A 57,334-nucleotide genomic window follows, 5' to 3' on the forward strand; every position below is an offset into this window, starting at 1 on the left:
TTGACCGCCTTCAGTTTGAATTCTTCTGTATATGTTTGAAATGATTGTCCTTTTTTAGCCATAAAAATATCCCCTCCAAGAGTCACTCCCAACCCTCATGATAACATGACGGTTTTTTTTGAGTGTCTACTTAAAGGGGATAATACCACATCGAATTTATGCAAACGGCTTTTTTTATTAAGATCTTGAACTAGAGCATATTTCATTTTGATTAGATTTATTTACTTCGTAGTTGATTTAGATTGCTCCAGAAATTTTCGATCTTTGTTTTCCCATATCTTATTCGCAACAATAATACCAATTACGCTAAATACAAAAAAACGCATAAGGATATACATAGGTGTAATTACATCGTTAGATATAAGTTCAATAATTGAAAACAGAGCAGTAAACAATACACCACAGGCAATTATTCCATAACATACAATGAACCGGTTTCTTCCTTTATCTCGTATTTTGGCCCATCGTGCAGCTTGAACCTCATTCATAATGAATCCCCCAAATAGTATAAATTAGTTGTAACAGTAGATTTAATAGTCTAAGTATACATGAATAGCAATGTAAAAAACGAAGAATTATATGAATAATCATTGAATTACATAGGAGGCAACCAATCTGGACATTTCGGAGGTTGCTCTAATTTAAGAACTTTCCCGGGCTGATTTTCTCTGATATTATAGGCCATTGACTGACAATTTTGGTATACTTAAGTCTAAACTCCAAAAAGAGAAAACATGAATTATAGTGGGAGGGCTAAATTTGACTAAAATACTTGGATTCGGATTTTTGTGGTATCTATTTGGAAATCCATTTATCGCACTCATCATCCTATTGGTTATTTTATACTTTATTGATCGGAGATTTATCGGGCTTACACCGAGCTTAATACGTCCTTTTAAGGTTAGCAGAAATATAGCTCGACTCCGCCAAGAATTACGATTAAATCCGCATTTTACTTCAGGTAAGGTAGAGCTTGCAAGGTTGTTAATGGAAAAGAAGAAGTATCAAGAAGCGATTGGGTGGCTGGAGCAGACAAAAGAGCGAATGACAGATTCTGCTGATGTTCATGCTGATCTAGGGCTTTGTTATTTAAAGATCGGAGATTTGAAGCAAGGAGAAGTGATGATCAATCGTGCGCTTGAGCTAAATCCACGTGTGAAATATGGTGAGCCTTACTTACGACTCGGCGAGGCGTATGCTGCAACAGGTGAGCCAGCTAAAGCTTTTGCAATGCTTGACCAATTTCGTACCATGAACTCTTCTTCATGTGAAGCCTATTATCGTCTTGGACAGTTATATCAAACTCTTGATAAAGGGGATGAGGCGAAGAAGGCGTTCCAAGAAGTGAAGCAGGTTTATAAGAGTTTACCTAAATATTCTCGTCGCCAACAACGAAAGTGGGCACTGCTTGCAAGTTTTAAAGGATGATTTCAGGTTTTCAAATCGTAACGATTCATGAACATCTAAGGATGAGGGTTGACGCTATGCGTTTATAACGACTACACTGAAGAGTAGATTGTCAGAATCGGCATTATAAATAGAATTGTTAGAAAATGAAGGTGAATAGTTTTGAGCGAGAGTAGCGGCCTAAGTTTAGAATATGTCATGCAAGCCATTCTTCTAATTGTTATTGTTATCGTTTTTTTTGGTTGCATGATCCTTTGGACCAAAATACGCAAAAAAAGGAGACCCAAATAACTCATGTATTATGTGAACGAGCAACAAATCGCAACGCGTCTAGCATTTATTCCTACACTAATTGAAGCATGTTCGGCACTTAAGCAATCATGGGATAACAATCAAATTGTGGGGCAATTTGCCCAGGAACGCACCTTGCATTTAGCTATTGAAACCGTAACGGATGTTGGTAGCTTGATGATTGATGGATTCATCATGCGCGACGCTTCTTCCTATGAAGATATTATTGAGATTCTAGAAGGTGAACAGGTTTTTGATAAAGAGGTTGCAGCGGGGTTATTAAGACTGGTTCAGCTTCGGAGACCACTGGCACAGGATTTTACAGCATGGGAGCGAGCAGATTACCATCCGTTAATGGAAGAACTGCCAAGCTTGCTAAGTCAATTCGACAATGATGTACATGCATTCATCAAGAAAGAATTAGGACAGTAAGTTCTAGAATAATCGTAAATATTGAACACCGAGTAGAAGAATTCTCCCACTCGGTGTTTTTTGGTGTTAAAATGCATGATTCATTTTTGTAGTACGAATAGATCGGTGTGCTATACTAGTGAGCTAGTGTGAGCAAGTATGTGTTAGCGTTCTATCAAGCTTGGGCTTTCAAATAGGTTTGAATGGTTCCAGTTATACGTGAGGCTGTGTCGGTGATGGATTGATAGTGGCCTTGATCGATATCATTACGATTGAATAAGACGCCTCCAATTCCAAAACCATGACAACCTGCTTCCATAAATTCTGTAATGTTATCTTCACGGACACCACCAACAGCCAGCATGGGGACATCGGATAAAGGTCCTTGTAATTCTTTAATATATCTCGATCCAAGAATAGAAGTAGGGAACACCTTAATTGCTGTAGCGCCTGCTTTCCATGCACGGACGACCTCAGTTGGTGTCATAGCTCCAGGATAGATCGGAATCCCGCGATTAGAGGCATAACGGATAACATCTTCATCAACATTCGGTGTTACGAAGAATGAAGCTCCAGCTTCAATCGCTTTATGTGCATCATCCATATCAAGCACGGTGCCAGCACCGATAAACATCCGATCGCCTATCTTTTCTTGTAATTCGGTAATCATTGCAGTAGCACCTAGTGTATTGAGTGTGACTTCCATGATCGAGATGCCACCAGCAAGTAATGCTTCTGCGACAGATATAATGTGCTTAGGTTCAATTCCTCGCACAATAGCGATTGTCCGTGTTTGTTCCATTAGAGCAAGTCCTTGTTGAGTATTCATCGATGTATGTTCCTTTCTGTTATGGGAATTAATTTAAGTATGTGCTTATTCCTATTAAAAGTCTAGTCAACCATGATTCCGAGTGGACAAGTTCGAACAGCGGTCATACAATGAATAAGGTAGTTAATCTATGTTGCATAGCGAAAGGATGAATTATAGTGGACGAACAAAGAATGTCTGATCAAATAAAATTAACATCCCTGTCTAGCAAGGGTGGCTGTGGTTGTAAAATTGGGCCTGGTGAACTGATGGGGGTACTCAGTAAATTACCAAAGGGTGAACCTAATCCGAATTTACTTGTTGGCATCGATACAAGCGATGATGCTGGTGTTTATAAACTTACAGATGATATTGCTCTTGTACAAACAGTAGATTTCTTTACTCCAATTGTGGATGATCCTTATTCGTTTGGACAGGTTGCTGCGGCGAATGCACTTAGTGATGTGTATGCAATGGGTGGCAAACCACTAACCGTTCTTAATATTGTTGCTTTCCCGATCAAAAAGCTTGATAAATCAGTTCTAGCAGATATCTTGCGTGGTGCTGCGGATAAAGTACAAGAAGCCGGAGCGACGCTTGTTGGAGGCCATTCAATTGACGATAACGAGCCAAAGTTTGGGCTTGCTGTTACAGGGGTTATTCACCCGGACAAGGTACGCACGAATGCTGGGGCGAAGCCAGGTGATAAGCTGATCCTGACGAAGCCGATCGGTGTGGGTATTCTTACGACCTCGATCAAAAAAGATCTGCTGAGCGAGGAAGAAGTTGCGCGGGTCACGAACGTTATGACCACGCTGAACAAAGCTGCGGCCGAAGTAATGGCAAATTACGACGTGCATGCATGCACGGACATAACTGGCTTCGGCCTGCTTGGTCATACCGCTGAGATGGCTAAAGGCAGCGGAATGGGAATTCGCGTTAGCGCTGATTTGGTGCCGGTACTTCCTCGCGTCCGCGAGCTAGCAGAAGCAGGTAATGTACCAGGCGGCACCAAGAACAATCACGCGCACGTAGCAGACTGCGTCACCTTCGCACCTTCCATTGATCAGATTGGCCAATGGATTCTGTGTGATGCGGTGACGAGCGGTGGGCTGCTCATGGCAGCAGCCCCAGAGAACGCTGACGCCTTGCTCGCTGCGCTGCATACGGCAGGCGTCGACGCACGGATGATCGGTGAAGTTGTTACCGATCATCCTGGTCATATCCTTGTGGCGGATGCGACACGCGAATAAATCCACCTAAGGGGTGTCATAAACAGATGTTTCAAGATATAACGCTCGAAGAATTATTCGAGATGCGTAAAGCTGATAAGCTACAAATGATAGATGTACGCTCTCCAAGTGAATGGGCAGAGTTTACGATTCCTGGAAGCATCAATATTCCATTCTTTGATGATGCAGAGCGCGAGGAAATAGGCACACTTTACAAGCAGGTATCGGTTCAGCAAGCTAAGGAACGCGGACTCGAGATTATGTCTGCGAAGCTACCATCATTTGTCAAGCAATTTGCAGAAATACCTGAACGCAAAGTAGTGTTCTGCTGGCGAGGTGGAATGCGCAGTAAAACGACGGCCACAGTGCTTTCCCTGATGGGGATTCACGTATATCGCCTTAGTGGTGGTATACGCACTTATCGACAATGGGTTTTGTCTACTCTTGAACAGTTTCATTTTAAGCCAAAATGTATTGTACTAAGTGGGCATACAGGAACGGGTAAGACGAAGATATTACATGCACTTGCCGAGCAGGGCTACCCCGTTATTGATTTAGAGCAGCTTGCAGGTCATCGTGGCTCCATATTCGGTGGTATTGGCTTAGTATCGAATAATCAGAAGGCTTTTGAATCCCTATTACTCGAAGAACTGCTCAAGTGGAATGATTCGCCTTATGTACTTGTCGAAGCCGAAAGTAAGCGGATTGGTAAAGTTGTGCTTCCTCCATTCCTTGTTGAAGCCAAAGCCAAAGGAACTCAAATTCAAATTGAGCTGCCTATTGCTGTGCGAGTGGAGAACATAATGGAGGACTATCAACCGAATAAGCATGAAGAAGCTTGCTTAGAGGCGTTCCAGTTTATTCAGAAACGAATCCATACACCGATCGCTTTACAAATCGAGCAAGCACTAAGAACGAAGCGATTTGATGAAGCGATTGAGCTGCTACTTCAATATTATTATGATTCACGCTATGAATTTGCTGGACAGCAATATGACACTACTAAAGTAGAATGTCAGGCGAATAATGTCGAAGAGGCTGTTACACAAATCAAATCACATCTACAAGTACTGACCTAATGATATGATCTGTTATTAATAATGCATCATGATAAGATCTCAAATAGATAATGAATGTTGTTCAAGATAGCTTGATCTCTAAGCACCTGGATTGTTTCTGTAGACAATCCGGGTGTTTTTTTTATTTAAAACGAGTGTCAAAACACTTACCTGTTACTTATACTGTATTATCTTCTAGGCGTTCGCCTAGACTGTAGCCTTAAAATGTTTAGTGTGTTATTGCAGCTTAACTAAGATTCTGAGGTATGGGAGGTGTCTGAGAGTGAGTTGGTATGAAATAAGTGCGGTTAGTGCTGCTTTAGCTTTCGTTGTACTTGTGATTTATCTCATCTGGACGCTACAAAGGGCCAAAGCGCTGATGCGTAAGATGGATGCGTCGCTAACACAAATCACGCATACGCTTGATGAAACTGCTAGACTTTCGAGGCAACTCATGCGGGCAATGCGAGGTATGCTCGATGATTTGCATGTAAAATTGCGCCAGATGCAAGGTGTATACGATACGATTGTGGACCTTGGTCAATCTTTAAATGGAATCGCAGCACTTGTACGAAGGTCTAGTGATTTCCTGATGAAGTTTGCTGGTGATAAAGCAGAAGATAAAGCGAGCGCTCAATCCTCTAAGCAGAAGCAGTCGTCAAGCACTCAGTCAGACTCTTCATTCTCAGAATCAAGTACGGTGACAGACTGGCTGCAGGTAGGTCTAGATTGTATGAGGCGAGTACAAGAGTTCTATCGCAAGCAAGGTCGAACTAACGAACATGCTGAACGAAATACGAAGGAGTGATCTGAAATGGAAAAACGTAATGTGAAAACCTTTATGATTGGATCTTTGATTGGTGGAGTTGTGGGAGCTGTCACAGCATTATTATTTGCGCCGAAGTCAGGGAGTGAGCTTAGGTCTGATATTGCAGAAGGTTATCAAGTTGTAAGTGACAAGACACAAGAAATTGCTCGTAACATAGGTACTCAAACAACAGAATTCATTCATAAAGCCAAAGAAGTAGCTAGTCAAGTAGTAGAAGGTGCGCGTTCTTGGCAAACAGAGGATTCCGATGACATAGAAGAGAAGGTAGCTACGATTGCTTCAAGAATTGTAGCTGAAGAAGAAGAGGAACAAGAACTCGTACTTACGTCAAAATAAATGTATAATGAAGATAATCATAGCAGACTGCCGTATGAGATTCATGTGGCAGTCTGGATTTTGTGATACAGGATTACAGGATTTAGTTCGCTTAAGCTTATTTAATTCTGAATATCACGTCAAGATACGCATCCGTCCAATAATAGGGCGATCGAGGCTGTTTCTTCTTGTATTTGTATCTGTATCTGTATTTGATGGGGAGTGTTCTTGGTGAGTAGAGGTTGGAAACAGTTTTTTTTACAGAATGGTATGCTGATGTCTTGGGTTGTTGCATTGGTTGCTATGCTAGGAAGCTTGTATTTTTCCGAAGTAATGCATTATGAACCCTGCAAATTATGCTGGTATCAACGAATATTGATGTACCCGCTTGTGTTACTGTTAACAATTTCAATCATACGTAAAGATAATCATCAATATCATTACATACTGCCATTCTCAATAATTGGATTTGGTGTTTCTAGTTATCATTATTTATTACAGAAGACGGATTTGTTCAAATCTGTAAGTAATGGTTGTGGGCTTGTTCCTTGCGATTCGGACTATATTAATTGGTTAGGATTTATTACGATTCCCTTACTTGCCTGGACAGCCTTCCTCCTAATTACGATCATTCAAATTTTCGTGTGGAGAGCTGCTCGAAAATAAGAATTGGATTGTCATTATAAAGTCATATTTGGTATAATTGGTACGTTTTCACCATATTCTTCATATTCTAACGAGTGTATTAGACCTGATTTCATTGTAAAGGAAGCGTGTATTAGTGCAGCAAGCAATAGCCATTCTTGACTCCGGTGTCGGAGGATTAACTGTTGTAAAAGAAGTCATGCGTCAGCTTCCCCAAGAGAAGATCATCTACTTCGGTGATACCGCACGAGCACCATATGGTCCTAGAAATCCGGAAGAAGTGAAATTGTTTACGACACAAATTGTAGATTATTTACTGAATTTTAATCCCAAAATGATTGTAATTGCTTGTAATACTGCAGCAGCTGTTGCTTTAGAGCATATTCGTCAGCGCGTCTCAATTCCTGTCATCGCTGTTATTACACCAGGTGCCAGAGCTGCAATTAAGACGACAAGAAGCGGTAAGGTAGGCGTTATCGGTACAGAAGGAACCATTCGAAGCGGAGCTTATGATAAAGCGCTCAAAATGATTTCGCCTAATATTGAAATATATTCACATGCCTGCCCAGCTCTAGTACCTATGGTAGAACATGGTGAATTCTCTGGGGATAAGGCCTATCAAACTGTGGAACAATCCTTGAATTGTTTAATGGATTCGCCAATCGATTGTTTAATTCTGGGTTGTACACATTACCCCTTCTTGGTGGATGTTATCGCGGAAGTGATGGGGCCTGATGTAGCGCTCATCTCCTCTGCAGATGAAACCGCACGTGAGATTTCGACAGTGTTATATCATAACAGCTTGCTTGCGTCGACTGATCAAGAACCTATACATCATTTTTTCTGCTCAGGAGAACCAGGTATATTTAAGCAAATCACCGAGTCGTGGCTACAGGATCAAATATACGGTAAACCAGTTGTATGGCAAGTTCCAAGCTTTGTATAAATTCAAAAACTAAAAACCGGATCCTAGGATCCGGTTATTTTGCATATAGTGGTAATGTATAAGAAACAGAAATCGTTTCTACAAGATAAGAAGGTTGAATTCAGTATTACTTAGCAATAAGAACTGGAATCTTTGCATGCTGTACAACGTTATGACTAACGCTTCCTAAGAAAAATTCGCGAATACCGCCAAGTCCTCTGCTACCGATCACGATTAAATCGCAGTTGTTAGAATCTGCAAATTCTAAAACGGATTCAGCAGCTCCACCTTCAAGTAAGCTTACATTGACACGAATTGATAATTCAGCAACAATCTGTTTAGCTTCCTCAATAACTTTCTCCGCTGATTGATAATAATCATCACGAATGTAGATTGGCGTATTGATCATTGCCTCACCAATTACAAAGTTAGGGAATTGTAATACGTGTACAATTTCTAGTGTAGCATTAGGGCTAACTTCCGTTAAAGCAATAGCCTTATCTAAAGCTTGACGAGATGCTTTGGAACCATCGTATGCAACAAGAATTTTCTGGAATAACATCTAGAATCACCTCTTGTGAAAGATTTCTTTATGACTTTATTATACCATGTTAATTTGGATATAGAAAACTTTGAATATTTGATCATGTGAATAATTACTAGCTTGAGAGGGGTTTTGCTATGATACTTCATGATTCAGACAAATATGACTTTCGATATTTACTCTCCCATCAATCCGAGCTAATTACCAAATTCCCTATGTTACAAGTAGAAGAGATTGGACAAAGTGTATTAGGTAGGTCAATTCTAGCTTTGAAAATAGGTGAAGGTGATCGCAAGATCCACGTTAATGCTTCGTTTCATGCAAATGAATGGATTACATCGGCCTTATTAATGAAATTCCTAGAAGACTATCTACATGCTTATGTAGAAGGTGAATGCTTGTATGATTATCACATTCCAACCTTATTCCAAAGGAACACGCTTTGGATCATTCCAATGGTAAATCCAGATGGTGTAGATCTGGTCTTACAAGGAATTGAATCTGTTCAAGACCAAGGTCGAATAGATCAATTGCTGCAGTGGAATGATCATTCGGAAGATTTTAACCAGTGGAAAGCAAATATTCGTGGTGTGGACTTAAATGATCAGTTTCCTGCCTATTGGGAAACAGAATGTGAACGTCGACTAGTTGAGGGTCCATCGAGCAGAGATTTTGGTGGTGAAGCGCCTCTCACTGAGCCTGAAGCACAGGCTTTAGCTGCTTTTACTATAAAGCAGGATTTTGATCTTGTTATGGCACTCCATACACAGGGCGAAGAGATCTATTGGAATTATCGAGACTTGGAGCCCTCTAACGCAGAAGCAATTGCCGAACGTCTCGCGACTGTTAGTGGTTATGAAGCGATCAAGTTAACGGGTAGTGATGCTGGTTATAAGGATTGGTTCATACAAGAGCTGCGGCGGCCTGGCTTTACGATTGAGCTAGGAAATGGTGTAAATCCGTTGCCGATAACTGATTTTTCTGCTATCTATCCTAAAATGGCACGTATACTGCTTGAGGGATTGTCTTTATAAAGAAGTTGACTCCCTGATGAACGCTTTGTAAACCTTCTCATATAGTGTAAGAGCAGGTTTATCAGGGGGAATGAGTATGGCTGGCAAAAGTACGAAGGGTAGTGCCAAGAGCACCAAGAGGAAGAAGGATTTACCTAACGGTCGTATCCAATATGTAATGAGACTTGTGGAGTCCTCTACTTGCGAAGTGTGTAAGACACCGTGTACTAGAGGTTTGAATTATTTAGCGAAAATGAACGAGCCTGGAGCAATTGGTCATGGTGTTCCTTGTATTCTGACACGTAAAGCCATTACCTAGCCATTGCTAAGCAATGAGTAGACAGCGTAGTCAGCGTAGACAGGGGGCGGACATCATACGATGTCTGCCCCCTGTTACTGGATTTACTCATATGGATGGAAAGTTGCTACACTTGCATAGTTATTCATCATCTGATTTTGGATTTTGATTTAATTGGTCAATAGGATAATCTTCAACAGGCATATGAATCCAGCTTTGTAAATATCCCTGATCATATAATGCCTTGACTAGAATAATGATGACAGGCGATAAGATAACGCCCATGAATCCAAATAAGGATAGCGAGATGATCATAGCCGATAACATCGTAAAGGCAGAGACACCTAATGACTCTCCGGTAATTTTAGGTTCAAGAATTTGTCTGACGATAAGAACTAGCGCAAGAATAGCAGTGAGCCATATTGCAAAAACCGTGTCACCAACGATGAAGGAATAGGTGATCCAAGGGATAAAGAACGCTGATACCCCGAGTAGAGGCAATACGTCTACAATACCGCATATGAGAGCAAGGGTAAATGCGTTCTTGACACCTAATATCAACAAGCTAATAAAGACGATCCCAAATGTGAGGGAGACGAGCTTAATCTGTGATTTTATGTATGTTACAATACCTTTAATTACGTTTACTCGAAGAAACTCAAAAGCTTTCTTAAAAGTGGACGGTGTTTTTTCATTTGCTAAGCGTTTCCATGTACTAATTTCTACAGAAAGGAAGAACGCGAGAATAAGTGCCATTCCAAGATTAAACAGTGTGCTCATTAAAGTGCCTGAGATAAAAGTCAATGAAGTCACTAAGCCCTTAAATAAAGCTCCGATTAATGTCATTAATTTAGAAGTAATATTTTGCGTGAATTCTTGAACTTTAGCTAAGATTTCAGGTGAAAGTGCGTCGATTTCGGTTTCAAGAAATAGGATCGCTTGGTTAATGTTATCTTGAAGCGTATCTGTATAATGGGGTAAGTTATCAAGAAATCCTAAAATTTGCTGTGTGAAAATAACCCCAGAAGCAGCGAGTACACCTGCAACAACAAGTATGAATAGTAAGGCTGAGATCGTGGTTGCAATGATTTTCTTGAATCCACGTTTGTTCAGAAACCGGGCAAATGGTTCAATGAGCATGAAAATAATGAATCCCCAAAATATGGGTTTTGCAATCCCGTAAATATAGCTAAAAAGCAGCATGAATAAATATCCAGTAATGAATAATAATGCAATGTCAAAAATAGTTCTGGAGTATTTCTTGTAAAAAGGTAACATGAACGCACCATACCTTCCAAATATAAGATATACTTAATAGTAATGAAAAAGAAGAAAAATGTAAAATTCGATTATGTAGAGGAAGTCGTTAGATCATTCACAGGATGAGCTTGTAGCAATAGAACAGATTCTATTTGATACGAATTTGACTTGTAGATTAGAAGAATTGCACGTTATTCTTATCTTTGGTTGATTTTAGCGGCATCTTTCTTTACAATAAGACATGAAATTCATTTATCAGGAGAGATGTTGAACCATGAAATGCAAAATTTCCCGCAGTGCTGCTAAAATGCTACGTATGGAACTAGATAAAGAAGAAAATAATGGACTCATGGTACGTGTAGCAATTGGACAAAAACATGGTGATCATGCACATTATGCCCTTGGTTTAGATGATCAGACTGAAACAGACTTTGTTGCACAAACCGAGCAAGGAATCGATGTATTACTTGATAAGAATGAGCCTCTATTGGACGGGATTCGAATCGATTACTTCTTTATTCCAGAAGAAGGATTTATGATTACGAACCCAAGTAAAGGTAACCACGGAGATCACTAATGGCTAATGATATCCGAATTTGTGATGAGTGCAAGCATATTAAACTCAAAACCATGTTGCCTAAACTCAAGGAAATGGCACCCGATGCCGAAATAAAAGTCGGATGCAAATCATATTGTGGTCCATGCTCGAGATTCGCCTTTATTTTTATTAATGGACGCTATATTACTGGTAAAACGGAAGATGAAGCAATCCTAAAAGCAAGTAAATATGTAAAATAAACAGTCCTAGCATTAAAGGACTGTTTTTTCTGTGAACATTTATGGATATAAGTCTCTCAATGCTTTGTCTAGATGGGGATAACGAAACTCATATCCGTGATCTAGCAATACTTGAGGGAGTACTCGTTGACCATCAAGTAATAGCGTGGACAATTCACCGAATAATAGTTTAAATACAAACGAGGGAATTGGGAATAGATTTGGCTTATGGAGAACCTCAGCTAATGTTCTGCCAAACTCTGCATTACGGACGGGACTCGGCGCAGTTGCGTTAACCGGTCCTGAGATGTCGCTATTACGTATACAGTAGTCAATCAGACCTACCATATCATCAATATGAATCCAGGACATCCATTGACGTCCTGAGCCAATTTTGCCGCCTACAAACAGCTTATAGGGAAGTGCCATTGTAGGAAATGCTCCTCCATCCAAACCTAGGACAATGCCAACTCGAATCTTGACGATTCTAGTATGTTGAATTGAATCAGCTGCTTGTTCCCACTCCTTAACTACGGAAGATAAGAAATCCCCTACATTTGCAGGTGAATATTCATCGTAAGTATCGGTTTCTGAGATGCCATAAATTGACATACCCGAAGCATTAACAACGACTTCTGGCTTATGTTCAAGACGATCAACGATCGCAGCAATCGCAGATGCACTAGTAAGCCTAGATTGCACTATGCGTTCTTTGGCTTGATCTGACCAGCGCTGGTTGATTGATTCACCTGCTAAGTTAATGATAGCGTGAACGCCTTCCAGTTGAGCTGGGTTATTGCTTAGTGAATCCCAAGTTAGCGTTGTTGTCCCTTCTATAACCTGCCCTGTTGAAGTACGCGAGATAAGCATAACTTCATCGCCCTCTTTTAAATAAAAGGAAGCTAAGTGCTTTCCAATGAAGCCCGTTCCTCCAGTAATAGCAATTTTCATGGATAACCCTCCAAATCGATCGTATACGGAATTATTCATTCAATCGTTGCTTAGGATAATATATAGGTGAATTTTACCATAAACACATGATATAGTAACTCTAGTTAGTTGTTCATCCGGCTCAAGCTGTGGATCTAGTTGTGGAGGAAGGGGAGATTAAGCTTCCGAAAGTTGAAAGATATAGATAAAAGGTGGGTTTTAAATCATGGCTATTTTTCGAGATTTATGGTGGTTTTTCAAAAAGGAAAAGAGAAGTTACATCGTAGGTGTATTCTTTCTCATGCTCGTTTCAGTAGTTAATCTGATCCCTCCATTTATAATTGGAAAAGTTGTGGATCGCATTCAGAATCAAACACTGACAGCTGCTATCTTGATCGAATGGCTGATACTCATTCTAGTCCTTGCTTGCTTAGCATATGGATTTCGTTATGTATGGCGAATATTTATATTCGGTGCTTCTCTAAGGCTAGCTAGGGAGCTTCGTAATGGATTATATCAACATTTCTCAAGAATGTCGCCGCAATTTTTCCATAAAAGAAGAATTGGAGATTTGATGGCACATAGTACCAACGATGTTCAAGCAGTTGAAGCGACTGCAGGAGATGGCGTATTAACGCTAGTAGATTCTCTAACAGCTGGAGCTTTGGTAACGATCACCATGCTGTTCATCAATTGGCAACTGACACTCATTGTGCTGCTTCCAATGCCCTTTATGGCGCTAGCCACACATATCTATGGGAATATGCTGCATAAACGGTTTCATAAAGCACAAGCGGCTTTCTCTGACCTCAATGATAAGGTGCAGGAGAACGTATCTGGTGTACGAGTGATTAAAGCATTCGGTCAAGAAAAAGCTGAAACTCACTCCTTTCGTAATTTATCCTCAGACGTTGTACACAAGAATGTTGCCGTTGCCAAAATTGATGCTTTATTTGACCCGACGATTTCTTTAATCATTGGTGTCTCGTATATATTAGCGATTGGCTTTGGAGCCATGTACGTTGTGCAGGATAATGGATTTACTTTGGGTGATTTAACGACCTTTACGATCTACTTGGGTCATCTCATTTGGCCAATGCTGGCGTTTGGTATGCTCTTCAACATTATGGAACGAGGAAGAGCTTCTTATGATCGTATTAAGCTAATGCTGGGTGTTAAACCCGAAATTACGGAGCGTGAAGGTGCGAGTGATGAGGTTCCTGAAGGAAATGTGACTTATGATATTCGTAGTTTCCTATATCCTGAGCAAGAACAGCCTACACTCCGGAATGTTCAATTTCAGTTAAACCAGGGGCAAACGCTTGGGATTGTAGGTAAAACAGGCAGTGGTAAAACAACGCTGCTACGAATCCTCATGCGTGAGTTTAATATTAGTGAAGGTGATATTCGGATCGGAGACACGTCTATTAATGACGTAACGCTACATGCACTTCGAGGTGCAATCGGCTATGTGCCTCAGGATCATTTTCTATTCTCAGCGACAATTGCGGAGAATATTGCTTTTGGTAAGCCAGATGCTTCGATTGACGAGATTTATGCTGCAGCTAGATCAGCGTGTATTCATGAGGATATTATGCAATTTACCGAAGGCTATGCAACGATCGTTGGTGAACGTGGTGTTACGCTTTCAGGCGGACAGAAGCAGCGGATCTCAATTGCTCGTGCATTACTCATGAATCCACAGATTCTAATGCTTGACGATGCGCTTTCTGCGGTTGATGCCAAAACTGAAGAATCGATCTTATCTGAGTTGCAATCGAATCGACAGAACAAAACAACGTTCATATCTGCACATAGACTCAGTGCAATCGAGCATGCAGATTTAATTCTTGTCATGGAAGATGGAGAAATTGCCGAAAGAGGCACGCATCAGGAGCTTATGCAAGCCGATAGATGGTATGCCGAAATGTATCGTAAGCAGCAGCTAGAGTCAGATGTAGCGGAAGGGGGCAATCAGCATAATGAGTGATAATCAACATACAGAGAAGCTATCGACCAAGCATACAGTTCGTAGACTAGCTGCCTATATGAAGCCACACCGTGTATCGCTAATTGTTGCCTTTATTGTTCTGGCTCTAGGAACAGCATCGAGTGTAGCCGGTCCTAAACTTATTCAGATTTTCATTGATGACCACTTAACACCACGTAATTTTGATTGGCAGGCTATTGGTATGCTTGGTGGTATTTATTTGGTATTACATTTGCTTTCCGTTGTGTTTACTTATTATCAATTAGTAAGCTTTAACAAAATCGCTTATTGGATCATTCAACAGATTCGAGTGGATGTATTTAGCAAAATTCAGCATTTAGGCCTTAAGTTTTTTGATCGCACTCCAGGGGGAAGCTTAGTATCCCGGATTACGAACGATACGGAATCTATTAAAATGCTGTATGTCAGCGTGTTATCTACTTTTGTGCAAGGAATTGTAATGATTGTTGGTATTATTATCGGAATGTTCTTCCTTAATGCCCAATTAGCTGTGTATTGCTTGTTCTTGCTACCCGTAATTATTACTTTGATGCAAGTTTATCGTAAACTCAGCTCCAAGGTGTTTCATATTTCCCGGGAAAAGTTGAGTCAATTGAATGCCAAGCTGAATGAATCGCTGCAAGGGATGAACATTGTTCAAGCAATGCGCCAAGAAAAGCGATTTCGTGAGTCTTTTGATCAGACAACTAAGGAGCACTATAAAGCCAATTTGAGACAAATCAAGCTGAATGGACTACTTGTTAGACCAGCTGTTGATTTTGTTTACTTGATTGCGATCATGGTTGTGCTTGGTTTCTTTGGATTCGAGTCATTAGTTGGCCCAGTTGAAATTGGGGTACTTTATGCGTTTATCAATTATCTGGAACGATTCTTTGAACCTATTAATATGATGATGTTCCGACTGACTGAATTTCAACAAGCAATTGTATCAGCTGAACGAGTATTTGGCTTAATGGATGAGGAGGAGGTTGCCCCAGCTCAGGCGGGTCAAGACAATCCATCTGTAGTCGAAGGGAAAATTGAGTTTCGTGATGTCAGCTTCTCATATGATGGTCAAACAGATGTTTTACGCAATATTTCATTTGTTGCGAGTCCCGGCGAGACAATTGCGCTTGTGGGTCACACAGGTAGTGGCAAGAGCTCGATTATTAACTTGCAAATGCGTTTTTATTCTGTAGAACGTGGCCAAATTCTGATCGACGATGTGCCGTTACAAGCTTATTCTGATTTGGAGCTACGTACTAAGATTGGGCTTGTACTTCAGGATTCATTCTTATTCGCTGGAGATGTAAAGCAGAATATCAGGTTGCATAACGAGGAAATATCGATTGATGAGATCGAACAGGCTGCTGAATTCGTGCAAGCTGATGCTTTTATTCGTAAGCTGCCTCATCAGTATGATGAGCCTGTTGGTGAAAGAGGCTCAACATTCTCAAGCGGTCAACGCCAGCTCTTATCATTCGCGCGTACGATGGCACGTAATCCCAAAATACTCGTGCTTGATGAAGCAACTGCTAGCATCGATACGGAAACAGAAGAAGCGATTCAAGCAGCGCTGGATAAAATGCGTAAAGGTCGTACAACAATTGCAATTGCTCATAGACTATCGACAATTCAAGATGCAGATCAAATTCTTGTGCTTCACAAAGGTGAGATTGTTGAGAGAGGTAATCATCAATCGCTGCTATCCCAGAAGGGGCTCTACTACCGCATGTATTTGCTTCAGCAGGGTTCTGAGAAACAGTTAACGTCACCTTTAACTTATACGTAAGCGTCCAGATGCTGTAAATAAAATCAGCCTATGCTTTATCTTCGAATTAGCTGTTTAATTTCCTTCAGAAATGAACTGCTATAACGAGGGTGAAGATAGGCTTTTTTATAGTTTTCTGGAGGAAAGCGCTCGAATTGTTTCAAGGATTTCAGGATTCTCCAGCGTGGAAATATCTCCGGGATCAAGGTCAAGATAAGCTGCACGAATCGCTCTTCGAACAACTTTGCCATTCCGTGTTTTGGGCAGCTGATCAATAGGATGTATCGATTTGGGACGAAGGCTTTTACCTAGCCGGCTTTCTACAAAGGCTAGCAATTCGTTCATAAGCTCTATAGTAAACTGCTGGGCAGAATATGAGGGGGTGATGACAACAAGACAGACAGCAACTTCACCTTTGATATCGTCAGGTATGCCAATTGTTGCAGCTTCAAGGACAGCCGTATGCTCGACGAGTGCAGATTCCATTTCTGCAGGTCCAAGTCGTTTGCCAGCTATATTCAGCGTGTCATCTGAGCGCCCACGAATGTACCAGAAGCCAGCATCATCTTTCTCTACCCAATCTCCGTGCACCCACACATCTGTGAAACGTGAGAAATACGTTTGCTCGTATCGCTCTGTATCGTTCCAGAAGCCTGCTGCCATACCAACCCACGGTTGTTTAAGCACAAGCTCCCCAATTCCCTTGTCTATCGACTCTCCTGATTTGTTATAAACATCAGCATCCATTCCAGGTAAAGGACTATTAAAGCCAATTGGTGCGATCGGTTTAAGCAGAATATTCGATAATATACCGCCAGAAATTTCGGTTCCACCAGAATAATTAACGATCGGGATGCACTGATTTCCAACCTGCTCATATAACCAGAGCCACGGATCACGATTCCAAGGTTCTCCCGACGAACCAATCACCCGTAGAGTGGATAAACGATGTTTCTTATGCCAATGATCCCCTAGTCTCATAAGTACACGTATAAGCGTAGGGGAAACGCCTAGATGGGTGATGTGATGCTGTTCAACTAGTTTCCATAAACGATCTGGCTGAGGGTAATCAGGTGCTCCATCGTACAACACCATAGTGGCTCCGTTTAACAAAGCGCCGTATAGCATGAAGGGGCCCATCATCCAACCCATATCGGTTAGCCAGCAAAGAGTATCTCCCTGTTTCACATCCATTCCATAACCGGCATCAAAAGCAGCTTTAATCGGAAATCCGCTGTGGGTATGAATGATACCCTTAGGGGTTCCTGTTGTACCTGATGTATATAGCAGCATAAGAGGATCACTGCTTGTCATAGGTTCTGGCTTAAATGAGTTAACAGGTTGATCGTGACGGATGATCGCAGACCAATTCAGATCTCGATGATCATCCCAAGGAATATCGATAGGAAGACGACGAATCACAATAACATGATCGATTGTTGCACATTGCAAGGCTGCTGCATCAGCTTCAGCTTTCATCAGGATCTGTTTTCCTTTGCGGTAATACCCATCTGCTGTAATGAGAAGCTTCGCCCCAGCAGCATTTAGCCGAGTAGCAATTGTGGAGGCTGCGTAGCCGGAGTAGATGGGGATGGCAATCGCTCCTAATCTCGCTATGGCTAGCATGGCTATGATTGTCTCCGGAAGCATGGGTAAATATATTGCGACTCGATCACCCTTCATAAGACCAAGCGCCTGTAAACCATAAGCTGCACGATCTATTTCATCTGCTAATTGCTTGTAGCTGTAGGTCTCTTGCTCAGCAAGCTCATTCTCCCAAATTATAGCCGGCTGCATACTCATTAGTTCATCTTCTAACCAACGATCTATTGCAGCTTGAGTGATATTAAGTTGACCGCCTACGAACCAATTAGGCCATTTCATACCATGTGATACATCGAGAATCTGGTGATAGGGTATCATCCATGGAATATGCATATCCTGAACAGCTTCATCCCATAACCACGCTATATCTGCTATGGACTTAGCATAGAAAGTATCATAATCCTCATAGCCCAATTTAGACATGAATTGATAAAGCCTCATTTGATTCATCTGATCAGCTATAGAAACTGTGCTGCTTATATTCGAATTAGTCATCGTATCGGCCTCATATCCAGCTATACATATAATCAGGTTCTTCTGTATCCGCTATTTGACGGACGACCTTGAGCGGTTTAAAGGTGTCGATCATTACGGCAAGCTCTGCAGTAGCCTTCTGACCGATGCTGGCTTCAATCTTGCCTTTGTGTGGACCGTGTGGAATGCCGGCAGGGTGAAGGGTGATCGAGCCTTCTTCCACACCTTTGCGACTCATGAAATTACCGTCAACATAATAAAGAACCTCGTCACTATCTACATTGCTATGAAAATAAGGTGCTGGAATGGCTTGTGGGTGATAATCAAAAAGCCTTGGTACAAAAGAACAAATAACAAAATTATGGCCTTCAAAAGTTTGATGTGTTGGAGGTGGCATATGAATGCGACCTGTAATAGGTTCAAAATCTGCAATGTTGAAGATCCATGGATATAAGAAGCCATCCCAACCGACAACGTCTAATGGGTGGTGATTCAACACGATGGCATGCATAGATCCACGAGCCTTTGTGCGTACTTCGAACTCCCCTTGCTCCGTATGAGTTACTAATTGCTCAGGCAAGCGGATATCCCGCTCACAGAAAGGGCTGTTCTCGAGCAACTGTCCATGTTCATTGCGATAACGCTTAGGGGTCGTAATCCAGCTATTCGTTTCAATGACGAGCATGCGAGTATCAACTGAATCCTGATCAGGCACAACTCGGTAAATCGTTCCTATTGGAAGGACAATATAATCACCAGTCCGATAGACGAGTGTACCATACATCGTTTCGACTTGACCTGAGCCTTGGTGTACAAAAAGAACCTCATCTCCATCGCTATTCCGATAGTAATAATCCATTGGGGCAGCTACATTAACGACGCCAATTAATAAATCATCATTTCCCAGAAAATACTGACGATTCGAGACAGCATCACCTGTTGCTACATAACGCTTAGTTTTAAAATGCCGATGTCTTAATGCACTAGTCTCTTCGTATACAGGCAGATAGCTGCCAAGTACAGATGAACTTATGACTTCTGTAGGGGGATAATGATGATACAGAATAGACTGGATGCCAGAGAAGCCTTTGGTGCCCATTACCTGTTCACGGTACAGACTATCATCTGGCTTACGAAACGTTGTATGTCTCTTGTGGGGAATCGTCCCCATACGATGATAAAATGGCATATAATCGTTCGCCTCCTATTTAATTGTATTCCGCAAAATACCTAGGCCTGTTATTTCGAGTTCGATAACATCCCCTGATTGAAGCCAGGGCTGAATAGCTGTGCCTAGCTCAAGAATGCAGCCAGTTCCAACTGTTCCAGATCCGATGACATCTCCTGGATACAGGGTGGTGTCAGCAGATGCACGTTTGATCATCTGACCGAAGCTATAGTAGATGTCTTTAAAGTTACCTTGTGATATTAAATTGCCATTTACTTTGGCTGTCATGATTAGGTTGTATCGATCACCTATTCGATAGGGTTCGAGCTCATCCTTCGTAACTAAATAAGGTCCTAACGAAGTGGCAAAGTCCTTTCCTTTGGCTGGTCCGAGTCCAACCTTAACCTCTTGTCGTTGTAGATCACGAGCACTCCAATCGTTCATGATGCAGTAGCCTGCGATATAATCATCAGTCTTGTCCGCAGCAATATTGCGCCCTTGTTTGCCGATGATACAAGCTATTTCTAGCTCATAATCTAATTCGTGGCATAATGAGGGACATTCAATTAATCGATCGGGTCCAATAATAGCTTGATGATTGGAATAATAAAAAACAGGGAACTCATACCACTGATTCACCATCTCGAGTCCTCTTTGCCGTCTACAGGTCAGGGCATGCTGCTCGAATGCATAGAAGTCCCGAAGACTTGAGGGTCTTGGTAAGGGGGCAAGAAGAATCACATCTGCTAATGGATAAGCTTTATATGCTTGGAATAATAGTTCCCACTTATTTGGATCCTTAAGATGGAGCAAATAATGTTCATAATGTCGTGCAATTGGCATGCAATATTCATACTCATTCAGGAAATCAGTCATTAGTGAAGGTAGTTTACCCTCACTAATGGCCTCTAGATCGATAACGATATTCTCAAGAAGGAAACCTATTCTTGTACGTTTATTTAATGCTTCAAAGGTAATTAACTTCATGGATTACCTCTTCATTTCCCCAGGGAATTTTTTGCGTTCAAGTACGAAGGTATCACTTGAGGCACGAGTGAACACAGCGCCTGCCATACGTCCGATTGGCTGTAGCTTCGAAATATCAATTTTGCCATCCTCATATAGGTCATCATCGACATGAATGAGAACAACACGACCAATTACAAGGCTTCCAGAGCCTGGATGTTGTCCGAACTCAAGTATTTGTTCTAATACACATTCGAATTGAATGGCACATTCTTCAACAAGTGGAGGCTTGACGATGCGGGAAGAACGCTTAGTTAGACCGACTGCGTCGAATTCATCTACCTCGGAGCTAAATTCGATCGCGCTGTCATTCATAGGGATAGCAACTCTTTCCCCAACGATGTTGATGACAAATTCGCGTGTTTGCATAATATTGTTAAGCGTATCTTTGATGGCGCCATCTGACCCTCTTCGCATAGGAGAGAAACAGACCATCATCGGATCAGGGCAGATGGCGGTAAAAAAGCTGAAGGGTGCAAGGTTAGCTACTCCCTGATCATCAATAGTAGAGACGAACGCGATTGGCCTAGGTACGATTGATCCAATCATTAATTTATAGGCATCCTGCCATTGTAGCGAGCCTGGTTCAACCTGCATGTAGATCACGTTCCTTTGTGAAATGAATTATATTCTATAAATTTCCTCGTCTGGCTTGTTCTCGTTCAATGGATTCGAATAATGCTTTGAAATTCCCATCCCCGAATCCGACTGCTCCTTTGCGCTGAATAATCTCAAAAAATAAAGTAGGGCGGTCTACTAGTGGTTTGGTGAATATTTGTAGTAAATAACCATCATCATCACGATCGACCAATATTCCAAGCTCACCAATTTTATCAAGCTCCTCGTCAATCACACCGACACGATCTGGTAGCATTTCATAATAGCTATGTGGTGTCGCAAGAAATTCAATGCCATTGTTTTTGAGAGCAATAACAGTAGCAATAATATCGTTCGTGATGAGAGCGATATGTTGAACACCAGGTCCTTTATAATAATCAAGATATTCCTGAATTTGTGATTTACGCTTACCAGTTGCCGGTTCATTAATCGGAAATTTAATTCTGCCACCGTTATGCATGACTTTGGACATGAGTGCAGAGTATTCCGTCGAAATATCTTTATCATCAAAATGAATCATTTGCTTAAAGCCCATTACATTCTCATAATAGGACACCCATTCTTCCATATGCTCAACATTACCTACAACATGATCGATCCCAATAATGCCTGTGTTCTCGAATTTGACTTCAGCAGTAATTGGCTCGAAGCCTGGAGCAAATACACCTGTATACTGGCTACGATCAATTAGTGTGTGAACCGTATCACCGTAGGTACCTATAATTGCCTTTGTCACTGAACCGAACTGATCGGTATACACAGTCGGCTCCATAATTGGAATGGCACCTCGCGAAATACCTTCGTTATAGGTCTTTAAGACATCATCGACACTAAGTGCAATATCCTTAACGCCATCTCCATGTTCTCTGATAAAAGTAGAGGCAGGATGATGATTGAGTAGAGCACCACTAATGATAAATCGTGTTTTATTTTGCTCGAGAACATAAGATACATGATCCTTGACCCCAGTTTCGAGACCACTATAAGCGATAAGCTGGAAACCAAAAGCTCTACAGAAGAAATAAGCGGTTTGCTTTGCATTACCTACATAGAACTCGACGTAATCAACCTCTTTGACGGGGAAAAAATCAACTGTATTCGTATCGTGAGTTACTTGAACCTTCATCGTAACGCCTCCAAAATTCACAAATTTGTAATAATATTAATTATATTCCAATGGTTAATTAATTTACAAATACTTACATTAATGCTCCAAGGCTGTTATGCAATGGTCCTTCAATGTGACAGAGAATTGAGATAAATGTATTTGAAATATATTGAAAATAATTGCAATCGGAGTATAATGGCGTCTATATCTACAAAAGGGTGAATGTTCAAGGTAACATTTACGAGGGGAGGCTATATGCGGTTATTTCGAGTTTTTCGTGATTTTTCTTCTTTTCATCCGATTGTGTATAGCTTAGTAATTGGGGTTGTACTTGCCAGAACAGCTACTTCGATGAGTATGCCATTTCTGGCACTTTATTTAAGCCAAACGACTCAAATGTCAGCCATGGAAATCGGAATTGTCATTGGAGTGGGTTCGTTAGCATCTACATTTGGTGGATTTATTGGAGGGAATTTATCCGATCGCTTTGGACGAAGGGTCATTATGTTCATTGCATTGTTCGCTTGGAGCGGGGTATTTATTCTATTTGCAGTTGTCCATCATCCCTTGTTATTCATGTTGCTTAATATTCTAAATGGCTTATGTCGATCCTTCTTTGAGCCAGTTTCCCAAGCGTTAATGGCAGACGTGACTCCTCCCGAGAAACGTATGAAAATGTTCTCCTTACGCTACTTGGCTGCTAATCTAGGGGTAGCAATTGGTCCACTAATCGGCGCATATTTTGGCTTAAGTGCAGGTGCCAATGCCTTTTTCATCACAGGTATTATTTATTTCATTTATTCGATCAGTTTATATGCTGTACTCCAATATTTTGGAATTAAAAAGATTGAAGGCAAAAAGAATGAGGAAGTCAAGCTTGTTGATGCCTTTCGAATCATTCTTAGGGATAGAGCACTCCGCTTATTTATTGTTGGGGGAATCATCGTAGCGATTGGTTATTCACAAATGATTGTGACGCTTTCACAATATTTACAAGGAAGCTTTCCGGATGGTGTTACCTTATTTGCGATATTAATGAGTGTAAATGCAATTACGGTTATCGCCTTGCAAGTCCCGCTGTCTATTCTGGTTGAACGTAAGTCACCCTTATTTAGTATTCACTTTGGTAATATTCTATTTGCCTTAGGCTTTATCGGATTTGCGATATCAGATAGTTGGTTTGCTTGGATCCTATCGATGGTTATATTCACACTTGGTGAAATCATGAATTACCCTGCTGGCAGTATGTTAATGGATCGACTGGCTCCAGAGCATTTAAGAGGCACGTATTTTGGTGCTCAGTCCTTTAATTCATTGGGACAATTTATTGGACCTACGGTTGGGGGATTGATCCTAACAGCATACAGTGGTTCAGTGTTATTTATTATCATGGCGTGTGTTTCTCTACTTGCAAGCTTCTGGTATAGAGCAGGTGGTAAGGTATTTGATAAACGCGCAGCACAGGCAGGTCGTAAGACACTGACAGAGAGTCAATAACAGATCAATAGAATAACTGATCAATAACTGATCAATAACAGATCAATAACAGATCAATAACAGATCAATATCATAGAAAAGAGATGATTCTGGTGTTACCACCCCTACCTATTTATAACTGTCAGCTTCAGGAGCAGGTTGTGTCGAGAGTCGAAGATGAGGAGCTATGGAAGGAAGCTAAATCAATTCACTTAGTGGATACGCAATCAGGCGGCTCCCCAAGCCTAATGACTACTGTACGGGCATTCTGGACATCAACTGCTTTATTAATCCGATTTGATTGTGAAGATGATCGAATTGTCGCTACGATGACGGAGCATGATGATCCGATCTACAATGAAGATGTTGTGGAAGTGTTTATTAGCGAGACATGTGCCCTAGATACATACAAAGAGTTCGAATTAAGTCCCCTTAATGTTCAATTTGATGCAATTATACATAATGATCTTCATACGCAGAAAACAGTTAATACAAGCTGGAATGCCGAAGGATGGCTAACTAACGTTATGCCTTCGAATGAGGATCGCAAGTACTGGAGTTATTATTGGCAAATCCCATTCAGTAATTTTAGAGGTGGTACTCCTTCTTTGAAGGATGAATGGCTCATTAACTTTTACCGAATTGACAGAGGTGAGCAGGAATCATCCGATCAATACATGGCATGGTCACCAACGGGTGCTTACAACTTTCATATTCCACAGAGGTTTGGACGTATTAGATTTATTGATGGTTTAATCTAACAAAAGATAGGGACTATCCATAAGTCATCGTTCGACTTAAAGGATAGTCCCTGTTTCGTGCAATTTATTCTAAAAATCAGTAGTAAAGTTAGGATTCTGCCAATCACGAGGCGGAAGTGGTCCTAAGAATTGAGCTAGATTACACTCAATACGGCCGTTATAAAGCTTACGATTCTTGTCCGTTTTGCGATCCATGAGCTTCTCAAGCTGCTTTGCCGGGCTGAATACGAATACGCTCCAAGTCGGTAGACCGCGAGCAAGTAAGCCAAGATGGCGTAGCACACGTTCAGCATCGCCTATATCACCAAGTCGTTCGCCGTATGGCGGGTTGGTGATCAGGCAGCCATAGTCGCCGCGGGGGCGAGCCTGAGCTACGGACTCAACGCGGAAGCGGAGCTCCTTCGCAAGTCCTGCCGCTTTAGCGGCGGCAAGGGCAACATCGATCGCATAAGGATCGATGTCGGAGCCGACGATGTCCAGTGGCTGATCGTCTTGAACCAAGTCGTACGCTTCTTCACGCGCTTGCTCCCATAGTGACGTTGGCACCGCGTCCCACTCTTCTGCATCGAAGCTACGACGTAGACCTGGAGCGATGTTCCATGCGATCATCGCTGCTTCAATCGGTATTGTTCCACTACCGCAGAACGGATCGAATAACGGGCGTTCCGCACGCCAGCGCGATAGTAGTACAATAGCTGCTGCCATTGTTTCTTTCATTGGTGCTTCTGTCACGAGCTTGCGATAGCCGCGCTTATGAAGACTAGCTCCAGTAGTATCAAGTGTTAGTGTGGCAATGTCATTCAGAAGTGCCACTTCAATTACATAACGGGCGCCTGTTTCATCGAACCATTCTGTACCGTAGGTACCCTTCATTTTCTCAACAATAGCTTTCTTCACAATCCCTTGACATGCAGGGACAGACGAAAGCTGTGATTTGTGTGATCGACCATTCACGGGGAATTCAGCATCTTCAGGAATCCAGTCTGGCCATGGTAAAGCTTTCGTTCCCTCAAACAGTTCATCGAACGTCGTTGCTTTGAACTGTCCCATTTTGATCAGAATACGATCTGCTGTACGTAGCCATAGATTGGCTCTGCAAATCGCTAATTCATCTCCCATGAATGTAACTCTTCCGTTCTCAACGGTAACCTCGTCATAGCCTAGATCGCGAATTTCTCGTGCGACGATGGCTTCTAGCCCCATAGGTGAAGTAGCAATTAGTTCTATTTGTGTCACGGAGTATATCGTCCTTTCTTGTACATCTCACGCAAAAACCATACAATACATTTATTGAACAATCAAGGAGGATGTCAATTATGCAAGACAATCTTGAACATCAACACCCTACTTTATCTGAAAATTTAACACCAGAGTCTTACTTAGCAGGTTTATATGAACCTGATCGAGATTTACTTAATGTACAAGCCAGTCTTGCTGAACATAATCTTCCCCAAATATCAGTTGATCCAGCGTATGGGAAGCTCTTAACGCTTCTTATCAACATATCAGGAAGTCATACTGCACTCGAAATCGGCGCGTTAGGTGGCTATAGTGGTATATGCTTAGCACGCGGCTTAACAGTAAGTAATTCGAAGTGGGATTCTGTGACGAGTAAGCTCGTTTCACTTGAGATTCGTCAGGATTTTGCTGATTTGGCTGCACGTAATATACATGAAGCAGGTTTTGGTGACATTGTGGAATATCGTGTGGGGCCCGCATTAGATAGCTTAGCTCAATTAGCAAGTGAAGGCCGTACGTTTGATTTCTTTTTTATCGATGCTGACAAAATTAACTATCCAAACTACTTAGAGTGGGCAATAAAACTAGCCAATACTGGTGCGATTATCGTCGGAGATAATCTACTTATGCGCGGTCGTACAATCGATCCTGAGGTGAATAAGAAAGCAGTTGAAGCTATGCGTGACTTTAATCGTCAGTTTGCTTCAGACCCGCGCCTTGAGAGTGCGATGATACCTTCATTTGATGGGTTAGCTATCGCGAGAGTTAAGTGATGCTGCTCTAGAGCGGACTAGTGTAAAATAGGCCCATACAGCATTCAATAATAGCATAACGGTTGTGAAGTAGAATACACCTCTGATTCCACCAAGATAGCCAGATATAATACCGCCAAACACGGGGCCAATCATGTTTCCGAAGGAAAGTGCGCTTGCATTGAACGAATACGAGCGGCTTTCCATACCGTTTGGTGTATATTTACGAATCAAAGAGTTTACAGTTGGCAATAGACCACCTAAGAATATACCGAGGAAGAATCTTGCTGCAAAGAGCTGCCATACATTGTGTACGAGTGCTTGAGGGATGAAGGATAAACCAGCCCCAATTAACGAGAAGAACAAAATCTTCTCTGAGCCAATCCGGTCTGACCATTTCCCAAGAAGCGGAGAGGCAATCATGTTAGAGAAACCGGTGATTGATGAGACAAAGCCTGCAAGAAAGGCTAAATTCTCTGTCCGTCCATTAAGTAGTTCAGCCACGAATAATGGCATGAGTGGTAGCGAGCTTTGCATAGCGAACTGAATTAATAAGGTTACAGCATAAAGTGAAGGTAATTGCTTGATATGCTTTAAGTCCAGCCAAGCTTGTTTAAGTGATACTTTAGGTTTCTTCGCTGCTTCCTTCACGTCAAATTTCTCTTTGACAAATATCCATGATAATGTCGTTCCGATCACAAGTAACGTACCGGTTATGTAAAAAATACTGCGAAATCCAACGGCATCTGCAAGTAGTCCACCGATAAATGGCCCAAGAATGGAGCCTGCAACTGCACCTGACTGCAAAGTTCCAAGGGCGAAGCCCATTTTCTCTCTAGGTGTATTTGTCGACATCAAAGCAACAGCTGCTGGCATGTAGCCGGAAATAACACCGTTTAATAAGCGCAAGCCAAGTAACTGCCAAGCACTCGTGGCAAATCCCATTAAGACCATTACAATAGCCATGCCAAATCCAGAGCGCAGCAGCATCATTTTACGTCCGTAACGGTCAGCTACGCCGCCCCATATGGGTTGAAAGATAAATGCAGTGACAAAATTTCCTGCAAAAATGATTCCTGCCCATGTCGAAACCTGATGTAAATCGGTCATACCTAAATCTTGCTGCAAATATAAAGGTAAGAAGGGGACGATCATCGTCATGCCGCTCATAACCATAAATTGCCCGAACCAGAGTACACCTAGATTGATTTTCCAACGCTCCATAGACGATTCCTCTTTTCCTGCTTCGAAATGAATTAGAATTGAAAAGAATATCCTATCGTGTAAGTCATCCCTTTATTATAACACAAAAAAGTTAATTTACTGCTTACATAAAGTAGGTCTTCACTAAATCAATTGTAATCTAGCGAATGGTTTAATATAATTTACTTAATATAGAAGAAATGAGGTTATGCATTTGGAGCCCAGATCGAATAGACGGCGAAAGCCTCCGAAAGCCAAGAAATCGGGCATCCTGTTTTTTTCTATATCCATTCCGATTGTCCTTGTTCTAGTCGCTCTTTTCGTGTGGAAATGGAATGGAGATATGGGATCGCAGAATGGTGAACAGAACAATCAAGCAAGTGGCGGGATCGTATCAGCTTCCCCCACTCCTAAACCCTCAGGTGAGCCAGTTACGCCTTCACCAAAGCCGAAGTCTACACCAACATCGTCCCCTGTAATTGAGCATCAAGCACAAGACAAGGGAAATGGATCAGTTACAATGACATTTGTTGGTGATGTCATGATGTCCGATAAGGTCGAGGGGATCTTGAAGGAGCAAGGGTATGATTATCCGTATACCCATGTCAAATCGTTTTTTGAGCAGGCGGATTTATCGATTGCGAACTTGGAGACACCTATAACGAAGAATGGCACGAAGCAGATCAAAGAATACTCATACCAATCATCTCCAGAAGCACTACCACCACTTGCTGCCGCAGGTATTGATCTTGTGAATCTTGCTAATAACCATTCCATGGATCGTGGACCTGATGGGCTATTAGACACTCTAAAACACTTAGATGACGCAGCAATAGCTCATGTAGGTGCAGGTAAGAATATCGAAGAGGCTTATCAACCCGTGATTATGGAGAAGAATGGCATGAAGTTAGCTTTTCTTGGTCTTTCACATGTTATTCCTGAAGCAAGCTGGAAGGCTACCAAGAATGGACCTGGACTCACACAAGTGTATAACCCAACTGATGCTGAGAAAGCAATTGCTAATGCAAAGCAGGAAGCAGATGTCGTTATTGTTATTGCGCATTGGGGTATAGAACGTGAGGATATGCGGAGCAAGGAACAGAAAAATCTGGCCATGCGCTTTATCGATGCCGGAGCAGATTTGATCGTTGGCAGTCACCCTCATGTACTTCAGGGCTTCGAGCAATACAAAGGAAAGTGGATTGCTTATTCATTAGGTAATTTTATATTTAGCACAAATGAATATCCGAAGACATTAGAGACGGCTATTCTGCAAGTAACCATGACCAAAGACGGGAATAGCGAGATCAATATTGTACCGGTTCTAACGCAATACGCATTGCCTAAACCGATGATTGGCAATAAGGCGGATGAATTATTAAAACGAATTTCATCCATATCAATCGGCGCGAAAGTAGAACTACTAGGAGATGGAACAGGTAAGGTTACGACTAAATAATCTAATTTATACATCAAGGTGGTAGAGTGAGATGAATAACGATATAAGGAACATATATTGTGTTGGACGTAACTATGCCTTACATGCAGCAGAGCTTGGTAATGTCGTTCCCAAAGAGCCAATGATTTTCATGAAACCAACGCACGCTATTACGTATATGAATGGTGAGGTTGTGACTTTGCCAGGTCAAGTTGGGGAAGTGCATTACGAAGGTGAGCTAGTCATTAGAGTTGGTCAATCTTATACACCAGGAGTACAAGTGGATGAACTGATTGATGGCATCGCACTTGGTGTTGATCTTACACTGCGAGATGTACAGACTGATCTGAAGAAGAAAGGACATCCTTGGACTAAAGCTAAGGGCTTTCTGAACTCTGCTTTGCTTACATCGTTTGTTCCGAATCCTGGGATGAAGGCAATTGAGTCTACGGACTTTACACTTCTTATCAATGATCAGATTGTACAGCGAGGTAATGTGCAGGACATGATATTTAACCTTCAGGTTCTTGTTGATTATATTGCTGCCAAATATGGGCTTGGTGAGGGAGACATTATTTACACAGGTACTCCTGCTGGCGTAGGCGCGATTAATCACGGGGATGCGATCAGCTTGCAATGGGATAATCAAGAAGTAGGCAGATCTATCATTGAGTTGGCGTAATTAATACCAAATACATACGAATCAATTTCATAATACCTTTAGCTGCTTCCTAAACCACTGTACAAGTGGAGGTGGAAGCTTTTTTAAACAACATAAGAGGAGAACCTGAAATTAATGAATGAATGGTTAATTGGATTTATAGGCAGTCTCTTGATTGCAGGTGCGGCATATAGGAAGCGATCGCTAACAATTAGTGGTGCGATTGGGGCAGTGTTGTTAGGTACGATTATGTTTGCAACAGGGTCAATTGCTTGGTATGGCACGCTAATTGCCTTTTTTGTATCTTCAACATTACTGACGAAGGTTAAGCAGCGAAGGAAAGCTGAGGCTGAAAGCGGCTATGCGAAGAGTGGTAACCGAGATATGGGACAGGTTGCAGCTAATGGAGGGATTGCTCTACTTTTATGTGTTCTAAGTGCCATTTGGACAGATCCGTTGTGGTGGATCGCGTTTGTTGGTGTTATGGCTGCCGTAACAGCGGATACTTGGGCGACAGAAATCGGGAGTCTAAGTCGCAGCATGCCACGATCCATTGTCAATGGTCGCAAGGTATCTCCTGGTACATCAGGTGGGGTTACGCTACTTGGACTTGCTGCATCAGCTTCAGGAGGATTATTTATTGGTGCTGTGTCCTGGTTGTTTGTTCAAATGGGGATAAATATGGAGATTGGACTTGTCACGGTATTAATGGTTGGTCTAGTCGGTGGACTAATCGGCTCAATAGCTGATTCATGGATTGGAGCCGTATGGCAAGTCATGTATCGCTGCCGTGTGTGCGCCAAAGAGGTTGAGAAAACAATCCATTGTGATCAACCTGCTATTCAGGTTCGTGGGGTTCAGTGGCTGAATAATGATGCAGTTAATATACTAGCATCTATTCTTGGAGGACTTGCTGCGGTAGGAGTCGGTCTGTTATAACTACCGTGGCGGGTGAAAAACTCATACCGTGATTTGATTGTAGTTCTGCCTTGTTTAACACAGAATATAACTTTAGACTACAAAGGGGATGTCCTCACGTCATATGTATGACGCTTAGGACATCCCCTTTGGTATGTGTAGCTTGTTATTTAGTTAGCTCTTCGATCTGATCCAGAATAGAGGAGAAGACACTCATCGCTTGTTTAATCGGTTCAGGTGTGGACATGTCGACACCCGCGCGTTTAAGAATATTGATGGAATAGTCGCTGCCGCCGCTTTTGAGGAAGCCAAGGTAACGCTCTACTGCAGGCTGGCCTTCATCAAGGATTTGCTTGGCGAAGCTCGTTGCAGCGGAGAATCCAGTTGCATATTTATAGACGTAGAAGGAGTTGTAGAAGTGAGGAATACGTGCCCACTCCATTTCAATATCTTGATCTACAGTCATTTCTTTACCATGATATTGTAAGTTAAGATCATAATAAATTTGGCTGAAATCTTGTGCTGTTAGCGATTCCCCTTGTTCTACTTTATGATGTGTGATCATTTCGAATTCGGCAAACATCGTTTGACGGAAGACCGTTGTACGGAACTGATCTGCATAATAAGTTAACAGATATAGTTTTTCCTTAGGATCAGTTGTTCTCTCAAGCAGATAATCCATAAGCAGTGCTTCATTGAGAGTAGAAGCCACTTCAGCTAGGAAAATCGTGTATTGAGCATCCCTATAAGGGTTGTTCTCATCTGACAAGTAGGAATGGATAGCATGACCCATTTCATGTGCAAGCGTGAACATGGAATTCAAATTATCCTTGTGATTAAGCAGTACGTATGGATGTGTACCATATGCTCCCCAGCTGTAAGCGCCGCTGCGTTTATTTTGATTCTCATAGATGTCAATCCAACCTTTAGAATAGCCATCTTCAAGAATTCTGAGATAGTTATCACCAAGTGGCTTAAGACTATCCTTAACCATTACTTTTGCCTGATCGTATGTAATATCCATGTCGAATTGTTCTACCAAAGGTGTAAACAAATCGTACATATGCAATTCATCTACTTTAAGCAGTTTCTTACGCAAGTTCATATACTTATGTAGGAGCGGTAGTGATTCATGGATGGTATCCACTAAATTCGTATACACTTCTTTATTGATATTGTCTCCATAAAGAGACATTTCGAGAACTGATGGGTATTTACGAGCTTTGGAGTAGAATTGATTTTTGGTTATGTTAGCACTTAGTGTTGCAGCAAGCGTGTTTTTCTGTTTGGCATAGGTTGCATACATCGCTTTGAACGCTTCTCTACGAACTTCTGGATTGCGGCTCTCAAGAAATTGAATATAAGAACCGTGCGTCATTTCTACTTCTTCACCTTTGTCATTCTTAACTTTAGGGAACTTCATGTCAGCATTGTTAATCATCGCAAAAATAGTATCAGGGGCACTTGTTACATTACCAGCCATTGCGAGTAAGGATTCTTCTGATTTTGTTAAGACATGTGGTTTTTGACGAATCATATCCTCTAAGGTTTTGCGATACAAGAGTAAGCTTGGTTCATTAACTAATGTTTGGAGCTGTTCATCTGATAAAGCTAAAATTTCTGGCGAAATGAAAGATAGGCTCTCATTTACTTCTACACTTAATTTGCGAGCCTTTTCAGATAATGCTTGATAGGTAGGGTCTGCCATGTCTTCATGATGCTTCATATTGGCATAAACATATAATCTTTCGGTATGCAAAGAAATCTCATCTTCTAGTTCAAAACATTTCTTAATTGCATCTGCATTACTCAATTTACCTTGAAATGCGCTGATTTTTGCAAGATTTTCTTTTACCTCTTTGTTCTCTTTGTCCCAAGCTGCTTGATTCTCAAGCAGGTCCGTCAGCTTCCAACGGTTTTCGACTGGAACGTCTTTACGTGAAGGAATTTGTGTCATGGGAGCCCTCCTATGAATCGAATTTAAATGATTTTGAGCTTGCGATTGAAGGGGCATCGCGGTCTGAGCAATTATGCTCATAAGCAATGCCGATACTAGTAATCGCATGTAGATCACACTCCTAGGTTCTTACAATTCTCACCTAGTATGACCGACTCTTTCCTTCATTATAACGAAGTCAGAAATGTATAGCTAGCGGAGTGCTTGGCTACCTTTCAACTTGCCGATGCAAAGTTAAAGAAGCTAAAGAGGATAAGACCAAAGGATACAATAATGAGGACAAGTGAAAATATTGCTAATGGACGTTTGAACTTAACTGGTAAAGAATCTTTCTTAAGAATGATGATGAGTGCAAGTACGAATGAAATGATAATAAACGTAAGCACTGAATCAGCAATTGGCATATGTACAATCAGCTCCCTTGGGGTTTAGCCTTTGGTGCGTTAATTCTACCTAATACTAGCACAGCTAATATTATAATCGCCATTACTGAATATTTGAGAACGGGATTGTTTTCAAAAAATTTATGAATAAATGGTTCATCCATGATCATTTTTGAAGCTGTAAAAGCAAGAACTGCTGAACCAGCATAGATAATGACTGGATAACGATCAATCAGTTTAATGAAGAGGGTACTTCCCCATACCACGATTGGTACTGTAATTAACAATCCGATAATGACAAGTCCAATATGACTTTCAGCGGCACCTGCAACAGCAATTACATTATCAAAACCCATTGCGGCATCTGCCACAATAATAGTACCAACTGCTGCTCCGACTGTATTCTTAGCTGCAATGTCATGTTCTTTCTTATCTACAAGTAATTTGTACGCAATCCATATGAGCATTAAACCACCTAGTAGTAACAGTCCAGGTATCTTCAATAAGAAAGTAACGGCGACTGTGGCCACAATCCGAATACCAATCGCACCTACTGTCCCCCACAAAACAACCTTCTTCTGTAATTCCTTCGGTACGTTTCTTGCTGCAAGTCCAATGACAATTGCATTGTCCCCAGCTAGGACAAGATCAATCATAATAATTGATAATAATGCGGTAAAAAATTCTGCTGAAAACCATTCCATACTGTTGTCCACTCCCTTTTTTTTGATATTAGTCTTGCTTACAATCGGTTCAAATATTACCCGAAACTGTGTCGGGGAATTCTTTCCATTCAGGCTCTGACAAGGTTTTTGTAAGTTTTTGTGTACACAAAAAGACCTTTGCCTGAATAGAATATCGAGGCAAAGGTCTTGCTAACAACGTAAATGTTGCCGATGAAGCCGGAGTGCATGCACTCGTATTGACGACTTTATCGTATTAAGCTACTCCCCTTTGGAGAACCATATGTTGAATCTTTAATCAGAATTATATATTCAGGATACAACCTATGTCAAGATTATACTTGTTCAAATGAACTAATAATTTGAAGACGTTCTTCTTCGGTACCCTCAAAATTCTCACTGCTAAATCGTTCATTTGCCCATTGCATTAATCCAGGACGGCTCAGAAAAGTATGTGTATCTTCACCCCATTGGTCCGAAATAACTCTAGCGATATATCTCGTTCCATTGACTTCAACTGTTAGCATATTCCAATTATCTTGTTTGTAGATGACATGTTTTTTAATCATTGCTGATGACTCCGTTTCATTCACATTTTGGATCATCATATCGCACTAGCCTTATGTTTGCAAGAAATACAAATCGTGATGAGCAGAATAAAATGAAAATTTCAGCCTACTCTCTGATCATTGTATAGCATAATTGCGATGATATAATTAGGTTATTCCAATCTTTACGGGAGGTAGTTCATTTGAAAGGGAAAGTGAAATGGTTTAATGCAGAAAAGGGCTATGGGTTCATTCAGGTAGAAGGTGGCGAAGATGTGTTTGTTCACTATTCTGCGATTCAAACAGAAGGTTTCAAAACCTTAGACGAAGGTCAGGAAGTTGAGTTTGAAATTATACAAGGTAACCGTGGACCTCAAGCAGCCAATGTTATTCGGATATAGGATAAAAGTAAACGAGCCGCGCTTAGCGGCTCGTCTTGTTTATTCGATGATTTCTAGGATCTCGTCAATGTCTTTACGAGGTAGTTTATTAGGGTGGTCAGCTGTCGGGTGTCCTAAAGCAATGACCATGTTGATTTGACATTCTTCTGGTATATGTAGATATTCACGGATCTGATTTTGCGCGAGAAGGACAGGACCTGTCATGGGACAAGTAGCTAAGCCTTTTGCATGTGCAGCGAGCATCAGGTTCTGCGCAGCAAGGCATGAACTTTTGATTCCTTCTTCTTCCCAAACAGCTTGTTCGACTAAGTTGATTGGATCGAATATTTTTTCGCGAAACTTGGAATTATATGGAGTCGCTAGGCAAATAATGAGCGCGGGAGCTTTTGCAAATGCAGTTGCATAAGGACCAAACGATTTATTTAACAGCTTTGCTTCTCTTACTAAACCTTTATTCTCGGCTTCAGCCGCCTTAGCGTTTAACTGATCCCATGTTAATTGTTCAATATGCTTGATTTTATCACTGTTAATTACAGCGATAAACTTCCATGTCTGTGAATTGGTATCACTAGGGGCGTATCTGGCACAATCAATTATCTCTTGAATATCCGCTACGGATACTTTTTCGTCAGTGAATTTGCGGATAGAGCGTCTACCTAGGATAATTTCTTTAAACTTAGCATAGTCCATTAATAAGTACCTACTTTCCGTATAATCGATGTATTAATTATATGACACTTCCTAGTTTCTGCAAAGATTACAATAACTCTCACCTTATCCAGTTAGATCTTAACATGCATACTGGAAAACCATGCGACGAACATTTATAATGGCTATTAGATTCACCCAGCTAATAAATTTTGAGTTAATTATTCAAGGTGTAATTTGATTAACAGCATGGAGGTTGTCTGTTGAACTATAATATAACTTCAAGAGCTCGGATACCAACAGGTCCAATATCGCTCATGCATCGTGTGTATCGTTACGTTCTCCCAGAAGTTAAGGAACAATTGCAAGGCTGGCTTACAGTTAGTCAACGCATTCCTGATCCAGAACTTCGCAAGCAAGCAATTGACAGTATAACCCATAAAGAGTTCCACTGTCAGGGAGGTGCCATTTATGCATCTGCGAATCTTTCGATGCGTAAGCATCTGATACCGTTAATTGTTGCTTTCCAGACGATTAGTGATTATTTGGACAATCTATGTGATAGAAGTACATCACTTGATCCAAAAGATTTCCGGTTGTTGCATCAATCTATGCTCGATGCAATTGATCCAAATGCAACTCTTAGCAATTACTATGCACTGCGTAATGAACAAGATGATGGTGGATATTTGCATGAGTTGGTTATGATGTGTCAAAATTGTATTCGTTTCTTACCTTCTTACAAACTAACCGAGCAATCCATTCGAAAGTTTGTCTCTCTTTACATCGATTTACAAGTCTATAAACATATTAACATTGAACTTAGAGAAAAGGCATTAATAAATTGGTGGAATGAATATCAAACCAGTTTTCCGGAGCTGTCTTGGAATGAATTTGCATCAGCGACTGGCTCGACATTAGGAGTCTTTATGATGTTTCTCGCTTCAGCTGATCCTAATCTGTCAGAGCAAGAGGTTGAACGGATTCATGATGCGTATTTCCCATACGTTGGCGGGTTACATATTTTACTCGATTACCTGATTGATCAAGAGGAAGATAAGCTTGGTGGCGATTTGAATTTCTGTACATATTTCAGTAGTATGAATGAAACAACAGAACGAATTGCTTTCATGGTTGAAAATGCACGTTCCAAAATTTTAAGTTTGGAACATCCGAATTTTCATCGTATGATTATTGAAGGTTTACTTGCGTTATACTTATCTGATCCCAAAGTGAAAAGTCAACCAGAGGTCAAACGGATTTCTCGTATCTTAATGCGCAAAAGTCCAATGACCCGTTTGTTCTTTTTCTTGAATTCTTTGTGGATACGTTCTAAAGTCGATCAAGTATCAACTCAAGGCTAGAGACACATTTATATAGAGCGCGAATTTTATTTTTTCGCATATTAGGAGGATAAGGATATGTCAGCAGTGAAGTCTATTGCAGTATTAACGAGTGGTGGAGACTCTCAAGGAATGAATGCAGCAGTACGAGCCGTGGTTCGAAGTGGTTTGTATCATGGACTTAAGGTCTACGGAATTCAGCGCGGTTACCAAGGGTTGCTGAACGATGATATTCGTGAAATGGATCTTAGAAGTGTTGGCGACATCATTCAACGTGGTGGAACAATTCTGCAGTCAGCAAGATGTAAAGAGTTCCTTACAGAAGAAGGTCAGAAGCTAGGCGCTGAGAACTTGAAGAAGCGTGGGATCGATGGTCTAATCGTAATTGGTGGTGACGGATCGTACCAAGGTGCGAACAAGTTATCCAAGCTAGGAATCAAAACAATGGGTATTCCTGGAACGATCGATAACGATATCGCATATACTGATTTTACAATTGGATTCGATACAGCAGTAAGCATTGTAGTTGATGCGATTAATAAGCTTCGCGATACAATGTCATCACATGAACGTTCATCTGTTGTAGAAGTAATGGGGCGTCATTGCGGAGATATTGCATTATATGCGGGACTCGCAAGTGGAGCTGAAACGATTCTTGTTCCAGAAGTACCTTTTAAGCTTGAGCAGGTAGCTGAGCGGATGAAAGAAAACTTTGCTCACGGTAAACGTCATAGTATCGTTATTGTTGCTGAGGGTTACGGTAAAGCGGATGATATTGCAGCGAGCCTCACGGAACAGGGTGATATCGATGCGCGTGTTACAGTACTAGGGCACATTCAACGTGGTGGAACCCCTACTCATAATGACCGTGTTCTAGGCTCTAGATTAGGTGACTTTGCCGTACGCAAGTTAATTGAGGGCGATTCAGGCAAAGGCTGTGGCGTCATTAATGGTGAACTTGTAACGACAGATATAGAGAAAGTTATCAATACCAAAAAACCATTTAATATGGAACTGTATGAGTTGGCAGTACGCTTGTCACAATAATAAATTACAGAACAAAGCTCTCTTCCGATTATCCGGGAGAGAGCTTTGTTTTTGAATATGAAGATATAAGTTCCAACCATGTATTAGAAATTAGCATCTTGCGTGTAATTATTACCTGCATTCCATAATAAATATTCTTCAACACCATTATCTTTTAAAGCACGAATTTGTTCATCAATTTCATGCTTGCCATATTTGATATGACCTTTAATCCAACTGGCTGTAAAATCTTGAATCCAAGGTCTTATAATCGGCTTTAATTTCATTGTATTTAGTTTTTCTAGCTTTTTATTCGTGTCAATTGAAGCTCCGTTAATTGTTTTATATGGGGCAGCATCAGGAACCTTTGCTCCAAACCAACCCTCGGAATAATGACTAGGATAGATCATCGGAGAAATAACATCCACATTAGCTGATATTGTCTCAAAATCCTGACCAATTCCTTCTGCCGCAGGTACAGATGCCGCATACCCAAAAATATCTACCGATACGCGAATACCAAGTGGTTCTAGTTGTTCTTTGGCATATTTAACAAACTCTGAAATAACTTGGATTCTCGAACGATCGTCTTTGGTATATTTCAGGCTATCTGCTTTCTTCTCGAATCCTTCTGGAAACCGGACATAATCGAATTGAATTTCCTTAAATCCAGCTTTGACAGCTTCTTTCGCTACGTCAATATTGTAATCCCAAATCTCTTTGATATATGGATTAACGAAGCTTTCCTTGCGATTATTCTTCCAAACGGTTCCATCCGGGCTAACATAGGAATGCTCTGGTTTCGAATTGGCATAGATAGAATCTTTGAATACAACAATTCGACCAATTGGATAAATTTGATGCTCTGTTAAAGTAGCTGTTAGTTTATGAATGTCAGGGATGTTCTTTTTGGTTGTTCCAAGTGCTTGAATGACGGGATTTCCAGTATCAAATGTAATATTGCCGTAATCATCTTTAATATCAATAACCATTGCATTCAATTCCGTTTGGTCAAGTAAATTGACTAAGCTATCAAACCTTTTGGTGCCTGCAACATTCGATGTTACATAAATTCCTTTTACTTTAGGCGCATCAGATTGGGGATCATTCTTGCTTTCAGGCAACAGATAATCGAGTGGACCTGATTGTTTATTGGGAGCTACAGTTTCAACTGTTTTAACAATAGCATTCTTTGAATCTAGTGATGCTTGAACTAGTTGTTCGAATGAAACATCAGGATTAGCTGCTGATATATTTCCCCAAACCATTAACAAGGATGCTAATAACATTTCCATGCCGAATTCCTCTCCCATCATTCATCTAATTCTTATTATAAAGCATGATGTTTATTGAAAGAAGAGGGCTTTTGACTCTAATTAAGAAAAAGCCTGTTAGTTCATTATGAACCAACAGGCTTAGGCTGATATGTAGCTTATTTACTAGTATTATTCTGTACTTGTACCTCTTCAATACGAGGAGCTTCTTTGGAAATGTTTGTGTCTTGTTTGTCATCTGACATTATTCCAGTTGTAGCATTCTTGAATTCCCTGAACATTCTGCCGAAACTGCGTCCAAGTTCAGGTAATTTGTTTGGTCCAAATAGTAATAAAGCGACAAGCACAACGATTAAAATATGCCATGGAGAAAAACCACCCATTATAATCACCTCTTTTTGTATCATAACATGAATGATGAAAAACTACACAATTTAATTATTACAAAACTCAAAACAATTTGTATATAATCCCAAAGGGGTGATTTCATCGGTTTCTTTATCCTTACAGGTTAACAGAAAAAAACGCCGACTAATGTAGCCAGGCGTCTTTACGGTGTTCAAATATGCTATGCTGAATAATTTCTAGAACATCCTCCGCTTGCAACTGCTCAAATCCATACCTTAGAATGATGTCGGATTCAAGCTCGAAATTCGTAAGTGAGGAATATAGCTCCGGTGTCAATCTCATTACAATCCTGGATAACTTAACGGTTTCCATTTCCATCACCCTTCCAATCTCAAGATTAGAAAAAGCTAAAGAAAAAATAATAAGGCAAGCCAGAACTATATGAAATTCGTATTCATTATAACATATTTTACTGTAGTTAACAGGGATGTTTGATTCACCTTTTTGCGGTTAACAATGATTATATGATCCTGGTTGCTTAATTATTCAAGACGATTGAATTTCCCCCAAATACCAACTGTTTCCACGATATTAACAAATGCACTTGAATCTACACCGGTAACAAGTCGTTTGAGCTCACCCAATTCGTACTTTGTTGTGACTGTCATAAGCACATCATGAGGGACTTGAGAATAAGCGCCCTCAGCTTTCATAACTGTGACACCGCGCGGTAAACGAAGTAGTGTATCTAACATTTCTTCCTTTTTGGCAGTGACAATAAATGCGGTGACTTTGATATTGCGAATATGAACGGTGTCAATAACCATACTAGCTAAATAGATCGCGAGCATAGAATTCAACGCTAGATCCCAATTGTCATTTGCATAACCAAGAATAAAAATAACAACTGCATTAAGTCCAATTAATACCATTCCAAGCGGAAAATCATACCGCCTTGTCAGAATCAGCCCGATAATATCAAAGCCTCCGCTAGATCCGCCAATACGAAGCAGTATGCCAGCTCCAAAGCCAACAAGCACACCACCTGAAACTGCTGCAAGGATGGAGTTATGTACGACTTCATCTGTGGGGAGAATGCCCAAAAACCAGGTTGTTAGAATAACTGAAATGACACTGATTATGATGAACCTGCGTCCAATGACAACAAGTCCCCATATGATGATAGGTAAATTACATAGAAAATATAACAACGGTATGTTCCAATCTGTAAAATAACCTATGAGCATCGCTACGCCTGAGACACCGCCACTGAGCAATTTGTGTGGAATTAGAAACCAGTTAAATCCAATGGTGATTACCAAATTTCCAAATAAAATAGCTAGGATGTCTAATGATTTTTTCAATATAATTCACCTCATAAAAATTACGGTGCTTATTTATAAGGCATCCGTTTACAAAATATCGAAACAATAATCAAGTATAATTCATATCAGGATAGAAATCGAGTGGAAACATTTAATGCCCTTTTATTGACATCACTGGTATTGTACTAAGTCCATGTGCTATAATGTATCGGTATATTCTTAAGAACGGACTTTCCCATGTGTGAATAATGATCGTGGATGCATCATTTGCATTTTTTAGACAAGAAGAAAAGCTTGATCTATCTTCTGGGTAAGAGTAGTTTCGGAAGGAAACTGCGAGTGATGTGCGTTTCTATAGGTCATAGAGATTGTTACAAATGACACTTATAATTTCTTTATGACTTTAAACTAGATAAACGGATAGATATCGTCCTTAAGGGTAATATTGACAAAGAGGCTTAGCACAGAACATTACACAACGATGCTTCGGCCTGCTTAAATTAAAGGAGAATGAATATATTGAAGACGTTCCAAGAGTTTGATTTATCACCTAAAGTACTACGTGCAGTAACCGAGATGGGTTTTGAGGAAGCTACACCGATCCAAGAAAAAACAATCCCTCTTGCAATGGAAGGTCGCGATTTAATTGGCCAAGCACAGACAGGTACTGGGAAAACAGCAGCATTTGGTCTTCCATTAGTAAATAAAATTGATGTAACTGAAAACAGGATTGTTGCACTTATTATGTGCCCGACGCGTGAATTAGCAATCCAGGTTGCAGAAGAAATTGGTAAACTTGGTCGTTTTAAAGGGATTAGATCATTACCAATTTATGGTGGACAGGATATTGTTAAACAAATTCGTTCATTAAAAAAGAAACCTCAAATTATTATCGGTACTCCAGGTCGTTTATTAGACCATATTAATCGTAAAACAATTAAACTTGATGATGTACAGACAGTTGTACTTGATGAAGCGGATGAAATGCTTGACATGGGCTTCATGGATGATATCCAATCGATCTTGAGCCTAGTTCCACCAGAGCGTCACACTATGCTTTTCTCTGCTACAATGCCTGCAAACATTCAGAAGCTTGCGCAACAATTCTTGCGTAACCCAGAGCATGTATCAGTAATTCCTAAACAAGTAAGTGCTCCAACAATTGATCAATCCTACATTGAAGTTCATGAAAGACAAAAGTTTGAAGCTCTTAGCAGATTGATTGATATGGAATCACCTGATCTTGCTATCATCTTTGGTCGTACGAAGCGCCGTGTTGATGAATTAGCAGAAGCATTACAAAAACGTGGATATGCAGCTGAAGGTTTACATGGTGACTTGTCACAGAATCAACGTGATAACGTTATGCGTAAGTTCCGTGATGGCAGCATTGATGTACTAGTAGCAACTGATGTTGCTGCACGTGGTCTCGATGTATCAGGTGTAACGCATGTTATTAACTTTGACCTTCCTCAAGATCCTGAAAGCTATGTACACCGTATTGGTCGTACTGGGCGTGCAGGTAAAGAAGGAACAGCTTGGACATTCGTAACTCCTCGTGAAATTGATCATCTTCATTTCATTGAGAAGGTAACACGTCACCGTATTGTGAAGAAACAATTACCTAGTATTGCTGAGGCAATGGAAGGTAAACAAAAAATTACGGCACAGCGTTTGCTAGAAGCAATGCAAGATGAAGGCCACAGCCAATATAAAGGTGTTGCTATTCAATTGCTAGAGCAATACGATTCGGTAAACCTACTTGCCGCTGCTTTACAATTGTTAACTGGCGATAAGAAAGATATCAACATCGAGCTTACACCTGAGGATCCACTTCGCGCTAAGAAGCGTCGTCCTGATATTCGTTCTTCTGGACGTCGTATGGGTGGTTCATATGGTTCTAATGCTTCAGGCGGTAGCGCAGGTACAGAGCGTCGTTTTGAGCGTTACAGCAGCAATGGTGGCGGCGGTTCCCGTGGTCCTCGTAAAGATGGTGGATCAGGTAGCCGTGATGGTCGTACTGGTGGATACCGTGGTAACAGCAGTAATCGTGATTTCGAAGGCCGCAGCAGTAATAACAGCAGCAGCAACAGAGATCGTGGAGATTACTCATCACGTGAACGTACTCGTACTTCACAGCCAAAGCGTAGTCCTGAAGGCACGCAAGAGTAAAATTAATGTAACTGGTTTTAATAATAGAGCGAAGCATATGTTGATTATGCTTCGCTCTTCTTTTGTAAATGGGAAAAAAGCTACAAAATCCGATTTTTTCCAACAAGTTATATGCTATCTATCTGAATAAAAATACGATATACTAGATATTAACTAGGTAAATTGTCTTGCTGTAAAGTTATGAGGAGGCCGTGAATTTGGAACTAAGAGGATTTATGGGTGGGCTTTATCGTTTAACAGAATGGATAATGAGATTTGCTTTTATTAATGTTTTATGGCTTGTATGTTCACTGTTCACACCGTTATTTGTGTTAATTACGCTGTATGCGGTTGATCCGACTACTACTGATGGAAGCTTTTATTTCACTACATTTATGCTTGTGGGAATCGTAGCACCATTTACTTTGTTTCCTGCAACATCAGCAATGTTTTCCATTGTTCGGAAGTTTATTCAAGGTATAGACGATGCTCCAATGTTTCGTACCTACTTCAAAGGCTTTAAAGAAAATTACCTCAAAAGTATGGTAGCAGGTTTAATATTTGTCATCACCTATTTTATGATTTATTTCAACTATAATTTTTATTTAAAACAAGATAGTGGCTTCCAAATTTTATCCATCATGTTTCTCGTTCTTACAGTTATTTTAACCATAACGATATTCTACTTTTTCTGTTTCATTGTACACATTGAAGCCAAGTTTACTCGATTAATTAAGAATTCACTTCTTATGGCTATTGGTAATCCAGTTGGATCACTTGTAATCTTAGCCGGTAATCTTGCTATTCTCTATATTTCTTATTTCAGCAAATTTACTTTTCTTGTCTTGTTCTTCACAGGTAGCTTAATGGCGTTCTTAACTTATTTTATGTTCCAGCGGGGCTTTGATAAGATGACTGCTAAGATCGAAGCTATGCAGAATAAGGAAGATGAATCAGGTGAAGTGGAATTAGAAGTCAAAGAAAAGCAAAATGAAGGCTCTACTGATGGTATTCGCGGGTAGATGTTGAAAACAAAGCGTTACTGATTTATAATGTGAATACTACATCCTGCGATGTTCGTCTCGGTTTTATGTTGTTTTAAACCAATGACTGTTTCACGGGAGACCTAATATCGTAGCATTGCTGACCTGCCCTCGAAAAGGGACTTCAAAACTGTTACTGCGGTCACCCACCTGCGAGAGCGGGTTTGAAGCACTTAAATCGGACGGCATCTGCGGGTTTTTGTTTGTTAAGTTCACCTTAAGAAACGTAATTGTCCTGATTAATAAGGGCATCCAAGCCGTTTCTTCTTGTTTTATCAAAGGAGGAAATCGATTGTTAAAACGCACTTTAGTCGGTTTATTTCGTAGCCATGATACAACTGGGGAGAAAGCCAAAGACCCAGCACTAAAAACTAGAAATTACAAAATGTCCCGTGATCAAGTATGGGATGAAGTTACCACTGTTCTTCGCAATTCAGGCTATAAGGTACTGCATGAAGTGAAATCTGTAGGCGAAATCGTTTGTGAGAAAAGAACGATATCTGGAAGAAGATTGGATATTACATTGACATTATTCGCTGTAAACCCGGTGACCACAGCGGTTGATATATATTCAGCATCACGGGGATCACTTGGAGATTTAGGTGCTAATTATAGAGTCATAATACAAATCTATAGTTTGCTTGATAGAAAATTAGCTGCATATAAAATATGATGATACATAATGTAAAAACAGCAGATATATCCGGAGGAATTTTCCGCCAGGTATATCTGCTGTTTCTGGGTTCAGATGAAATTACTTCTTACAAGATTATACTAGAGCTTTAACTGCTGCTATTGCTGCTTCATAATTCGGATGTTCTGACATTTCACTAACATACTCGACATATTGAACAACATCATTAGCATCAACAACAAAGATTGCACGCATATCAAGTTGCAATTCTTTGATTAATACGCCATAAGCTTGACCAAATGATTTTGTTTTGTAGTCGGAAAGTGCAACCACTTTATCTACACCAGCTGCTCCACACCAGCGTGCTTGCGCGAAGGGAAGATCGACGGAGATCGTAAGAATGACTACATTCTCTCCTAGGCTAGCAGCTTCGTCATTAAAGCGATGTGTTTGTGCATCACAAACACCAGTATCAAGTGAAGGAACAACGGAAATTAATTTAACTTTGCCTGTATAATCAGCAAGAGTTGCATCTGTAACAAGATTCTTACTAACAGTAAAATCAGGAGCTTTGTCTCCTACCTTAATTTCAGGACCTATTAAAGTAATTGGTGAACCTTTAAATGTTGCAATTCCAGTACGTTCGTTTGACATGATTATGTTCCTCCTCTTTTTATCTATAAAGTTTGTCACAGTTTTAATTATAAACAACATGGAAGGGGCTTGTCCAATCGTGGAGCTAAGACAACTTCAGTATTTTGTGAAAGTTGCGAGAAAACAACACGTTACACAAGCTGCTGAAGAACTGCACGTGGTTCAATCCGCAGTAAGCAGGCAAATTCATTTGCTTGAGGAAGAGCTTGGTGTTTCCTTGTTTGTACAAAAGGGTAGAAATGTACAACTGACTTCTGTAGGTAGGTTATTTTTGAACCGAGTGGAAGGTATTCTAGCAGATTTAGATAAAGCAGTTGATGAAATTCATGAATTCCTTGATCCGGATGCAGGAGAAATTCGAATTGGTTTCCCACATAGTATAGTATTAACATTATTGCCTTCTGTGATAGCTGCTTTTCGAAAAGATTATCCGTTTGCTAAATTTATTTTGAGACAAGGTACTTATAATAGTTTAATTCGTGATGTAGCAAAGGGGGAGATTGATTTAGCGTTTGTTTCACCATTTCCAGAGACACACGAACATGTTACTGGAGAGTTTCTCATGACAGATGAGCTTTACGCGATCCTTCCTCCAGGGCATAGACTCGCCGATGCGAAGGAAATACGACTAGGTCAGTTGAAAAATGAGCCATTCGTTATGTTCTCTGAAACTTACTCCCTACGTACGATTATTATGGATGCTTGTCTAAGGGCTGGATTTACCCCTCAAATCGAATTCGAAGCGGAGGAAACCGATGCCATTCGTGGATTAGTAGCAGCGGGTATGGGGGTCAGCTTGTTGCCAGAGCTAGCCTTAATTGAATCGACTACACTTCAACCAATCAAAATGAAAATTATAGAGCCTAAAATAACAAGAAGCATTGGTTTGATCCGTAGAAGAGGCGAGAAACTTCCTTTAATTGCTGAAGTCTTTATTCGCTTCCTGATGACATATTTTAAGCAAAGTAAAATAAATACATAAACGAATCAATTTCATAATACCTCAATATAACCAGTTAGATCAGTTATGAAATTGATTCAAACATTTAACAAATAAGGAAACGGCTGTCCCACATTGTAGATTATGCTACATGTGGAACAGCCGTTTATTTTCTTCTTGCTATGTGTTGCTTAGTCTCTAGAACGATAAATCAAAATAAGTCTAAGTAGCTCGAGTACGGAGATTAATGCTGCAGCTACGTAAGTTAGTGCTGCTGCATTCAATACTTTGCCAACTCCGCGTTCTTCATCGTTCGTAATAAAGCCACTGGATACCATGATTGTTCGTGCTCTTGAGCTTGCATTAAATTCGACTGGTAGTGTAACAAGCTGGAACAGAACTGCTGCCGAGAAGAAAATAATACCGATCAATAACAGATAGCTAAATGATGAGAATATAATCCCTGCAATAATGAGTATTGGTGCAATCCCTGAAGTAAAGTTGACCAGTGGGAACATACGATGTCTTGCAACAAGCATTGGATAGTGCTCTTGATGTTGAATAGCATGTCCTACTTCGTGACAAGCAACAGAAACTGCTGAAATGGATCTTTCGTAATACACAGGCTCAGATAAACGCACGACACGTGCCATAGGATCATAATGATCGGTTAATGAGCCACGAACAGGTTCTACAGGTACATCGTGTAACCCGTTCTCATCGAGCATTCTGCGCGCTGCTTCATAGCCAGTAAGGCCAGTATGAGTAGGTACTTTAGACCATTCGGTGAAGGTGCTTTTGACACGAAATTGTGCCCAAATGGATAATCCAAAAGCAAGGATGATTAGGATATAGATCGGTGATAAGAACATAGCATTTAACCTCCGTCAATAAGTATATCCATTTAATACGTTGTAAACTTAATTATGGTTTCAACCGATTTTACCTTCAGGCTTAATTAAGAAAAATACAAAGCCTAAAGTTACAAAAGCAAGGCTTGATACGGTTATAAAAAGAATAGAGTGGGATTTATCCATAAGCCAGCCAAACAATGGAGGACCAAAGGCAACACCAATAAATCGAAGAGAATTATAGATGGATGTTATCATCCCGCGTTCTTCTCGTTTAACTGAACCGCTAATCATGGTGTTCAGGCAAGGTAGCAATAAACCGGTACCTACTGCACTGAGAGTCAGGAAGCCAATAAGCACATATATATTTTTGTAAAAGAAAACAGTCAAGAGGAGTGAAATCGCCATCGTTGCTACTCCAATATTGATCAGGATGCGCATAAGAGTACCATTCTTCTTGATTACTGCTCCTGTAATATAGGTGGTCACGACTAGACCTAGAAGCGGAATAGCGATTACGAAGCCTTTTATTACGCCATCAATATTGTATGGTGGTTTTTCAAGAATATTGGACAGATAGAACAAGACACCAAATAAAATAAATAAGGCTATTGAACCCGCAAAAAAAGCTGTGATGAGCCAGCGTCCTTTTTGTTTTAAGATGTCGCCGATCTTATGCAGATACTCGCCTAACTTAGGTGGGGCTTGCTTCTTCTTGGGTTCTTTAATCATGAAAATAACTGCTAACAGAGATAAGGCGCAGAACACAGGAAAAGCAAAGAAGGAGGCATACCACACAATTAATGCTAACAGGGAACCAATGATTGGCGAGAGAACCTTGCCCGCGCCGTTAGATGCTTCAATTAACCCGAGTGCTTTACTTTCAGTCCCTTGATCATACATGTCACCGACAAGTGCCATAGCAATTGGTGCTGTACCCGCTGCGCCCATCCCTTGTATGATTCGAGCAATAATAATCGTCGTATAAGAACCCCATACAGCTCCGAAGCCAGCAAGCACGCCGGCAGCCCCGTAGACAATTAATGAAGGGATGATAACGGCTTTGCGAGAGAACCTGTCTGATAAATAGCCAAGAACAGGTATAACAATACCAGCAGTTATGGAAAATAAGGAGATTATAAGGGAGCTTTGAAACTGTGATACCCCGAGTTCCTTTTGAAGTTCAGGTAATATGGGAACGAGCATGGAATTACCGAGTACAAGCACAAGAGGAATTGTTGCTAAGGCAATAAATTCCCAAGTGCGATTCTTACTGCTGTTAGCAGACGATTGTGACTTAGACTTTTGCATTGGCTTTGAATTTTTGGCTGATTGCATTTTCAGAATTCCTCTTTTCATTTATGGACAGTAAATCCATTTCTTCTGAGGCAATATTACCGTTATGTTTCCCTGAAGTTTACTTGCCATACCTTGTTGATTTAACATAAAATTTAGAATTAATTTGGAGTTTGGACTTGAAACGAATTATAATAAAGGAAGAATAGCGTTACATAGAGATGAGGGAGTCATGATTGAAGAATAGAAAAAGAAATAATTTCGTGGTTTTGTTGGTTGTTGTCTTATTGACAGGTATTGCGATATTTCAAAATATACAAAGCAAAGATCAAATGGCAAGCGTACCATCAAAAGAAGCAGCTAAGCTGGATTATCTTGCTCCATCCTTCACATTGCAGTCTTTGGATGGGAATCAAACTTATGTAGTCGGCGGTAAGAGAGATAAACCGCTCATGATCAATTTCTGGGCGTCATGGTGTGGACCTTGTAATCAAGAGGCACCGGATTTAGCTAAGCTATATGAGAAATATGGCACGCAATTTGATTTATACGGGGTAAATATAACGCCAGGCGATAATATGAAGAATATCAAGGGATTTGTTGAACGACATAAGTTGCCTTTCCCAATTCTACTTGATATGAAGGGCGATGTGGCAGAGCAATATGGCATTAAGCCAATTCCAACGAGCTTCTTAATTGATACGAATGGTGTCATTCAGGACATATTCTATATGGAGTCTTATGCTTCGCTTGAGCGTAAAATTAAGAAGATGATTGCTTTAGCTGAACAAAGCTAGATAAATAAGCCTCCTTAGACGATAGAAACTATCGAATAAGGAGGCTTTGTATTATCCATATTAATGCGACATTAATGGTTTACTAATCCTAATCGTTCAGACTCAGCTAAGATAGAATCAATGCGCTGCTTACCAATGAGTGCATATCGAATCGAATCAATCAATGCCAGCCAGCTTGCTTCAATCACATTGCTTGAGACCCCAACTGTATTCCATGAATTGTTAAAGTCGGTCGATTCAACTAGCACTCGAACCTTTGCTGCTGTAGCTCCTTGTTCATCTAATACTCTGACTTTATAATCAGTCAAGTGAATGTTCTCAATATCCGGATAATGAGGAATAAGTGCTTTGCGAAGCGCATTATCAAGTGCGTTTATCGGTCCGTTACCTTCACCTGCAGTCAAGATCATCTGATCCTGAACTTTGATTCTTACAATGGCTTCAGTCATGTTACCGCGATCAGTAGCTTTCTCAACCATGATCTTAAACGATTCAACAGTAAAGGTTTCTTCAATTGTCCCCATCGCTTCACGAAGGAGTAATTCAAGTGAAGCATCTGCACCTTCAAACTGGAAGCCTTCATGCTCAAGCTCTTTAATTTTTTGAATAACCTCACGTGCTTTGTCAGATTGATTAAAATCGATACCGAGCTCTTGAGCTTTAGACATCAGATTGCTTTGACCAGCAAGTTCGGATACGAGAACACGTTGTTTATTACCTACTGTTTCTGGAACGATATGTTCATATGTTGAAGCGTCTTTCAAGATTGCAGAAACATGGATTCCACCTTTGTGAGCGAACGCGGCAGCTCCCACATAAGGCTGGCTAACAGACATTGACATATTCGCGATTTCACTAATATATCTTGCTGATTGTGTGAGCATTGCAAGCTGTGTATCTAAGATACAGGAATACCCAAGCTTTATTTGTAAATTTGGAATAATGGAGCACAAATTGGCATTACCGCAGCGTTCTCCATAACCGTTAATTGTCCCTTGTACATGGGTTGCCCCTGCCTTAACAGCTGCAAGTGTATTCGCTACGCCAAGCTCGCAATCATTATGTGCATGGATACCAAGTGGTGTTAGAATGCGTTCCTTAACAATACTTACTATTGAAAATATTTCATCGGGCATGGAGCCGCCATTTGTATCGCAAAGTACAATTACATCTGCACCAGCTGCCTCAGCTTGTACGATTGTTTGGAGAGCATATTCAGGATTGTTCTTATACCCATCAAAAAAATGTTCACCTAAGTAAATAACTTCAAGTCTATTACGCTTCAGATAAGAAATAGAATCATAGATCATTGCATTATTCTCTTCTAAAGTTGTTTGGATTGCAGTATGAACATGAAAATCCCATGACTTACCGAAAATTGAAGCGACTGTCGCTCCAGACTCAACAATTCTGATTAGATTCAAATCTTCGTCTGCCTGTGAATCTTTGCGTCTGGTTGAACCAAAAGCAGTAATTTTGGCGTGAGATAAATGAAGGTCTTTCAAACGATTAAAAAATTCGATATCTTTGGAATTACTACCTGGCCAACCGCCTTCTATATAATGAACACCAAGTTCATCTAATTTATATGCGATTTTGAGCTTATCTTCAACGGATAAAGAGACGCCTTCGCCTTGCGTACCATCTCTTAATGTGGTGTCGAACACCTGGATCTTTGCCCTCATGATTTATCCCCCTTACCATTGTATCCATTCGAATGTATAATTTACGATTATAGCATAAATCATAGGCTATTGCTTAATATTTTCTGACAATATGATGTTGAAATCATTGTATGATAGAGGGTTTGCAGTTTATAGTAAACAGATTGGAGGATGTGAGAGATGAGTTCGAATGATTATTATCCTAAACAAGGACGTGTCATTCTGCATATCGATATGAATGCATTCTATTGTTCTGTACACGAGGCTGTGGAACCAGAACTGTATAGAGGCAAAGCCATTGCAGTCTCTGGTTCTGTGGAACAACGCAAAGGTATTATCGTCACTTCCTCCTATGTTGCAAGAGCGCGCGGGGTACGAACAGGAATGCATGTTAGACAAGCCTTAAAGCTATGTCCTGAGCTTATCTTGCTGAGGCCAAACTTTGACTTGTATAGGCAATTCTCACGTGCATTTATGAAAATTACTTATTCGTATTCCCCGCTGGTTGAAGCGGTATCGATTGATGAGTGCTATGTGGACATAACGGGGTCCAAACAATTTGGAACTCCATTAGAAATAGCTGCTGAGATTCAGCAACGGATAAAACAAGAACTAGATTTAGCTTGTTCTGTTGGGATTGCACCTAATAAGCTGCTTGCCAAGATGGCCTCGGATCTGAAGAAGCCTAATGGTTTGTTTGTACTCAGAAGAAGAGATGTCCCAAATGTATTATGGCATAAACCATGTCATGAGTTATTCGGTATTGGACAGAAGACGGGAGAGAAGCTGAAACGGCTAGGAATTAGTACAATTGGTCAATTGGCTAAAGCAGATGAATCTTTAATGACACGACAATTTGGTGTTAATGGGCCTCATTTGATAGCTGCTGCTAACGGGATTGACCATTCGCTAGTTAATCCTGAACAAGAGCAGAGCAAGTCCATTGGACATACGACAACACTCCCACATAATGTGACAGAACGTGCTGAGGTGGCTCGCGTCATGCTGAATCTATCGGATAGTGTAGCGCGAAGGCTACGTAAACAGAAGCTTGTTGCAGCGACGGTACAGATTACGATCCGAGATCCTGATATGAAAACCATTACAAGAGCGATAACGTTACCTGAACTAACAGATCTAACAGATGACATTCATCGTGCTTCATGTTTATTATTCGATAAACATTGGAAGCAAGGTGAACCGATCCGTTTACTTGGCGTTGCAGTTAATAATTTGCAGCTTAAGAAAGAGATGCCTATACAGCTAGATTTATTTAATTATGAGATTCAACCAAAGAAGGAAAAGCTAACAGCAGTGATGGACGCACTTCGAGATAAATTTGGAGAAGGGGCTGTCGTTACACTTGGCATGTTAGGAGATGATCCATCTACTTTATTGCGGAATACCAAGGTACGAGGTACTTCCTTGCAAATGGACCATCTGAAGAATAATCCTATAGATGAAGAATAGAACGAAAAGGTGAATTTTTCCGAATTTGGGGTTGTGACTTGTGTGTGTATGATGCTTATATTATAGTTAAAAAAGACAACTAGTAGCGTATACTTCAAATGAATTATATTTTTGTTTATATAACGCTCTTGTTCACCATAACTTGAACTTGTAGGAGGAATCCGTAACATGGCTAAATATACATGGGTAGAGAAAGATACTTGTATTGCATGCGGGGCTTGCGGTGCGACTGCGCCTGATATTTATGATTATGATGATGATGGAATTGCGGTCGTTATCTATGGAGATGACAATAACTGTGGTGTGACTGAAATACCAGAGGATCTGTATGATGATCTTCAAGATGCACAGGACGGTTGTCCAACTGATTCAATTAAAGTGCAAGATAAACCTTTTAATAAGGAAGGTTAATATAAGATGAATCTCGCTTTCTCAGTTCATGAGGAGGCGTTTTTTATTACATATTTTTGGTTGAAACTCATATTGCAGCGGTCATAAATCGATATGCATGAGTTGTTCAGATCTTTAAAGAAGACGCTTATCTGCCGATGTTAGTTAGGAGAGCATCGTAGAAAGTGGTGAATTCAATTGGAGTGGAAAGACGATCCGGAATTTTTCAAAGAATATCTCAAGCAGCATCCAAATGATAAATTTGCATGGTATTTACTAGGTAAGGAATATTTATCTAAAGGCGAGGATGGGAAGGCAGCTTATTGCTTTACCCAAGCTGGAGAAATTTATAAAGCATTCGAGAATGATGAGCATCCATATGAACAAAGAATCAAACAAGCGCTTGAGAATAATAAGAATTCAATTCAAGCAATGAAGGAGAGGCATAAGTACGTGAGACGGATCAGTCTTGCAGCCCTTATTCTATTATTACTTCTATTACCATCTTGGGGACGATTCATGGATCATGCAGAGCCATCACCAGCAGATAGTGATACTCAAGAGGTGACCTCAATTGGGGAAGATACTGGGAAGCTTGAAGATTTCTCAGGAATTGGCTTCACTTATGTGAATCAAGCAGAGTCACCTATCGATAATGGACAAGCACTCCATAAGATGATGGGCTCAAGGCAGAGTAGATTAGAGAATAATCTTCTACTCGCTGGTCATAAAAGCATTGATGGCAAATGGAATGTTTGGCCCAGTATTCCTAAGCTATTGCTATCGGTTCAAACAAGTCCTAAGGGCGGGAGTTCGACCATCAGTTATTATGATGCTAAGAGTTGTCAATGTGAACCTGAGAGCGGTAAACAATATGAGTCGAATATTAGTAAGTGGAAACAGGAGCAAGAAGAAGAAGCTGTATTGCGATCAGCAATGCTAGCCTACGAAGTACGTAATGGAGTTAAGCCGAGTAAAGCTGAACAATTAATTCAGCCGTATCCTAATAATATACTTAGTGGTCTCACGCCACATATGCTAGAGGTGTTCGCGAATAAGGGACAGGCTGCAGGAGCAGCTAAACCGGCAAACGGTGGGAATACGAATGAATCTTCCTCACAGCCTTCATCAAATAAAAGTGGACTGAATACCAATGATATAGGTGCTTCAGATCAACCACTTACAGAGCCACTTGCAATCATTGTCGATCGTCAAAATTATCATTTGGCTGTCGTATCGGAACAAATGATCGTACGTAGTTTTCCTGTTGGACTTGGTGGTGATAAAACGCCAGAAGGTAATTTTGTTATCAGTGAAAAGGTACGGAATCCAAATGGTAAGTCAAATGGAGATTTTGGTTCTAGAGGAATGACACTCTCTGATACGTTGTACGCTATTCATGGTACGAACGAACCGGATAGCATCCATAAAGATGAATCACTTGGTTGTATTCGAATGAGAAAAGAAGATGTAGAAGAATTGTTCGCAATGATTCCCTTGGAAACCAAAGTAACAATAGGCACAAACCTCCTTCCACCTCTACCTCCAAGTAATAATGAAGGCAAAGGTGAAGGGGATTCAGGAGCGCAGCCAGGATCTAAGCCTGAACCATTTCAATTACCTAGTCAAACGGAAGAACGTAATCCAAATAAAATTTATAAGTGGTTATAGAATTGCAAATTATCGTACATTATTGTGTCAATACGATGAGAAGAACGACTATTACTAAGAAGGCTCCAGTGATGGAGCTTGTCCAAATGATAGCTTTCTTATTTACCTCGTTCTGTTTTTTGTGAGTCATATGCGTTTTTTTAACTTTGCCCATAGAAATCATCCTTTCTATTTCCAGCTTGTAGATTATTATAACAAAATCATAGTGCGATTTCAGAAAATATTTTGCAATCAACATAAGAAACAGATAAACTGTCTTTTAGAGTCTAGCGAATTGGAGTGGGGACAACATGAGTGCATTCTACAGAAATTTCATTAAAAAAGTGTTGTTCCAATTAGATCCGGAAACAGCACATAATTTAACAATTGGTGGCGTCAACATTGCAAGCAAGATCCCAGGGATGGCAAGCGTATTGGGAGCTACATGGGGTGTTGCTGAACAAAAAGAATTAGCATCAGATCACTGGGGCTTACATTTCTCTAATCCAATCGGTTTAGCTGCTGGTTTGGATAAGAATGCACATGCCGTAACAGGATTTTCAAGAATGGGTTTCGGATTTATGGAAGTGGGGACTGTAACGCCCAAAGCACAGCCGGGTAATGAAACTCCGCGTTCCTTCAGATTACCAGAAGATAAAGCACTCATTAATCGAATGGGCTTTAACAATGGTGGTGTTGGAGAAATGGCAGATAATTTACGCAATGCGAAGCCTTATAGCATTCCGGTGATTGTTAATATTGGTAAGAACAAGGTAACTCCGAATGAAGAAGCTATCGATGACTATCGATCCTGTATTCGTGAATTGTATGAAGTAGCTGATTTATTTGAAGTGAATATTTCTTCACCTAATACACCTGGCTTACGTAAATTACAGCATGGGGATGAATTGACGAAGCTGCTACAGGCTGTTGTCGATGAGAGAAACATTCAGCAAGCGAGATTTGGTGGTAAAGAGAAAGCCGTTCTCGTGAAAATTGCACCTGATTTAACAATGGATGAGGTGGAATCAACTGTTCGGAGTATCATGGAATCGGGGATCTCGGGTATTGTGGTATCGAATACGACAATCACACGTGAGGGTCTTAAGCATCCAAATCGGGTAGAGACAGGCGGATTAAGTGGTAAACCACTTAAAAAGATGTCAACTGATCTTATTCGTCGTGTTTATCAGATTACTGAAGGAAAGCTACCGATTATTGGGAGCGGGGGCGTCTTTACTGCGGAAGATGCTTATGAGAAAATTCTAGCAGGTGCGAGTCTGGTTGAAATATATACCTCACTCATTTATGAAGGTCCAGCTGTGTGTAAAACGATTAATAAAGGCTTACGTACCCTTCTCAAAAGGGATGGTTATACGCATATTTCTCAAGCAGTTGGTGCAGGTACCAAATAGATTTGCCCAAATCGGGGGTAATACGATGGATGGACGCGACTGGAAAAAGTTTCTTTTTCCTTATGAACAGGCCGTTGAAGAATTAAAAATTAAATTCAAAACACTACGTGATGAGCTGCGTAGTCGAGAAGAGTATTCATCGATTGAGTTTGTCACAGGCCGTATTAAGAAGGTGTCCAGTATTCTGGGCAAAGCGAAGCGACTCGATGTTCCGATGGATCAGCTCGACACAGGAATTGAGGATATCGCTGGTATTCGAATTATGTGCCAGTTCGTAGAGGATATCCAAAGAATAGCCGAGATCATTCAAGCAAGACATGATATGAAGGTTATTTATGCAAAGGATTACATTACGAACAAAAAAGAAAGTGGCTATCGATCTTATCATGTGATTGTGGAGTACCCAGTGCAAACGCTGCTTGGTATGAAGCCAGTACTAGCCGAAATCCAAATTCGCACGCTAGCCATGAATTTCTGGGCGACCATTGAACATTCACTTAACTACAAGTATAAAGGAGCTGTCCTTCCCGAGGAAGTTCGCTTGCGACTTAGTCGAGCAGCAGAGGCGGCACATATTCTTGACCAAGAAATGTCCAAAATTCGTTCAGATATTGTAGCGGCTCAGAAATCTTTCGAGGATGATTCGAATCTCGTACGTAAGGTATTAAATGATATCCAGGAACTTTACTATTTTAATCATGTACGAGAAGCAGTTCAGTATCAGATCCGGTTTAATGAATTGTGGGAAAAGGATGATATGTCAGAGCTTCGCTTGCTTTCAGATGCAATTGTAACTACGATTGAGCAAGTACAAAAAAGGGAGCGTACTTAACAGATGAACCGTGAATACGATCCTTTATTTATTCAATTCCTATACGATTTCAATCATACAAGGGACTATTTTGAATGTCATGAATCACTCGAGGAGCTATGGCTTGAAGAGGCAAAGGATCCTCTATATCAGGGCTTGCTTCAAGTGGCAGTTGCTTTGTATCATCACCGTAATGAGAATTTTAGCGGTGCTACCAAGTTGATGCGTTCAGCATTAGAGAAGCTAAAGCGCTACCCAGACGAGATTCTTGGTATTAACTTAGAGAAGGTTCGTTCAGATAGTCTTGTTTATTTAACGAAACTAGAAGGTAATGATGCAGAACCATTCACTCATGAACCGTTTGATATTGAGATTACAGACACTGTTCTTCAATTAAAAATAGTTGAACTACTATAAATAAATAAAACGGATGCTTGGCCAAAAGCCTTGCATCCGTTTTGTATAGATATTGCACATGAGTCTTACTTATATTTGTTGAAAAGAGTCTTATACATGTCCACAGGGTTGCCTGCTTTTTCTTCTGCTGATTGCATACCACCAACGATACGGTCTGCTTCTACTTCTACGCCATTCTTGAAGTAAACAAGAGTCGGAGTGGAATGAATATTGTATGTTGCAAAGTCTTCTTCGTATTCTCGTAAATTGTACTTCAGTACTTGT

The 57,334-nt window shown here is 40.6% G+C and carries 61 protein-coding genes and 1 other RNA gene (1 of these 62 cut by a window edge); 35 read left to right on the forward strand and 27 right to left on the reverse strand.

Translation table 11 applies throughout. The features are described from left to right. Positions 1-221 precede the first annotated feature (221 nt). The gene (locus AC1DOK_RS19640) at positions 222-488 is read right to left on the reverse strand and encodes a hypothetical protein (protein ID WP_477556020.1); all 267 of its coding nucleotides are present in this window, start codon (positions 486-488) and stop codon (positions 222-224) included. A gap of 271 nt (positions 489-759) precedes the next feature. Here AC1DOK_RS19640 and AC1DOK_RS19645 point away from each other — a divergent pair, with 271 nt between their 5' ends. Beyond that, a complete protein-coding gene (locus tag AC1DOK_RS19645; protein WP_477556021.1) occupies positions 760-1,428 on the forward strand; it encodes a tetratricopeptide repeat protein in 669 nt (222 codons plus the stop codon). Positions 1,429-1,701: 273 nt separating this feature from the next. Beyond that, complete coding sequence (locus tag AC1DOK_RS19650) at positions 1,702-2,130, forward strand: DUF86 domain-containing protein (protein WP_477556022.1); 429 nt, start codon at positions 1,702-1,704, stop codon at positions 2,128-2,130. Positions 2,131-2,284: 154 nt separating this feature from the next. On the opposite strand, the gene AC1DOK_RS19655 is transcribed toward AC1DOK_RS19650, so the two are convergent. Beyond that, on the reverse strand, positions 2,285-2,938 hold the full coding sequence (locus tag AC1DOK_RS19655) for a bifunctional 4-hydroxy-2-oxoglutarate aldolase/2-dehydro-3-deoxy-phosphogluconate aldolase (RefSeq protein WP_477556023.1): 654 nt from the start codon (positions 2,936-2,938) through the stop codon (positions 2,285-2,287). Between the two features lie 173 nt (positions 2,939-3,111). On the opposite strand from AC1DOK_RS19655, the gene selD reads away from it, so the two are divergent. The 6 genes from selD to racE all read left to right on the forward strand — a co-directional run bounded on the left by selD (position 3,112) and on the right by racE (position 7,942). Next, a complete protein-coding gene (selD, locus tag AC1DOK_RS19660) occupies positions 3,112-4,170 on the forward strand; it encodes a selenide, water dikinase SelD (protein ID WP_477556098.1) in 1,059 nt (352 codons plus the stop codon). Between the two features lie 26 nt (positions 4,171-4,196). Further along, positions 4,197-5,228 (forward strand): tRNA 2-selenouridine(34) synthase MnmH, encoded by a 1,032-nt coding sequence (gene mnmH, locus AC1DOK_RS19665; RefSeq protein WP_477556024.1) that lies wholly within the window; start codon positions 4,197-4,199, stop codon positions 5,226-5,228. 262 nt (positions 5,229-5,490) lie between these two features. Beyond that, the gene (locus AC1DOK_RS19670; protein WP_477556025.1) at positions 5,491-6,015 is read left to right on the forward strand and encodes a DUF948 domain-containing protein; all 525 of its coding nucleotides are present in this window, start codon (positions 5,491-5,493) and stop codon (positions 6,013-6,015) included. Positions 6,016-6,021: 6 nt separating this feature from the next. Next, complete coding sequence (locus AC1DOK_RS19675; protein ID WP_477556026.1) at positions 6,022-6,372, forward strand: YtxH domain-containing protein; 351 nt, start codon at positions 6,022-6,024, stop codon at positions 6,370-6,372. A 249-nt stretch (positions 6,373-6,621) separates the two neighbouring features. Beyond that, entirely contained in the window at positions 6,622-7,017 is a 396-nt protein-coding gene (locus tag AC1DOK_RS19680; RefSeq protein ID WP_477556099.1) for a disulfide oxidoreductase, read from the forward strand. Positions 7,018-7,132: 115 nt separating this feature from the next. Further along, positions 7,133-7,942, forward strand: a complete 810-nt coding sequence (racE, locus tag AC1DOK_RS19685; RefSeq protein ID WP_477556027.1) for a glutamate racemase — start codon at positions 7,133-7,135, stop codon at positions 7,940-7,942. 106 nt (positions 7,943-8,048) lie between these two features. On the opposite strand, the gene AC1DOK_RS19690 is transcribed toward racE, so the two are convergent. After that, a complete protein-coding gene (locus AC1DOK_RS19690) occupies positions 8,049-8,483 on the reverse strand; it encodes a universal stress protein (protein WP_477556028.1) in 435 nt (144 codons plus the stop codon). Between the two features lie 119 nt (positions 8,484-8,602). On the opposite strand from AC1DOK_RS19690, the gene AC1DOK_RS19695 reads away from it, so the two are divergent. Continuing rightward, the gene (locus AC1DOK_RS19695; RefSeq protein ID WP_477556029.1) at positions 8,603-9,499 is read left to right on the forward strand and encodes a M14 family metallopeptidase; all 897 of its coding nucleotides are present in this window, start codon (positions 8,603-8,605) and stop codon (positions 9,497-9,499) included. Between the two features lie 76 nt (positions 9,500-9,575). After that, entirely contained in the window at positions 9,576-9,797 is a 222-nt protein-coding gene (locus AC1DOK_RS19700) for a hypothetical protein (protein WP_477556030.1), read from the forward strand. Positions 9,798-9,917: 120 nt separating this feature from the next. On the opposite strand, the gene ytvI is transcribed toward AC1DOK_RS19700, so the two are convergent. After that, positions 9,918-11,054 carry a sporulation integral membrane protein YtvI gene (gene ytvI / locus AC1DOK_RS19705; protein WP_477556031.1) on the reverse strand — a complete coding sequence of 379 codons (1,137 nt, stop codon included), beginning with the start codon at positions 11,052-11,054 and terminating at the stop codon, positions 9,918-9,920. A 256-nt stretch (positions 11,055-11,310) separates the two neighbouring features. Here ytvI and AC1DOK_RS19710 point away from each other — a divergent pair, with 256 nt between their 5' ends. Together AC1DOK_RS19710 and AC1DOK_RS19715 are read left to right on the forward strand one after the other, a co-directional pair. Next, positions 11,311-11,613 (forward strand): iron-sulfur cluster assembly accessory protein, encoded by a 303-nt coding sequence (locus tag AC1DOK_RS19710; RefSeq protein ID WP_477556032.1) that lies wholly within the window; start codon positions 11,311-11,313, stop codon positions 11,611-11,613. Next, positions 11,613-11,834, forward strand: a complete 222-nt coding sequence (locus tag AC1DOK_RS19715) for a YuzB family protein (protein WP_477556033.1) — start codon at positions 11,613-11,615, stop codon at positions 11,832-11,834. Before AC1DOK_RS19710 ends, AC1DOK_RS19715 begins: the two co-directional genes overlap by 1 nt. Before the next feature lie 39 nt (positions 11,835-11,873). On the opposite strand, the gene AC1DOK_RS19720 is transcribed toward AC1DOK_RS19715, so the two are convergent. Next, positions 11,874-12,764 (reverse strand): TIGR01777 family oxidoreductase, encoded by an 891-nt coding sequence (locus AC1DOK_RS19720; protein ID WP_477556034.1) that lies wholly within the window; start codon positions 12,762-12,764, stop codon positions 11,874-11,876. 205 nt (positions 12,765-12,969) lie between these two features. On the opposite strand from AC1DOK_RS19720, the gene AC1DOK_RS19725 reads away from it, so the two are divergent. Next, entirely contained in the window at positions 12,970-14,733 is a 1,764-nt protein-coding gene (locus tag AC1DOK_RS19725; protein ID WP_477556035.1) for an ABC transporter transmembrane domain-containing protein, read from the forward strand. Then, positions 14,726-16,525 (forward strand): ABC transporter ATP-binding protein, encoded by a 1,800-nt coding sequence (locus AC1DOK_RS19730; RefSeq protein ID WP_477556036.1) that lies wholly within the window; start codon positions 14,726-14,728, stop codon positions 16,523-16,525. Before AC1DOK_RS19725 ends, AC1DOK_RS19730 begins: the two co-directional genes overlap by 8 nt. Positions 16,526-16,630: 105 nt before the next feature. Here AC1DOK_RS19730 and AC1DOK_RS19735 read toward each other — a convergent pair whose 3' ends face one another. Genes AC1DOK_RS19735 through hppD form a run of 5 tightly spaced genes read right to left on the reverse strand, consistent with a single transcriptional unit; the run spans position 16,631 to position 22,521 of the window. Beyond that, entirely contained in the window at positions 16,631-18,604 is a 1,974-nt protein-coding gene (locus tag AC1DOK_RS19735) for an AMP-binding protein (protein ID WP_477556037.1), read from the reverse strand. A gap of 10 nt (positions 18,605-18,614) precedes the next feature. After that, complete coding sequence (locus AC1DOK_RS19740; protein ID WP_477556038.1) at positions 18,615-19,772, reverse strand: homogentisate 1,2-dioxygenase; 1,158 nt, start codon at positions 19,770-19,772, stop codon at positions 18,615-18,617. A gap of 15 nt (positions 19,773-19,787) precedes the next feature. Next, positions 19,788-20,738, reverse strand: a complete 951-nt coding sequence (locus tag AC1DOK_RS19745; protein WP_477556039.1) for a fumarylacetoacetate hydrolase family protein — start codon at positions 20,736-20,738, stop codon at positions 19,788-19,790. 3 nt (positions 20,739-20,741) lie between these two features. Further along, a complete protein-coding gene (locus AC1DOK_RS19750) occupies positions 20,742-21,374 on the reverse strand; it encodes a flavin reductase family protein (RefSeq protein ID WP_477556040.1) in 633 nt (210 codons plus the stop codon). Between the two features lie 34 nt (positions 21,375-21,408). Continuing rightward, positions 21,409-22,521, reverse strand: a complete 1,113-nt coding sequence (hppD, locus tag AC1DOK_RS19755) for a 4-hydroxyphenylpyruvate dioxygenase (RefSeq protein WP_477556041.1) — start codon at positions 22,519-22,521, stop codon at positions 21,409-21,411. A 237-nt stretch (positions 22,522-22,758) separates the two neighbouring features. Between hppD and AC1DOK_RS19760 the strand changes: the two genes are divergently transcribed. Together AC1DOK_RS19760 and AC1DOK_RS19765 are read left to right on the forward strand one after the other, a co-directional pair. After that, positions 22,759-24,000, forward strand: coding sequence for an MDR family MFS transporter (locus tag AC1DOK_RS19760; RefSeq protein ID WP_477556042.1), 1,242 nt, complete (start codon positions 22,759-22,761; stop codon positions 23,998-24,000). A gap of 140 nt (positions 24,001-24,140) precedes the next feature. Beyond that, complete coding sequence (locus AC1DOK_RS19765) at positions 24,141-24,740, forward strand: carbohydrate-binding family 9-like protein (protein ID WP_477556043.1); 600 nt, start codon at positions 24,141-24,143, stop codon at positions 24,738-24,740. A 69-nt stretch (positions 24,741-24,809) separates the two neighbouring features. Here AC1DOK_RS19765 and AC1DOK_RS19770 read toward each other — a convergent pair whose 3' ends face one another. Continuing rightward, complete coding sequence (locus tag AC1DOK_RS19770) at positions 24,810-25,976, reverse strand: THUMP domain-containing class I SAM-dependent RNA methyltransferase (protein ID WP_477556044.1); 1,167 nt, start codon at positions 25,974-25,976, stop codon at positions 24,810-24,812. A gap of 80 nt (positions 25,977-26,056) precedes the next feature. Between AC1DOK_RS19770 and AC1DOK_RS19775 the strand changes: the two genes are divergently transcribed. Next, a complete protein-coding gene (locus AC1DOK_RS19775; protein WP_477556045.1) occupies positions 26,057-26,752 on the forward strand; it encodes an O-methyltransferase in 696 nt (231 codons plus the stop codon). Here AC1DOK_RS19775 and AC1DOK_RS19780 read toward each other — a convergent pair. Beyond that, positions 26,729-27,955 (reverse strand): MFS transporter, encoded by a 1,227-nt coding sequence (locus tag AC1DOK_RS19780; protein WP_477556046.1) that lies wholly within the window; start codon positions 27,953-27,955, stop codon positions 26,729-26,731. The genes AC1DOK_RS19775 and AC1DOK_RS19780 overlap by 24 nt on opposite strands. A gap of 187 nt (positions 27,956-28,142) precedes the next feature. On the opposite strand from AC1DOK_RS19780, the gene AC1DOK_RS19785 reads away from it, so the two are divergent. The 3 genes from AC1DOK_RS19785 to AC1DOK_RS19795 all read left to right on the forward strand — a co-directional run bounded on the left by AC1DOK_RS19785 (position 28,143) and on the right by AC1DOK_RS19795 (position 30,972). Then, positions 28,143-29,393 carry a CapA family protein gene (locus AC1DOK_RS19785; protein WP_477556047.1) on the forward strand — a complete coding sequence of 417 codons (1,251 nt, stop codon included), beginning with the start codon at positions 28,143-28,145 and terminating at the stop codon, positions 29,391-29,393. 31 nt (positions 29,394-29,424) lie between these two features. Continuing rightward, on the forward strand, positions 29,425-30,054 hold the full coding sequence (locus AC1DOK_RS19790) for a fumarylacetoacetate hydrolase family protein (RefSeq protein WP_477556048.1): 630 nt from the start codon (positions 29,425-29,427) through the stop codon (positions 30,052-30,054). A 114-nt stretch (positions 30,055-30,168) separates the two neighbouring features. Beyond that, the gene (locus AC1DOK_RS19795) at positions 30,169-30,972 is read left to right on the forward strand and encodes a DUF92 domain-containing protein (protein WP_477556049.1); all 804 of its coding nucleotides are present in this window, start codon (positions 30,169-30,171) and stop codon (positions 30,970-30,972) included. Positions 30,973-31,117: 145 nt separating this feature from the next. Here the strand turns inward: AC1DOK_RS19795 and pepF are convergent, their stop codons facing one another. The 4 genes from pepF to AC1DOK_RS19815 form a co-directional block, all read right to left on the reverse strand. Then, entirely contained in the window at positions 31,118-32,908 is a 1,791-nt protein-coding gene (gene pepF / locus AC1DOK_RS19800) for an oligoendopeptidase F (protein WP_477556050.1), read from the reverse strand. 215 nt (positions 32,909-33,123) lie between these two features. Beyond that, positions 33,124-33,312, reverse strand: coding sequence for a hypothetical protein (locus AC1DOK_RS19805; RefSeq protein WP_477556051.1), 189 nt, complete (start codon positions 33,310-33,312; stop codon positions 33,124-33,126). An 8-nt stretch (positions 33,313-33,320) separates the two neighbouring features. Further along, positions 33,321-33,995 (reverse strand): TerC family protein, encoded by a 675-nt coding sequence (locus AC1DOK_RS19810; RefSeq protein ID WP_477556052.1) that lies wholly within the window; start codon positions 33,993-33,995, stop codon positions 33,321-33,323. A 314-nt stretch (positions 33,996-34,309) separates the two neighbouring features. Then, positions 34,310-34,543: a hypothetical protein gene (locus AC1DOK_RS19815; protein ID WP_477556053.1), complete on the reverse strand. Its 234-nt coding sequence runs from the start codon at positions 34,541-34,543 to the stop codon at positions 34,310-34,312. Between the two features lie 182 nt (positions 34,544-34,725). Here AC1DOK_RS19815 and AC1DOK_RS19820 point away from each other — a divergent pair, with 182 nt between their 5' ends. Next, positions 34,726-34,923, forward strand: a complete 198-nt coding sequence (locus AC1DOK_RS19820; RefSeq protein ID WP_477556054.1) for a cold shock domain-containing protein — start codon at positions 34,726-34,728, stop codon at positions 34,921-34,923. Positions 34,924-34,962: 39 nt separating this feature from the next. Here the strand turns inward: AC1DOK_RS19820 and AC1DOK_RS19825 are convergent, their stop codons facing one another. Continuing rightward, positions 34,963-35,613 (reverse strand): nitroreductase family protein, encoded by a 651-nt coding sequence (locus AC1DOK_RS19825; RefSeq protein WP_477556055.1) that lies wholly within the window; start codon positions 35,611-35,613, stop codon positions 34,963-34,965. Between the two features lie 275 nt (positions 35,614-35,888). Between AC1DOK_RS19825 and AC1DOK_RS19830 the strand changes: the two genes are divergently transcribed. Together AC1DOK_RS19830 and pfkA are read left to right on the forward strand one after the other, a co-directional pair. Beyond that, positions 35,889-36,935: a tetraprenyl-beta-curcumene synthase family protein gene (locus AC1DOK_RS19830; RefSeq protein ID WP_477556100.1), complete on the forward strand. Its 1,047-nt coding sequence runs from the start codon at positions 35,889-35,891 to the stop codon at positions 36,933-36,935. Between the two features lie 57 nt (positions 36,936-36,992). Next, on the forward strand, positions 36,993-37,961 hold the full coding sequence (gene pfkA, locus AC1DOK_RS19835) for a 6-phosphofructokinase (RefSeq protein ID WP_477556056.1): 969 nt from the start codon (positions 36,993-36,995) through the stop codon (positions 37,959-37,961). An 83-nt stretch (positions 37,962-38,044) separates the two neighbouring features. On the opposite strand, the gene AC1DOK_RS19840 is transcribed toward pfkA, so the two are convergent. From AC1DOK_RS19840 to AC1DOK_RS19855, 4 genes are all read right to left on the reverse strand, one after another. Then, positions 38,045-39,235, reverse strand: a complete 1,191-nt coding sequence (locus AC1DOK_RS19840) for a putative glycoside hydrolase (RefSeq protein WP_477556057.1) — start codon at positions 39,233-39,235, stop codon at positions 38,045-38,047. A 137-nt stretch (positions 39,236-39,372) separates the two neighbouring features. Then, complete coding sequence (tatA, locus tag AC1DOK_RS19845; protein ID WP_477556058.1) at positions 39,373-39,621, reverse strand: twin-arginine translocase TatA/TatE family subunit; 249 nt, start codon at positions 39,619-39,621, stop codon at positions 39,373-39,375. Positions 39,622-39,745: 124 nt separating this feature from the next. Continuing rightward, a complete protein-coding gene (locus AC1DOK_RS19850; RefSeq protein ID WP_477556059.1) occupies positions 39,746-39,904 on the reverse strand; it encodes a hypothetical protein in 159 nt (52 codons plus the stop codon). Between the two features lie 200 nt (positions 39,905-40,104). Continuing rightward, positions 40,105-40,929 carry a YitT family protein gene (locus AC1DOK_RS19855; RefSeq protein WP_477556101.1) on the reverse strand — a complete coding sequence of 275 codons (825 nt, stop codon included), beginning with the start codon at positions 40,927-40,929 and terminating at the stop codon, positions 40,105-40,107. 477 nt (positions 40,930-41,406) lie between these two features. Here AC1DOK_RS19855 and cshA point away from each other — a divergent pair, with 477 nt between their 5' ends. The 4 genes from cshA to AC1DOK_RS19875 all read left to right on the forward strand — a co-directional run bounded on the left by cshA (position 41,407) and on the right by AC1DOK_RS19875 (position 44,754). Beyond that, positions 41,407-43,059: a degradosome RNA helicase CshA gene (gene cshA / locus AC1DOK_RS19860; protein WP_477556060.1), complete on the forward strand. Its 1,653-nt coding sequence runs from the start codon at positions 41,407-41,409 to the stop codon at positions 43,057-43,059. Positions 43,060-43,256: 197 nt separating this feature from the next. Beyond that, a complete protein-coding gene (locus AC1DOK_RS19865; protein ID WP_477556061.1) occupies positions 43,257-44,060 on the forward strand; it encodes a YesL family protein in 804 nt (267 codons plus the stop codon). Between the two features lie 40 nt (positions 44,061-44,100). Then, positions 44,101-44,283, forward strand: a non-coding RNA gene (gene ssrS / locus AC1DOK_RS19870) — 6S RNA. A 90-nt stretch (positions 44,284-44,373) separates the two neighbouring features. Continuing rightward, a complete protein-coding gene (locus tag AC1DOK_RS19875; RefSeq protein ID WP_477556062.1) occupies positions 44,374-44,754 on the forward strand; it encodes a DUF1499 domain-containing protein in 381 nt (126 codons plus the stop codon). Between the two features lie 96 nt (positions 44,755-44,850). On the opposite strand, the gene tpx is transcribed toward AC1DOK_RS19875, so the two are convergent. Beyond that, on the reverse strand, positions 44,851-45,369 hold the full coding sequence (gene tpx, locus AC1DOK_RS19880) for a thiol peroxidase (protein ID WP_477556063.1): 519 nt from the start codon (positions 45,367-45,369) through the stop codon (positions 44,851-44,853). 79 nt (positions 45,370-45,448) lie between these two features. Between tpx and gltC the strand changes: the two genes are divergently transcribed. Beyond that, the gene (gene gltC, locus AC1DOK_RS19885) at positions 45,449-46,351 is read left to right on the forward strand and encodes a glutamate biosynthesis transcriptional regulator GltC (protein WP_477556064.1); all 903 of its coding nucleotides are present in this window, start codon (positions 45,449-45,451) and stop codon (positions 46,349-46,351) included. Positions 46,352-46,500: 149 nt separating this feature from the next. On the opposite strand, the gene AC1DOK_RS19890 is transcribed toward gltC, so the two are convergent. Together AC1DOK_RS19890 and AC1DOK_RS19895 are read right to left on the reverse strand one after the other, a co-directional pair. Then, positions 46,501-47,181: a zinc metallopeptidase gene (locus AC1DOK_RS19890; protein WP_477556065.1), complete on the reverse strand. Its 681-nt coding sequence runs from the start codon at positions 47,179-47,181 to the stop codon at positions 46,501-46,503. Positions 47,182-47,241: 60 nt separating this feature from the next. Further along, positions 47,242-48,471: an MFS transporter gene (locus tag AC1DOK_RS19895; protein WP_477556102.1), complete on the reverse strand. Its 1,230-nt coding sequence runs from the start codon at positions 48,469-48,471 to the stop codon at positions 47,242-47,244. Positions 48,472-48,692: 221 nt separating this feature from the next. Between AC1DOK_RS19895 and AC1DOK_RS19900 the strand changes: the two genes are divergently transcribed. Further along, positions 48,693-49,253 carry a TlpA family protein disulfide reductase gene (locus tag AC1DOK_RS19900; protein WP_477556066.1) on the forward strand — a complete coding sequence of 187 codons (561 nt, stop codon included), beginning with the start codon at positions 48,693-48,695 and terminating at the stop codon, positions 49,251-49,253. A 71-nt stretch (positions 49,254-49,324) separates the two neighbouring features. Here AC1DOK_RS19900 and cimA read toward each other — a convergent pair whose 3' ends face one another. Further along, positions 49,325-50,938 carry a citramalate synthase gene (gene cimA / locus AC1DOK_RS19905; RefSeq protein ID WP_477556067.1) on the reverse strand — a complete coding sequence of 538 codons (1,614 nt, stop codon included), beginning with the start codon at positions 50,936-50,938 and terminating at the stop codon, positions 49,325-49,327. Between the two features lie 159 nt (positions 50,939-51,097). Between cimA and AC1DOK_RS19910 the strand changes: the two genes are divergently transcribed. The 3 genes from AC1DOK_RS19910 to AC1DOK_RS19920 all read left to right on the forward strand — a co-directional run bounded on the left by AC1DOK_RS19910 (position 51,098) and on the right by AC1DOK_RS19920 (position 54,448). After that, positions 51,098-52,387: a DNA polymerase IV gene (locus AC1DOK_RS19910; RefSeq protein WP_477556068.1), complete on the forward strand. Its 1,290-nt coding sequence runs from the start codon at positions 51,098-51,100 to the stop codon at positions 52,385-52,387. 168 nt (positions 52,388-52,555) lie between these two features. Then, positions 52,556-52,798: a ferredoxin gene (locus AC1DOK_RS19915; protein WP_477556069.1), complete on the forward strand. Its 243-nt coding sequence runs from the start codon at positions 52,556-52,558 to the stop codon at positions 52,796-52,798. Positions 52,799-52,975: 177 nt separating this feature from the next. Then, the gene (locus AC1DOK_RS19920) at positions 52,976-54,448 is read left to right on the forward strand and encodes a L,D-transpeptidase family protein (RefSeq protein ID WP_477556070.1); all 1,473 of its coding nucleotides are present in this window, start codon (positions 52,976-52,978) and stop codon (positions 54,446-54,448) included. A 19-nt stretch (positions 54,449-54,467) separates the two neighbouring features. On the opposite strand, the gene AC1DOK_RS19925 is transcribed toward AC1DOK_RS19920, so the two are convergent. Then, the gene (locus AC1DOK_RS19925) at positions 54,468-54,602 is read right to left on the reverse strand and encodes a hypothetical protein (RefSeq protein WP_477556071.1); all 135 of its coding nucleotides are present in this window, start codon (positions 54,600-54,602) and stop codon (positions 54,468-54,470) included. 136 nt (positions 54,603-54,738) lie between these two features. On the opposite strand from AC1DOK_RS19925, the gene AC1DOK_RS19930 reads away from it, so the two are divergent. The 3 genes from AC1DOK_RS19930 to AC1DOK_RS19940 are packed head-to-tail and all read left to right on the forward strand — an operon-like array spanning position 54,739 to position 57,070. After that, on the forward strand, positions 54,739-55,842 hold the full coding sequence (locus AC1DOK_RS19930) for a quinone-dependent dihydroorotate dehydrogenase (protein ID WP_477556072.1): 1,104 nt from the start codon (positions 54,739-54,741) through the stop codon (positions 55,840-55,842). A gap of 25 nt (positions 55,843-55,867) precedes the next feature. Then, a complete protein-coding gene (gene yjbM, locus AC1DOK_RS19935) occupies positions 55,868-56,674 on the forward strand; it encodes a GTP diphosphokinase (protein ID WP_477556073.1) in 807 nt (268 codons plus the stop codon). Between the two features lie 3 nt (positions 56,675-56,677). Further along, positions 56,678-57,070: a DUF309 domain-containing protein gene (locus tag AC1DOK_RS19940; protein WP_477556074.1), complete on the forward strand. Its 393-nt coding sequence runs from the start codon at positions 56,678-56,680 to the stop codon at positions 57,068-57,070. A gap of 65 nt (positions 57,071-57,135) precedes the next feature. Here AC1DOK_RS19940 and AC1DOK_RS19945 read toward each other — a convergent pair whose 3' ends face one another. Then, on the reverse strand, positions 57,136-57,334 hold the 3' portion of the coding sequence (locus tag AC1DOK_RS19945) for a thioredoxin family protein (RefSeq protein ID WP_477556075.1). 314 nt of this gene lie beyond the right edge of the window; the window shows 199 of its 513 coding nt (coding positions 315-513); its start codon lies beyond the right edge, outside the window; it ends in the stop codon at positions 57,136-57,138.

Source organism: Paenibacillus sp. P5_B5 (assembly GCF_056400365.1).

Coding starts and splice junctions, on each gene's coding strand:
- AC1DOK_RS19640 (WP_477556020.1), bottom strand. CDS start 488: ATGAATGAGGTTCAAGCTGCACGATGGGCCAAAATACGAGATAAAGGA.
- AC1DOK_RS19650 (WP_477556022.1), top strand. CDS start 1,702: ATGTATTATGTGAACGAGCAACAAATCGCAACGCGTCTAGCATTTATT.
- AC1DOK_RS19655 (WP_477556023.1), bottom strand. CDS start 2,938: ATGAATACTCAACAAGGACTTGCTCTAATGGAACAAACACGGACAATC.
- selD (WP_477556098.1), top strand. CDS start 3,112: ATGTCTGATCAAATAAAATTAACATCCCTGTCTAGCAAGGGTGGCTGT.
- mnmH (WP_477556024.1), top strand. CDS start 4,197: ATGTTTCAAGATATAACGCTCGAAGAATTATTCGAGATGCGTAAAGCT.
- AC1DOK_RS19675 (WP_477556026.1), top strand. CDS start 6,022: ATGGAAAAACGTAATGTGAAAACCTTTATGATTGGATCTTTGATTGGT.
- AC1DOK_RS19680 (WP_477556099.1), top strand. CDS start 6,622: ATGCTGATGTCTTGGGTTGTTGCATTGGTTGCTATGCTAGGAAGCTTG.
- AC1DOK_RS19690 (WP_477556028.1), bottom strand. CDS start 8,483: ATGTTATTCCAGAAAATTCTTGTTGCATACGATGGTTCCAAAGCATCT.
- AC1DOK_RS19695 (WP_477556029.1), top strand. CDS start 8,603: ATGATACTTCATGATTCAGACAAATATGACTTTCGATATTTACTCTCC.
- AC1DOK_RS19700 (WP_477556030.1), top strand. CDS start 9,576: ATGGCTGGCAAAAGTACGAAGGGTAGTGCCAAGAGCACCAAGAGGAAG.
- ytvI (WP_477556031.1), bottom strand. CDS start 11,054: ATGTTACCTTTTTACAAGAAATACTCCAGAACTATTTTTGACATTGCA.
- AC1DOK_RS19710 (WP_477556032.1), top strand. CDS start 11,311: ATGAAATGCAAAATTTCCCGCAGTGCTGCTAAAATGCTACGTATGGAA.
- AC1DOK_RS19715 (WP_477556033.1), top strand. CDS start 11,613: ATGGCTAATGATATCCGAATTTGTGATGAGTGCAAGCATATTAAACTC.
- AC1DOK_RS19720 (WP_477556034.1), bottom strand. CDS start 12,764: ATGAAAATTGCTATTACTGGAGGAACGGGCTTCATTGGAAAGCACTTA.
- AC1DOK_RS19725 (WP_477556035.1), top strand. CDS start 12,970: ATGGCTATTTTTCGAGATTTATGGTGGTTTTTCAAAAAGGAAAAGAGA.
- AC1DOK_RS19730 (WP_477556036.1), top strand. CDS start 14,726: ATGAGTGATAATCAACATACAGAGAAGCTATCGACCAAGCATACAGTT.
- AC1DOK_RS19735 (WP_477556037.1), bottom strand. CDS start 18,604: ATGACTAATTCGAATATAAGCAGCACAGTTTCTATAGCTGATCAGATG.
- AC1DOK_RS19740 (WP_477556038.1), bottom strand. CDS start 19,772: ATGCCATTTTATCATCGTATGGGGACGATTCCCCACAAGAGACATACA.
- AC1DOK_RS19745 (WP_477556039.1), bottom strand. CDS start 20,738: ATGAAGTTAATTACCTTTGAAGCATTAAATAAACGTACAAGAATAGGT.
- AC1DOK_RS19750 (WP_477556040.1), bottom strand. CDS start 21,374: ATGCAGGTTGAACCAGGCTCGCTACAATGGCAGGATGCCTATAAATTA.
- hppD (WP_477556041.1), bottom strand. CDS start 22,521: ATGAAGGTTCAAGTAACTCACGATACGAATACAGTTGATTTTTTCCCC.
- AC1DOK_RS19760 (WP_477556042.1), top strand. CDS start 22,759: ATGCGGTTATTTCGAGTTTTTCGTGATTTTTCTTCTTTTCATCCGATT.
- AC1DOK_RS19775 (WP_477556045.1), top strand. CDS start 26,057: ATGCAAGACAATCTTGAACATCAACACCCTACTTTATCTGAAAATTTA.
- AC1DOK_RS19780 (WP_477556046.1), bottom strand. CDS start 27,955: ATGGAGCGTTGGAAAATCAATCTAGGTGTACTCTGGTTCGGGCAATTT.
- AC1DOK_RS19785 (WP_477556047.1), top strand. CDS start 28,143: ATGCATTTGGAGCCCAGATCGAATAGACGGCGAAAGCCTCCGAAAGCC.
- AC1DOK_RS19790 (WP_477556048.1), top strand. CDS start 29,425: ATGAATAACGATATAAGGAACATATATTGTGTTGGACGTAACTATGCC.
- AC1DOK_RS19795 (WP_477556049.1), top strand. CDS start 30,169: ATGAATGAATGGTTAATTGGATTTATAGGCAGTCTCTTGATTGCAGGT.
- pepF (WP_477556050.1), bottom strand. CDS start 32,908: ATGACACAAATTCCTTCACGTAAAGACGTTCCAGTCGAAAACCGTTGG.
- AC1DOK_RS19805 (WP_477556051.1), bottom strand. CDS start 33,312: ATGCCAATTGCTGATTCAGTGCTTACGTTTATTATCATTTCATTCGTA.
- AC1DOK_RS19810 (WP_477556052.1), bottom strand. CDS start 33,995: ATGGAATGGTTTTCAGCAGAATTTTTTACCGCATTATTATCAATTATT.
- AC1DOK_RS19815 (WP_477556053.1), bottom strand. CDS start 34,543: ATGATTAAAAAACATGTCATCTACAAACAAGATAATTGGAATATGCTA.
- AC1DOK_RS19825 (WP_477556055.1), bottom strand. CDS start 35,613: ATGGACTATGCTAAGTTTAAAGAAATTATCCTAGGTAGACGCTCTATC.
- AC1DOK_RS19830 (WP_477556100.1), top strand. CDS start 35,889: ATGCATCGTGTGTATCGTTACGTTCTCCCAGAAGTTAAGGAACAATTG.
- pfkA (WP_477556056.1), top strand. CDS start 36,993: ATGTCAGCAGTGAAGTCTATTGCAGTATTAACGAGTGGTGGAGACTCT.
- AC1DOK_RS19840 (WP_477556057.1), bottom strand. CDS start 39,235: ATGGAAATGTTATTAGCATCCTTGTTAATGGTTTGGGGAAATATATCA.
- tatA (WP_477556058.1), bottom strand. CDS start 39,621: ATGATACAAAAAGAGGTGATTATAATGGGTGGTTTTTCTCCATGGCAT.
- AC1DOK_RS19850 (WP_477556059.1), bottom strand. CDS start 39,904: ATGAGATTGACACCGGAGCTATATTCCTCACTTACGAATTTCGAGCTT.
- tpx (WP_477556063.1), bottom strand. CDS start 45,369: ATGTCAAACGAACGTACTGGAATTGCAACATTTAAAGGTTCACCAATT.
- AC1DOK_RS19890 (WP_477556065.1), bottom strand. CDS start 47,181: ATGTTCTTATCACCGATCTATATCCTAATCATCCTTGCTTTTGGATTA.
- AC1DOK_RS19895 (WP_477556102.1), bottom strand. CDS start 48,471: ATGCAAAAGTCTAAGTCACAATCGTCTGCTAACAGCAGTAAGAATCGC.
- cimA (WP_477556067.1), bottom strand. CDS start 50,938: ATGAGGGCAAAGATCCAGGTGTTCGACACCACATTAAGAGATGGTACG.
- AC1DOK_RS19910 (WP_477556068.1), top strand. CDS start 51,098: ATGAGTTCGAATGATTATTATCCTAAACAAGGACGTGTCATTCTGCAT.
- AC1DOK_RS19915 (WP_477556069.1), top strand. CDS start 52,556: ATGGCTAAATATACATGGGTAGAGAAAGATACTTGTATTGCATGCGGG.
- AC1DOK_RS19925 (WP_477556071.1), bottom strand. CDS start 54,602: ATGGGCAAAGTTAAAAAAACGCATATGACTCACAAAAAACAGAACGAG.
- AC1DOK_RS19930 (WP_477556072.1), top strand. CDS start 54,739: ATGAGTGCATTCTACAGAAATTTCATTAAAAAAGTGTTGTTCCAATTA.
- yjbM (WP_477556073.1), top strand. CDS start 55,868: ATGGATGGACGCGACTGGAAAAAGTTTCTTTTTCCTTATGAACAGGCC.
- AC1DOK_RS19940 (WP_477556074.1), top strand. CDS start 56,678: ATGAACCGTGAATACGATCCTTTATTTATTCAATTCCTATACGATTTC.